This is a genomic window from Enterococcus sp. AZ194 (genome assembly GCF_051713825.1).
Taxonomy (GTDB): Bacteria; Bacillota; Bacilli; order Lactobacillales; family Enterococcaceae; genus Enterococcus_K.
The window spans coordinates 3,877,501-3,935,171 of the sequence record NZ_JBIOQR010000001.1 but is presented as its reverse complement, the minus strand read 5'-3'; the positions used below and the strand labels follow the sequence as shown (position 1 = coordinate 3,935,171).

The following is a 57,671-nucleotide window of genomic DNA, read 5'->3' as shown; positions in this document are numbered from 1 at the left end:
ACTAATTCAATCCTTCTTCATAGCCCATGGGAATTAGGGACATTTTTGGTCTTTGATGCTCTTCGTTCCACACAGAATCTTCAATTGGGTTATTTGGAGACCATGAAACAATTTGGTCGATTCAAAGGCTATTGGTATACGTTTGAGTCGTCTGAGGACACCGAAGTCATTTGGCGAGATTTTCTGATAAAAATGCAAAAGAATCTTTATTTTGGAGAACAAATTATTGATAATGAGTGGTTAGAAAAAAATAGTTTGCCTAAACTGCGTAAGTTATATAAAGGCCCCGTGACTGTTGAGACCTTGGGCTTGGTGTTTATGGAGCTAGTGGCAAAGGGTTTTCAACTTTTACCAACAAAGGTGTATACTATCAATCAGTTAACAAAAGAATTAAAACAGTCGAGCCAACAAGCCGAAGCGACTGAATTAGGTACGTTATCAGTTCAAGAATGGCTGGACAGGTTTCGAGAAGAGAATTATTTTTACTCAGAAAAAAATCAGTTACTTTATTTGAAAAAACTAGTATTGGATTCTAAGGAAGAGGCGGAAGCCGTAAAACAACAAGAGATTCAAAAGTTGATCCAAAAGAATCCAATTCAAGTATTTATGGTTTTATTTATCGATTATTTAATGGAGGGAAACACATGGTGAAAGAATTTTCATACGAGATTGTTGAAGAAATTGCGGTATTAAGTGAAAATCCAAAGGGCTGGAGAAAAGAATTGAATCTAGTTAGCTGGAATGGTCGACCACCTAAGTTTGATATTAGAGACTGGGCGCCTGAGCATGAAAAGATGGGAAAAGGCGTTACCTTGTCCAATGAAGAGTTTGAAGCATTACAAAAAACGATAAAATCTATGTAAAAGGGGCGCCCTGTCAATGAAAAGCATGACTGGTTTTGGAAAATGTATCAAAGAAAATGAGTGGTTTCAGTTAGATGTCGAGATAAAAAGTGTCAACCATCGTTATTTGGATATTCAATTGCGGATGCCAAGAGAATTGAATGTCTATGAATCTATGATGCGTACAAGAATAAAAGAGACGCTTCAACGCGGACGTGTGGAGTTGTTTTTCAAACTAACCGCTAAAAATGGTGGGGCAAAAGAAGTGGTTGTTCGTTGGGATTTGATTGATCAATTAATTCAAAAGCTTCAAAGTGGTGTTAGCGAACGGTATAACCAAACCACGCTTTCTATTGATGGACTACTGCAACAGATTATTGGCAACGAGGAGTATGTAGAGATTCAAGAAGAGACCAAAGAGGATTCTCTTCTTGAATTATTGGTGAAAGAGACGTTGGTCGCATCGTTGCATTCGATTGAGCAAAGTCGGATTCAAGAGGGTCAAATGATTCAAACCGTTTTAGAAAATTATCGACAAGATTTTTCTAAATTGGTAGAAGAGCTCAACGGGTTTGTGGCCGTGTATGAAACGGATTACCGTGAAAAATTTGAAACAAAATTGAAAGATTATTTAGGAGAGACGCTTGATGAATCTCGTTTGTTGACAGAAATGGTTCTATTGCTTGAACGGGGCGATATCCATGAAGAGATTGATCGTTTGATGATTCATTTAGAAAAACTAGGAATGCTGCTTCAACAGACAGAACCAGTTGGACGAGAGCTGGATTTTCTGATCCAAGAAATGAACCGAGAAGTCAATACAATAGGCTCTAAATCAAGTCCGATTGAGATCAAGAATTTGGTGGTTCAGATGAAGACGGTTTTAGAGAAAATTCGTGAACAAGTTCAAAATATAGAATAAGTCTTGAATGGGTTTCATTTTTGAAAACGGCCAAGAAACGGTATACTAGAAGAAACGAATAAAGGGGCGAGAAGAATGAAATATTATGATATCACTTTTCATGAGTTGAGCGGAAAAAATGTCGTGAAACGTTCAGTCCCTTCTTCAGCAAGCGGCTTTGAGGTTTGGAAAGATGCCTGTGTTTCTTATACTGAAGAAGAGATCTTATTATTAGTTAACGAAGGAACTTACGTGACCTTAAAACGGCAGTACATCGTTCGAATTGATGCCAAAGAGGTTGAAGGGCCAGTTGAGAAATTAGTTTCTCGTCAGGATGAAATTATGGGGGTAGTGAATACCCTCTCTAACATGGGCTTCTAGAACAAAATGAAGGATTATGTGTTGAAAGAGTAATGAAAAAGAGATGCTTGAGATTTTTTCGGAGGCTGGCTTTAAATGAGGCAGAAAAAGAGAATGTTTTTGAGTGTTTCTTTTTATTTGGCGTAAGAAGTCTAAACTGTAGGGAAGTTAGGCGCGTGAAGGGTTGACGGCTGTCTTTTTTTTGCCAACTTGTTTGAAGAACTTTTTTGAAGATTAGTCGGTTGAAAGTTAGAAAATGGCGAGAGCTTCTAGCATAACTAGCTTTTTAGAGAAAATCTCGCTATAATAAAGAAAGCCTTGAAAATTACAGAAAAAAAGTGCAGAATAGACGTTAAGCGAAAAAGACAAGGGAAAGGACGTCATTATGACAGAACGTGGATTATTAATTGTGTTATCCGGCCCTTCCGGGGTAGGTAAGGGAACCGTAAGAAAAGCTATTTTTGAGAGTGAAGACAATGACTTTCAATACTCCATTTCAATGACCACTCGTAAGATGCGAGAAGGTGAAGTAGAAGGCGTCGATTATTATTTTCGAACGAGAGAAGAGTTTGAAGCGATGATTGAAGCTGGTGAAATGTTGGAATATGCAGAATATGTTGGAAATTATTATGGTACACCCCTGTCATACGTCAATAAAACCTTAGATGAAGGAAAAGACGTCTTTTTAGAAATTGAAGTTCAAGGAGCGCAGCAGGTCAAAGAAAAAGTGCCAGACGGTGTGTTTATCTTTTTAACCCCACCGGACTTAGCTGAACTTAAATCGCGAATTGTTGGACGCGGCACAGACGCTGAAGAAGTCATCGAGCAACGAATGAAGGTTGCCCGTGATGAGATTGAGCTGATGGCGTTATACGATTATGCTGTAGTAAACGACCAAGTTCCGTTGGCCGTTCAACGAATCAAAGAAATTATTACGAGCGAACACTTTCGAGTGAACCGTGTAATTGGAAAATACATTAAGATGTTAAAGGAGATGTAGGCTCATGATGTTAAAACCGTCAATTGACTCATTATTAAACCAAGTAAATTCGAAATATTCTCTTGTGATTCTAGCAAGTAAACGCGCACACGAATTGGATGCAGGATCTCAAGCAACGATGGAGAACTTTGAATCTGTGAAGAGTGTTGGACAAGCCTTAGAAGAAATCGATGGTGGAACAGTTGTTAACGATCCAAACCCAGAATTAAAACGCGAGCGTTTAAAAATGGAATCAGAAGAAAAGAAAGCGCAACGTGAGCGTGAACAACGTGAATTAGAAGCACGTATTCGTGACGAACAAAACTTATAAGCGTAAAAAATGAAAAGCCGAAGACAAGGGAAAGTGAACTGTCTCGGCTTTTTTATTTGCCTAGTAATGTAGGGAAGTCTCTTAATTTTTGTTTAGAAACAGCGAAGCAACAAGACAAATCAAGACTTCTTTAGTACAATAGTCGAGAAGCGAAAAGGAGGAAAACAAGTGATGAATAAATATGCTGAGGTAATTGTTGATGTACCAACGATGCAAACGGATCAGCCGTTTACATACTTTATTCCGCAAGCACTTCAACCTTCTTTACAGAAAGGAATGCGTGTGGAGGTTCCTTTTGGCAATGGCAATCGACATGTGCAAGGGTTTGTCACAGCGGTGATTGAAAACTTGTTGCCTAATCCAGACATCCCGTTAAAAAGCATTGTTCGAGTGTTAGATTTATCTCCGGTATTAAACGGTGAGCTTTTGGCGATGGCTGATTATATGAAGGAAAAAACATTTGCCTTTAAGATTATGTGTTTACAGACCATGCTTCCTAGCGTAATGAAAGCGGAGTATGAGAAATATATCTTTTTGAAACAAGAAAATCATGAGGCTAAGACGCTTTATTTTCACGAAAAAGAGGAAATCTCTTGGAGTGAGGCAGAAGAAAGCGGCTTGTTGCCTAAGTTAATGCAGCTTCGACAAGAACAAGTCGTGGATATTCGTTATGAAGTGAAAACAAAAAACAAAGTAAAAACGATTCGTATGGTTAAACCCGAGCTTTCAAAAAGCGGCTATCAAGAAGAGCAATCTGCTGTATCAAAAAATGCCAAAAAACAACTACAACTTCTCGAACAATTGATGAATCAGGACGATTTAATGCCTGTTAGTCAGTTGAAAGAGCTAGGCTTGAGTACAACGGTATTAAACCAAGGAAAAGAGCGCGGCTGGCTTTCTTTTGTGGAAGTTGAGCAATACCGCGATCCTTTTAGTGACCGAATCTTTGAGAAAACGCAAGCTCATCAGTTGAATCCAGAGCAACAATTTGCAGTAGAGACACTGGTAACAGCAGTGAATGAAGGTAAAAGCACACCTTTTTTATTAGAAGGAATTACGGGAAGCGGAAAGACAGAGGTTTATTTACAGACAATTTCAGAAGTCTTACAAATGAATAAAACCGCGATTATGCTTGTCCCAGAGATTGCGCTGACGCCGCAGATGGTGGACCGATTTAAAGGTCGTTTTGGGGAAGCTGTTGCCGTTTTGCATAGTGGGTTATCGACAGGTGAAAAATATGACGAATGGCGTAAAATCGAGCGTGAAGAGGCACAGGTTGTTGTGGGCGCACGTTCAGCAATTTTTGCGCCCCTACAAAACCTAGGTGTCATCATTATTGATGAAGAGCATGAGACCACGTACAAACAAGATGAAGCCCCTCGTTACCATGCGAGAGATTTGGCTTTGTGGCGAGCGAATTATCACCATTGTCCTGTTGTTTTGGGGAGTGCGACGCCTTCACTTGAGTCACGCTCGCGTGCGCAAAAGGGTGTCTATCAGCTGTTGACTCTCTCAAAAAGAGCGAACCCACAAGCTTCTTTACCGCTTGTTGATGTGATAGACATGAGAGATGAATTTAAGAAACAGAATACAACCTCCTTCTCTTTGTCCCTACAAGAAAAAATCCGTCAGCGTTTAGAAGCCAATGAACAGACGGTTTTAATGCTTAATCGACGAGGTTACTCTTCATTTGTCATGTGCCGGGATTGCGGTTTTGTCTTACCTTGTCCTAATTGTGATATTTCTTTAACTTTACATATGGACACCAAAACGATGCGTTGTCACTACTGTGGGCATGAGGAGGGGATTCCTTATCGTTGTCCTGATTGTGGGAAGGATAAAATTCGCTACTATGGGACTGGAACACAAAAAGTCGAAGAAGAGCTACAAGAACTGTTCCCTGATGCGCGTATTTTAAGAATGGACGTGGATACGACTCGAAGAAAAGGGGCACACGAAAAGATTTTAACGACCTTCGGAGAGAAGAAGGCGGATATCTTATTAGGAACGCAAATGATTGCCAAAGGGTTAGATTTTCCAGATGTGACGTTGGTTGGCGTGCTAAATGCAGATACGGCGCTTAATTTACCTGACTTCCGTTCTAGTGAGCGCACCTTCCAGTTGTTAACGCAGGTCAGTGGCCGAGCAGGTCGAGCACATAAAGCAGGCGAGGTCATTATCCAGACGTTTAATCCGGAGCATTACGCGATTCAGCTAGCAAAAACGCAAAACTATGAAGACTTCTATCGTCAAGAAATGAGTGTCCGTCATCGAAGTGATTATCCACCGTATTATTTCACGGTAAAAATTACTGCGAGCCATCCAGAAGAACAAGCGGCAGCCCAAAAGATTTTTGCGGTCACCAAAGAGCTAAAAGAAGTGCTTAGTGACACAAGTTTATTGCTGGGACCTACGCCAAGTGCTATTTTGCGTGTGAAGAATCGCTATTATTACCAAGTGATTATTAAATACAAAAAAGAACCAAAGTTACAAGAGGCCTTAACTAAATTATTAAACGATAGCCAAGTAGCGCAAAGACAAGGGCTACTGCTGTCTATCGATAGTGAACCGATGCATTTTATTTAAGAAAGGAAGCTTTGATGCGCTACCCAATTATTATTTACCCAAATGAATTTTTAACAAAAAAGATGGCTCCCGTCACAACAATCACGGATGAAATTATCACGCTGTTAGATAACCTGTATGAAACGATGGTGGCTCACGATGGTATCGGGATTGCCGCTCCTCAAGTTGGAAAAAATCTACGGATTGCTTTAGTTGAAGTGGATGAGGGGGATTTGTTTGAGCTGATTAATCCTGAGATTATTGATAAAAAAGGTTCGAGTATTGACGTCGAAGGCTGTTTGAGTATCCCGGAGACTTACGGAACGGTTGAGCGAGCGGATGAAATTACAGTTCGTTATTTTGATCGTGAGGGCGAGGAAATTGAGGTTATTGCGTATGATTATTTAGCTCGCGCATTCCAACATGAGATTGATCATTTAGATGGGCAGCTATTCATTGATAAAATCATTGAAAAAATTCCTGCTGATCAACTAGAAAATTATATGGAGGAACATCAAGATGACTAAAATTGTTTTTATGGGGACACCTGCATTTTCGGTGCCTATTTTAGAAGGACTGATAGAGGCTGGTTATGAGATTCAAGCAGTAGTGACCCAGCCAGACCGTCCAGTGGGGCGTAAAAAAGTAATTACCGCGACACCAGTAAAAGAAGCGGCATTAGCTAATAATTTATTGGTATTGCAGCCAGAAAAAATATCAGGCTCTCCTGAAATGGAGAAAATTCGCGAGTTAGCACCAGATATTATTGTAACAGCCGCGTTTGGGCAGTTTTTACCTGAAAAATTATTGCAAGTGCCTAAACACGGGGCTATCAATGTTCATGCGTCACTTTTACCGAAATATCGTGGGGGTGCTCCTGTTCACTATGCCATTATTAAAGGGGAAACAGAAGCGGGCGTGACGATTATGGAAATGATCAAGAAAATGGATGCAGGGGGGATTTTCTCTCAAGCGAAGGTCCCGATTACCAAAAATGATGATGTCGGGACGATGTTTGATAAACTTAGTTTGTTAGGAAAAGACCTATTACTGGCAACATTACCTAAGATTCTTTCAGGAGAATTGATCCCTGTTCCTCAAAAAGAAGAGGAAGTGACTTTTTCGCCAAATATTTCTCGTGAAGAAGAAGCCATTGATTGGGAAAAAACGGCTGTTGAAGTGGATAATCAAGTGCGTGGGATGCGTCCGTGGCCGATTGCGTTTACTACTTACGAAGGGGCTCGTTGGAAAATCTGGGAGACTGCGCCATTGGAAGAAGAAACGACAGACGAACAACCAGGAACCATCATCTATAAGAGTAAAAAAGAACTTTGGATTGCTTGTGGCAAACACAGCGTCCTAGCAATCAAAGCACTGCAGCCAGCCGGTAAAGCAAAACAAGAAATTCAAGCCTTTTTAAACGGCGTCGGCCAATCAGTGACTAGTGGACAGCGGGTGAACTAATGGGGAAAAAAATTCCAGCAAAAATAAAAAAATCAGTGCGATTTGTGGCACTAGAAACACTTGAACGAGTAAACAAGGGCGGAGCTTACTCTAATCTACTACTTAATGACATGATGTCTAAGGCAAAACTTAGCGAGAAGGATGGTCGCCTCTATACCGAGTTAGTGTATGGCACCATCAGTCGGCGGTTATTACTTGAGTTTTATTTACAACCGTTTATAAAAAAAGCCAAAAAAGTAGATGATTGGGTCGTTACATTATTATGTCTGTCTCTTTATCAATTGGAATTTTTAGACAAAGTTCCGGCTCATGCCGTTTTAAATGAGGCCGTTGAGATTGGGAAAAACCGTGGCAACGTCGGTATTGGTAAATTTGTAAACGGCGTTCTTCGTTCGGTTCAACGAGAAGGATTGCCAAGCATTTCGACAATTAAAAATCCTCTTGAGCAATTATCAGTAGAAATCAGTATGCCGGTCTGGCTAACGAAAACACTTGTTGAGCAATTAGGGATGGAAGAGACCCGCAAGCTAGGGTTGTCTCTGTTTGAAGTGAGTCATGTTAGCGCCCGTGTTGATACGCGCATGGTCGAACGGGCTGAAGTGATTGCGACCTTAGAAGAAGAGGAAGGGATTTTTGCCAGAGAAAGTTTCGTTTCGCCTTATGGGATTGTTGCTGAGAAAGGCTATCTAGCAAATAGCCGGTTATTCCAGTATGGATTGATGACTATCCAAGATGAAAGTTCGATGTTGGTCGCACCAACCATGCAAATTCAAAAACACCACAAAGTGCTAGATGCGTGTGCAGCACCTGGAGGGAAAACAACACATATCGCTACTTTCCTTGATCCAACATTTGGTGGGGAAGTTACGGCTTTAGATATTCATGACCACAAAGTGAAGCTAATTCAAGATAACGCGCGCCGATTGCGAGTAGAAGAGGCTGTTCAGGCGAAAAAAATGGATGCCAGAACGATTCACGAAAACTTTGAACCAGAAACATTTGACCGTATTTTGGTGGATGCTCCTTGTTCAGGATTAGGTCTGATGCGCAGAAAACCAGATATTAAATACCATAAAAAACCTGAAGATTTTTTACAATTACAAAAAATTCAGTTGGAAATTTTAGAAAGTGCTGCCCCAACACTAAAACATTCGGGTATAATGACTTATAGTACGTGCACGATTACAAAAGAAGAAAATCAAGAGGTGGTTGAGCAGTTTTTAGCGGCTCATCCAGAATTTGAAAAAATGGACGTAACTGTTAATCCGCAGATGAACGAAGCTGTGTCAGAACAACAATTGACATTGTATCCACAGCAGTTTATGACTGATGGATTCTTTATCTGTTGCTTACGTAAAAAGTAGTGAGGTGAACAAAATGAACATTTATTTTCAATCAGATGTGGGAAGACGAAGAAATTCCAATCAAGATTATGCCAATCTTTTTAAAAACAAGCAAGGCATTCAATTAGCGATTTTGGCTGACGGGATGGGTGGCCATTTAGCCGGAGACGTTGCAAGTCAAATGGCGGTAAACGATTTGGGAACAGCTTGGGAAGAGGCAGACATTCTTGATGAGGAAAAGGCGGCACAATGGTTTATCCAACAGCTACAACTAGAAAATGAACGGATTTACGAAAAAGGTCAATCGATGCCAGAGTATAATGGGATGGGAACAACCGTCGTTGCAGTGGCCATTTTCGAGCATAATTTTGTGATTGCTAATGTTGGAGATAGTCGTGCGTATTTAATTCGCAATGGAAAGATTCTACAATTGACTGAGGATCATTCGTTAGTTAACGAGTTGGTGAAGTCTGGTGAAATCAGTAAAGAGATGGCAGCCAATCATCCACGAAAGAACGTTCTAACTCGTTCAGTCGGCATGCCAGGAATCTTGGAAGTGGACGTCACAAACCAAGAATGGTTAGGTGAAGATTTTGTTTTGGTCTGCTCAGATGGTTTAACAAATATGGTCTCAGAAGAGGAAATTTTGGCAATCATTCACAGCTCAGTTAGCCTTAAAGATAAGGTCGACCAACTGATTGAAAAGGCCAACGATGCAGGTGGCGCAGATAATATCACTGTATTAATCATACAATGTGAGGAGGAAGATTCATGCTTGAAATTGGGCGAAAGCTAAACGGCCGTTACAAAATTATTGGCAACATCGGTAGCGGCGGTATGGCAAATGTCTTCCTTGCACATGATTTAATTTTAGACCGGGATGTCGCAGTCAAGGTTCTGCGTTTTGACTTTCAAAATGATACGGCAGCAATTCGTCGTTTCCAAAGAGAAGCACTGGCGGCAACTGAGTTAGTCCATACAAATATTGTCAGCGTCTATGATGTTGGTGAAGAAGATGGCATGCAATATTTGGTGATGGAATATGTCAAGGGCATGGATCTGAAAAGATACATTCAAACTCATTATCCGATTCCCTACGCAACGATTGTGGATATTATGCAACAAATTTTATCTGCTATTTCACTTGCGCATGAGCATCGAATTATTCACAGGGACTTGAAACCACAAAATATTTTAATGAATGAAGAAGGCACGGTAAAAATCACTGACTTTGGGATTGCTATCGCTCTTTCAGAAACATCAATTACACAAACAAATACGATGCTTGGTTCGGTTCACTATCTTTCACCTGAACAGGCTCGTGGGAGTATGGCAACCAAACAGTCCGATATTTATGCCTTAGGGATTATTCTCTATGAATTAATGACGGGCAACGTGCCATTTGATGGAGAATCTGCAGTTACGATTGCTTTAAAACATTTTCAAAGCGAGCTGCCCTCTATCAAAAACTATGACAGAAATGCACCGCAATCTATCGAAAATGTCATTTTAAAGGCGACGGCCAAAGATACAGCTGATCGGTACAAGACAGCTGAAGAGATGAGTCAGGATATAGCAACCGTTCTATCACCTGAACGCTTGAATGAACCGGTTTGGACGCCAGAAGCGATGCTAGGAGAAACAATGGTATTGCCCACCGTGTCTGAGACAAGTATGTCGGAAGCCGTGAAAGAACCGATCACGACACCGCAGCCACAGCCACAGCAGTTTGAGCCAACAACAGACGAACCAAAGAAAAAGAAAAAACGTCGTTGGATGATTCCTATCGTGATTGTTCTTCTATTGGCGTTAGGTGGAGCGGCTTATCTTTGGCTGATGGGTGGTAGCGAAAAAGACATTCAAATTCCTGACGTTTCAGGGATGACAGAAACAGAAGCCATTGCTGAGTTAGAATCCAAGAATTTAAAAGTCTCCAGCAAAAGTGAAGAAATGCCAGATGATAAAATCGAAGCTGGTTTGGTGATAAAAACAGATCCTGCGGCAGGTAGTGAGGTCAAAGAAGGCGGTAGTACGATTATCACTCTTTATATTAGCTCCGGGAAACAAAAACCGAAAATGGGCGACTATAAAGGAGAGCAAATGAAGGATGTCCTCACTAAGCTAAAAGAGTTAGGCTTTTCAGAGAGTCGTATTGACATCACCGAAACCTATGATAGTGAAACAACAGAAGGTGAAATCATGAGCCAAGAGCCAAAAGAAGGCACAGAGGTTGATCCTGAAAAAGATACAATTTCCTTTACCGTAAGTAAAGGGCAAGAAACGGTAACACTAGGTGATTACATTGGTTGGAACTATCAAAGTGTCCTGGATGAATTGACTAGTAAGGGAATCTCGACTGGTCAAATTACAGTAGTATATCAAGAGAGTGATGGAGCGCCTAATCTAGTTATTAGTCAGGACTTTGATAAGAATACAGAAGTGGTTCCCAAAGAAGCAGAACTGGTTTTTACTGTTAGTAAAGAACGTGAAAAAATCACACTAAATGACATGAGCGGTTACTCGAAAGCAGAAGCACAGGAATATTTGGAAAAAAACGGTATGATTATTGTCGAGGAAGAAGAGTATAGTGATTCTGTAGATTCAGGTAAAGTGATTCGAACAGAACCCGGTGCGGGTCAATCTCTTCAAGTTGGTAGCTCAGTTAAAGTAATTTATTCTAAAGGAAAAGATCCAACAAAAGAAGAGAACAAACCGGCAGAAAATCAACCAAATGATAATAAAAATACAGGCAATCAAACAGATAAAGGGAATACAACAGACAGTGGGGATCAAACCGGAAATAATGACCCCGCAGACAAAAAGGATTAAGCAAGATCGGCGAATAAAAAGTGTAGGGACTCGGGAAACCGAAACTCTACACTTTTTTTGTGAAAGTGTGGAGACTGGGACGCAATCCTAAGTTTCTGTCTAACCTCCATAAACATCGATAAATAATGGGAGGAGAAGTACCATAAACACATCCATTTGCCCTTTTTATTCAAACAAACTTAGTAAATTTTCCCATCTTGAAATAGAGTGTGTTAGAATAAAACAAACGAGATTACCGTAGGAGGTGCCTTTTTATTAAAGGACAAATAAGAAAAGCGTTGAGTGGGTTTTATTATATTTATTCAGAAGGTCAGACCTACCAAACACGCGCACGTGGAAATTTTCGTAACCGAAAGATTACTCCTTTAGTGGGTGATGAGGTCATTTTTGAGAGTAGTAATCTGACAGATGGTTATCTATTGGAGATTTTACCTCGAGAAAATGAACTGGTTCGACCGCCCGTAGCGAATGTCGATCAAGGTGTGGTCGTGACGAGTCTGGTGGAACCTAATTTTTCCTATAATTTACTTGATCGTTTTTTAGTTACGTTAGAAAATAAAGGGATTGAGCCGATTATCTATCTAAGTAAGACTGATTTGGACCCGAGAAATCCTTTAATTAATGAAGTGAAACAAGTCTATGAGGCAATTGGTTATACGGTGATTATTCCAAAAGAAGACCAGGGAATTGTCGAGCTAGAGCAACAATTTCCACAAAAATTATCGGTCTTCATGGGGCAATCGGGAGCTGGAAAATCAACACTATTGAACCGTATTGCACCGCACTTGGATTTGGAGACTGCTGAAATATCTGATTCGTTAGGCCGCGGAAAGCATACGACAAGACATGTGGAGCTATTACCGATTTATGAGGGACTTGTTGCTGATACCCCAGGATTTAGTGCGATTGACTTTTTGGAAATTCAAGCAGTTGATTTGCCAAAAGAATTTCCTGAATTTGTGGAAGCAGCAGCGTTGTGCAAGTTCCGCGAGTGTATGCACGATAAAGAACCCTCTTGTGAAGTGAAACGGCGTGTTGAAACCAAGGAAATTGCGCAATCAAGATATGATAACTATAAACAATTTTTAGAAGAAATCGAAAATAAACGACCCATCTATAAAAAGAAAAAATAGGAGGCAATATACATGAAAATCGCACCATCAATTTTAAGCGCAGATTTTGCAAATCTAGAAAGAGACGTCCAATTAGTTGAGAAAGCAGGAGCAGATTATATCCATGTTGATGTAATGGATGGGCAATTTGTACCGAATATTACCATAGGAGCAGGTGTGGTAGCTGCTCTACGTCCAGTCACTAAATTACCATTGGATGTTCATTTAATGATTACCAATCCAGAAAACTATATTGACGATTTTGCTAAAGCTGGATCAGACGTTATCATGGTTCATGTGGAAGCAACAGCTCACATTCATCGGGCCATTCAAATGATTCAAGCACACGGCGTGAAATCAGGCGTAGTAATTAATCCTGGGACACCTGTTTCAGCGATTCAACACGTCCTTTCCATGGTGGATCAAGTGCTTGTCATGACGGTAAATCCAGGCTTTGGTGGTCAAAGCTTCATCGAGGAATGTGTTGTGAAAATTGCTGAATTAGACGCCCTTCGTAAAGAACATGGGTATACCTATGAAATTGAAGTAGATGGGGGCATTGTGCCTGAAACGGCGAAACTGTGTAAAGAAGCGGGAACAGACGTCTTTGTTGCGGGGTCTTATGTCTATTCTGCAGAAGATCCAAGTGAACGTATGGCTTTATTAAAAGAGGCGTTACAATAGAATGAATATTTTAGTTGTTGCTGGAGCGGCACCAGAGACGTGGCCTGAGATCAACTCTTCTGTATTCGACTATTTTGTTGGAGTGGACCGCGGTGGTTTATTTTTGCTCCAAAGAGGTTATCCATTAAATCTTGCGGTGGGGGATTTTGATTCGTTAAGTCCCAAAGAAAAACGAGCCGTCATCCAACAAGCGGGGGAAGTTTTGGAAGCACAACCCGAAAAAGATGATACGGATACTCAGCTTGCTTTACAACATGTTTTTGAAAAATTCCCTCAAGCAAAAGTGACTTTAATTGGTGCAACTGGTGGGCGTTTAGATCATCTACTGTCCAATTTGTGGCTGGGTTTAGAACCCCGGTTTGCGCCGTTTCTGGATCGTTTTGTGTTGAGAGATAGCCAAAATAGTTTGCGCTATTTTACACCAGGTGATTATCGGATTTATAAAGAGCCTGAGATGAAGTATTTGGCCTATTGTTGTCTGACTCCAGTGGCAAACCTTTCGTTGTTTGAAAGTAAGTATCTACTTAATCAAGTGGATGTGTTGCGACCCTTTTCATATGCAAGTAATGAATTTGTGACGGAAACGGCTAGCTTTTCGTTTTCTGAAGGAATCCTTGCCGTCATCCAAAGTAAAGATAAATAAGCAAGTCACAGACCCTTTTCGAGATGAAACGAAAAGGGCTGTGACTTTTTTTACTTTTGTCATGTCTAGTTATTCAGCTGTGGATAATGAGGAATTCATGACAAACTTATCCACTTGTGGACAAGTATATTTATAAAATATAAAAGAGTTTATCCACAACCTTGTGAATAACACGGTGATGTTAGATTAAAATGAAATGATAAAGATTAATTTACAATGAGGAATAAAATAGGTATACTGAGTTTTATGAATAGGCTAAGTAAGGAGTGGGAAAATGAAAAGTAAACAAATTGCACAACAAACATTAGATTTTCAAGGAACTGCGTATACTTATTATGAGCTGAAAAAGGTCACTGATTCTCTAGATGTCGCTATCGATAAGCTGCCGTATAGCATTCGGATTTTATTAGAGTCGCTAATTAGACAAGAGGACGGCCTAGATATTACAGAAGAAACGATTCAAGTGCTTGCACGTTGGGCGGATCAAACAGCGACAGGTGAAATCCCCTTTAAGCCAACAAGAGTGGTTCTCCAAGATTTCACTGGTGTACCAGCCATCGTTGATTTAGCTTCTATGCGTGAGGCGGTCGTTCGACTAGGAGGAAATCCTGATCAGATTAATCCAGAGATTCCAGTTGATTTAGTCGTCGATCATTCGGTGCAGGTTGACTATGCAGGGACACCACAAGCCTTAGCAGCCAATGCAAAACTAGAATTTGAACGAAATTATGAACGATATGAGTTTTTAAAGTGGGCACAAAATTCGTTTGATAACTATCGTGTTGTCCCACCCTCAACAGGTATTATCCATCAAGTAAATATTGAATTTTTGTCAGATGTAATCGTGACAAAAACAGTAGGTGAAGGAAAAGAAATTTTCCCTGATAGCTTGGTAGGAACGGATTCACATACCACAATGATTAATGGTATTGGCGTTTTAGGCTGGGGCGTTGGGGGAATCGAGGCAGAAGCAGGGATGTTAGGTGAACCTTCCTATTTTCCAATTCCAGAAGTGATTGGTGTAGAACTCAAAGGGGCATTACAAGTGGGCGCTACAGCAACAGATGTGGCGATTCGTGTGACCCAGCTCCTACGAGAAGAAAAAGTTGTCGGAAAGTTTGTCGAGTTTTTCGGTGCAGGGTTAAAAGAGCTGAGTTTAGCGGATCGCGCGACGATTGCTAATATGGCACCTGAATATGGCGCAACTTGTGGTTTTTTCCCAATCGATGAGGAGACCCTCACGTATATGCAGTTGACCGGGCGTGATACGAAACAGGTTCAGTTAACCGAGACCTATGCTAAGGCAAATCACCTTTTCTATGACGAAACAAAGGTTCCTAGTTATACAAAAATTTTAACGGTCGATTTAACGACTATTTCAACGAATTTATCTGGTCCAAAACGTCCGCAAGATTTGATTCCGGTGGGGGAGATGGCCGCCCAATTTGTGGCATCCGTTACAGCACCAGAAGGCAACCAAGGTTTTGGATTACCGGTAGAAGAGTTGGATAAACAAACTACTGTGGTGATAGAAAACAGTGAAAGAGTGCTTGGTACAGGAGACTTAGCGATTGCGGCGATTACCAGCTGTACAAATACGTCGAATCCTTATGTGATGCTTGCAGCCGGCCTTTTAGCAAAAAAAGCAGTTGAGTGTGGCTTGCGCGTTTCTCCGACAGTCAAAACCTCTTTAGCACCAGGTTCAAAGGTGGTGACAGGTTACTTAGAAGACGCAGGACTGATGCCTTATCTTGAAGCACTTGGCTTTGCTGTTGTTGGTTATGGTTGTACGACGTGTATTGGAAATTCAGGTCCTTTATCTCCTGAAATAACTGAAAAGATTCAAGAGTCGAATCTGTTGGTCGCTTCCGTTTTGAGTGGGAATCGAAATTTTGAAGGGCGAATTCATCCGTTAGTCAAGGCGAATTATTTAGCTTCGCCTCCGATAGTTGTTGCTTATGCGTTGGCTGGAACGGTGACAAAAGATCTGTTGAATGAACCTGTTGGGACAAATCAAAAGGGGCAACCGGTGTATTTGTCAGATATTTGGCCGGAGCATGCAGAAATTCAGAACTATGTAGAAACCTATGTGACACCTAGCTTATTTAAAAAATATTACGCGGAAGTTTTTGAGGCCAATGAGGATTGGAATAAGATTCCGACGACTTCAGAAGCCCTATATAATTGGGATCAAGAATCAACGTATATTGCTAATCCTCCTTATTTTGAAGAGATGTCGGCCAAACCAATTGAAATCCAAACGTTGCATGAGTTAACCGCACTTGCGAAATTTGGGGACTCAGTGACGACAGACCATATTTCACCTGCTGGAGCGATTGCGATGCGTTCGGCGGCGGGCTCCTATTTGATTGACCAAGGAGTTGTGCCTAAAGACTTTAATTCATTTGGCTCACGCAGGGGCAATCATGAAGTAATGATGAGAGGGACATTTGGGAACATTCGCATCAAAAATCAACTAGCTATAGGAACGGAAGGGAGTTATACGACTCATTTTCCAACTGGAGAGGTTATTACCATCTATGAGGCAGCCCAAAGATACAAAAAAGAAGCACGAGGCTTAATTGTTTTGGCAGGCAAAGACTACGGCATGGGTTCTTCTAGAGATTGGGCAGCAAAAGGAACAAGCTTATTGGGCGTAAAAGCAGTCATTGCTGAAAGCTTTGAACGTATTCACCGTTCTAATTTAGTGATGATGGGTGTTTTACCTCTTCAATATAGAGACGGCGAGACTGCTGAAACATTAGGCCTGACAGGGACAGAGGCGTTCACCATCCATTTAACACCAGATGTCGGAATTGGGGAGCTTGTGAAGGTAAGTGCCAGAAAAGTAACTGGCGAGTGTCTAGAATTTATGGCGAAGGTTCGATTTGATGCACAAGCAGATATTCGGTATTACCAACACCAAGGGATTTTGCCAATGGTGATTCGTAAAAAGACACAGCACTAAGAAGTTCTTGGAAATTATGTCCCAAATTCGTGATCCTAACGGTGATTAGAATCAGCGAGTTGGAAATATTTCTTTAACGTAACAGAGCATAGAGGAGGAGTGAAATTATGACACAAACGGATAAAATTAAAATGACTTCAACAGGGCTAGAAACACCTAATCAGCCCACGATTCCTTATATTATTGGCGATGGGATTGGACCAGATATTTGGCAGGCTGCGGTTCGTGTATTCGATGAGGCGGTGGCGATTGTCTATAAAGGCCAGAGAAAAATTAATTGGTTAGAAGTTCTGGCTGGCGAAAAAGCATTTGAAGAAACAGGAGAATGGTTGCCTAAGAAAACACTTGCGACTATCAATGAATACTTAATTGCAATCAAAGGTCCTTTAACCACGCCTATAGGTGGCGGGATGCGCTCATTAAATGTGGCGTTGCGCCAAGAGTTGGATTTGTATGTATGTCTTCGTCCAGTGAGACATTTTTCGGGCGTTCCCTCACCTGTCAAACATCCAGAATTAGTTGATATGGTTATTTTTAGAGAAAATACCGAAGACATTTATGCTGGAATTGAGTTTCCAGAAGGCTCTGAAAAAGCAAAGAAGTTAATCGCTTTTCTACAAAACGAACTAGAAATTACACAGATTCGTTTTCCAGAAACCAGTGGAATAGGCGTTAAACCTGTGTCAAAAGAGGGCTCAGAGCGTTTAATTCGCTCTGCTATTGACTATGCGATTGAACATAAACGTCCAACGGTTACGCTAGTCCATAAAGGCAATATTATGAAATATACAGAAGGCGCCTTTAAAAACTGGGGATATGAATTAGCGGAACGAGAGTATGGTGATCAAGTATTTACTTGGAACCAGTATGATAAGATTAAAAAAACAAAAGGTGCTGCGGCAGCTGATAAAGCACAAAAAGAGGCGGGAGAAGCGGGAAAAGTCATTATAAAGGATTCGATTGCCGACATCTTTTTACAACAAATCTTAACTCGACCAAAAGAATTTGATGTCGTCGCTACGATGAATCTAAACGGCGATTACATTTCAGATGCCTTGGCTGCTCAAGTGGGCGGCATCGGGATTGCTCCTGGGGCAAACATCAATTATCGAACAGGACATGCCTTGTTTGAGGCAACACATGGAACGGCACCAAAATATGCGGGGCTGGATAAGGTGAATCCTTCTTCTGTTATTTTATCGGGTACGCTAATGCTCGAACATATTGGATGGAAAGAGGCCGCAGATAAAATTGTGGCGGCTTTAGAAAAGACAATTGAACAAAAAGAAGTGACATACGATTTTGCTCGTTTGATGGAAGGTGCTACCCAAGTGAAATGTTCAGAGTTTGCGGACCGTATCATTGAGAAAATGAAAGGCTAGTCGGTTCTAGTAAAAATTTAAAAAGTCAGAAATCAAAAAGACAAGTAATAGGCAGAACAAGCACGAAAATAGAACCCGTTTAAAAGAGGCCTCTCAGTGAATCTTTATGAGAAGAGGTCTCTTTTTGTAAGTGCCTAATAAAATAGTACCTACACGCCAAATAACCCAAGTCTTATACTAAGCTTAGGTTATTTGGTCTATTTGTAAGTGGTTGTACATAAAGCTTGAACGTCTGGTTTCCAAGGAAGTAAGGCATCTAACCCTTCATCTGATAGCGTCTCCATATTTGGCACGCGATCAAATAGGAATTCTATATACCGAATCGGGTCGAGACCATTAGCCACTGCCGTTCGATAGATACTCAAAATCACGCCTGATGTTCGTGCGCCTTCTAAACTACAGGAATGCATGTAATTTTTTCGCCCAATCACCAGCTCTTTTATGTGACGCTCGGCCAAATTATTACTTAATTCCAATCGTCCATCCTCAAAGATTCGCTCAAAACCGCTTCGTATCTTCCGTACATATTCAACGGCGTTCGCTAGCTTCGATTTGGGGACGGCAACGAACGTATCTAACCATTCATAAAAGTTATTCACTAATGGCTTCAGATAAGCTTGACGCTTATCAAAACGATCCTCAATGGTGACTTCCTTCCATTTACGTTCCAGCTCGAACCAGATGTCAAGCATTTTCACAGCGACAACTGCTGGCGTATGTTCGGCCTTACCATTTTTTGGAATGGCTTCAAAAAACTTTCGACGTGCGTGCGCAAGGCAATAGACGAGCTTCACATCCGTTACATAATTATACCCTGCATAGCCATCACAATGAAGATACCCCTTAAAGTCAGACAAAAACTCTTTCGGTACTGTCCCAGATTTAGACTCTGCATGATGGTAATAGGCAATAGGCTGTGCACTATGTTTCCCGGTTGAGAAGAGCCAGTAATAGGTTTTTGCTTTTTTACTCTGAATCACTTGATAGCTCGTCTCGTCTGCATGAAGAATCTCTTCTTGATTCAAATAATGTTTGAATCGTTCGGCAACCGGATCTAACGCATGATGACAAGCTTTGATATGCCAGTTTGTCATATTATCGCGTGAGATATCGAGTCCGAGTGTTTCTCGCCAATAAATTTCTTGGCGATTCGCTGGACTTTTTTGACCGAATTTTAGACGGATTGTTTCCGCAATAATACTGTTTGAGCCTAAACTATTTGGGACGACTGGTTTAGGAACAGGTGCCTTCTTATAGGAAGAAACATCTGCCTTTTCACATGCCTTACAACAATAAGTGTGTTGAATGTGAGCCAATCGATCCAACATTGCTTGATGGAATCGGACCTCTTCACGTAATTTTGTTGTACCGATATCAATCATTTGAGTACCACACTGTTCACAAGAACGTTCTTCTTGTGGAAGTTCATGGTGTATTTCAGTTAAAGGAAGGTGCGCGATTTTCTCAGCTTTTTGGCCACTCTTCCTTTTAGACTTTTTTTCAGGGGCCGGTTTTTCTTCTTTGGGTACGGTAAATATAGAGGCCTCTTCGAGTTCCTCTGTGAATAAATTTAATTGACCACTAACATCTGAGGAAATAGTTTCCTTTGAGCGCCCGAATTGGCGATTCATAAAGTAGTTGAGTTTTTCATTCAGTAGTTGAATTTCGGTGGTTAATGCTTGGTTGGTTTTCTTTAGAGAATCAATCGTTTCAGTCTGATTTTTTAAAAGTTCAAGTAAGACATTTACATCAATCTCAACGTTATTTGTTGAACTTACATCTGTCGATATATCCAAAAAAATCCACCACCATTCTATCTATTTTCCTTCCCTTTATTATACCATTTTTTAGAACAAAAAAACAGATAAAAACCGCATTAAATCAATGTTTATTACGGTTTTTATCTATTAGAATTGGCCTCTTTTCCCTGGCTTTATCGCCCTGGGTTGATCGATGTCCAACCCTTCAAATAACCAACGAATTTGTTGACTAGTTAGTTGTCGAACCTCTTCTTTTTTTCTAGGCCACTTGAGTCGGCCATCTTGAATCCTTTTATAACATAAGAGGAAGCCGTCACCATCCCAATACAAAATTTTGAAACGATCACATCGATTACCGCAAAAAAGGAAGAGGGCATCTGAATAAACATCTAGCTCGTACTCTTGTTGGATGAGACTCGCCAATCCGTCAATTCCACGACGAAGGTCTGTTTTCCCAGTGACGATATACAAGTTCTTTACTTTAGTGAAATCAAGAAGCACGTCATCTCAACTCCCTAAGCACTGCGGCAAGAATATAACTACTGATACCATTATAAAGATGTATTTCAGAGCCATCTTTTCTTTTTATTCGTGCAGCTAGCTTCGCACTCGCTACTTTCTGATTTTGTTTCTGGTCTGGCTGTGTATGAATCTGAATGGGTACAATTTCGTTTGTCTTGGTCAAACAAACACCTCCAATTTACTTGTTAAGCCAAGTATACTCGGAGGTGTTGCTTAATTATAGGTACCTAGTTATTAGGCACTTACCTTGTTTCGATTATTCAACCAATAATCAAATAAAGAGACTAACACTCCAACAAGAAGGGGGCAAATGAACCATTCAATCATAAAGACACCTCCTTCAGTCGCAAGACTGTCAGATAGGCGACAGTTTATTATAGCAGATTTAAGAAAATAAAATCCTACTTAAAAATAAAAAGAAGTATATTGTATATCTAAATCAAATACATTTTACAAACTAATACCATACGACAGGCACATTTTTAAAATTTAACTGAAAATGAATTTTTCTTAAAAACGACTGTTTATGAGAAAGAAAAGATAGAGGATGAAAATCCTTTAAAAAAATCTCTTTTCTTTCTCAAAACTTATATCAATATCTATGTATCGAAAACTCCCCTTTGTGATATAATATATGTGAGGTGAAAGCATGAATTACACATATGGATATGCACGAGTCAGTACCCAATCACAAGAATTGGCTAGACAATTAGATATATTAGAAAAATACCAGTGTAATAAAATTATGACTGAAAAAATTTCTGGAACAAAGGCAGATAGGCCACAATTAAATAAATTGAAGGAAAGCGTTCGTGAAGGGGATACAGTTGTTGTTGAGAGCTGGAGCCGATTAGGAAGGAGCACAAAGGACTTAATAGATTTGGTGGACTTCTTTTCAATGAAAAAAGTGAAGCTCATTAGTGATAAGGAAAACTTTGACACGACCACCCCCCAAGGAAAATTGATGTTAACTGTTTTTCAAGCCTTCTCACAATTTGAGAGAGATCTAATTGTAGAAAGAACAAAAGAAGGTCTTAAAAGTGCTCGAGCCAGAGGGCGTGTTGGAGGACGTCCAAAATTAAATTCAAAGAAAGTTAAACAAGCAATTAGTTTGTATGATACAAAACAATATTCTTTGAAAGATATCAGAGAAATGACTGGAGTTAGTTCAGCAACACTCTACAGGTATCTAAATGCGAGAAAAACAAATCACTATGATCAATAGTTGCATGCTTGATATCTAAAATAAACCAACAAGAAGTGAAAGGAATACTGACATATGAATATTGATGAGATTAAAGAACGAAACGAATTTCTTTTAAGAGAAGGGATTAATGTAAAAAGGTATCTGAATAGTATGCAAGCAATTATTAATCTAAAATCTACAAACTATAATGAATTTAAAAAAGCATGGAAATTTTTCAATAGTTCATATTACTGTCTACGATTCACTTATATATCTACGATTTGTCGTAGTTATGATCAAAATGGAAAATATAACATTCATAACCATTTGAATACAGCAATAAATAATGCGAAAAAGATAAATAATCATTATGTAGCAATTACAGATGATGAATTTCGTGACCTTAATAAGATCACTTTCCAATCAGTAAAAAAGCAATTGAATAGTTTTAAAAATGAACTTGACTCACAATTACCAAAAGTAGAAGAAATTAAGAAATACAGAGACAAAGTCATTGCTCATAACGATGTTCATATTTCAAAGAATAGTCAAAATGTTATCGGAAATTTCACTTATAAAGACTTATATGATTTAAGTGATTATGTTTTTAGAGTTACTAACTATTTAAAGCTACTACTTGAAAACAAAAATATTTCTATAGAAGATAGTATACAATGTGATTTGAACTTATTATTTGAATGATGAACAGTTGATATTAATTATTCTCAAAAAGGATTAATTCCGAACATTTCAAATTCCTAAAGCTGAAAATCATTCGAGTTTTAGTACCATTATGTTTAATTTGGTGCACCGTTTGTTCAGATTCGCAAAAACAATGAGAAAGAGGTCAAAAAATGAAAACTAGTAATGCAATTTTATCAATTATTGGAGCAATTCTTAATGTTTTAGGTATCTATTTAGAGAATAGTAACTTATCTTATTTTGGGTGGGGAATGCTACTTGTTACATTTATAAATGCACTCGGTTTTGTCTTAGAATATAAAAAAAATGCTAAGAAGTTTTCTCAAAAAGATGGTTCGGAATCTTAGAGAAAGTTCTCGGGAAAATGCTGTGAATCTTCCAGGTGATTCCCCTTAAAGACGAATGACAATTTACAGCTGGTAGTTGGACAAGCTTATTTATCCGAACAACATCAAAAACGATTATTTCTTAATTGATTTATTTCACATAAATAGCGTTGTACCAAGCTAGTTCATGTTACAATTAAATAAATAATTAAAAATTGAATACATTGAAAGGATTATATTATGACTAAACTAGTTATATTACATGGATTTGGGCAGAATTCAAATGATTGGGAGGAATTTATAAATAATGTGAGTGCAGATATTCTTATTTGGAATTTATTTGAACATAACGACCTAAACGAATTTTTTACATTGAATGATTTGTATAAAACTATAGAAAATGAGCTGGATAAAATAGAAGAGCCTTTCTTTTTATGTGGATTATCTTTGGGTGGTTTATTAGCTTTGATGTATGCTACCCAAAAAAATAATGCAAACCTCAAAGGAATTATTGTAGCAGGGGGAATTTATAAGCCTATTCCTCGTTTTATTAACTTTATTCAATTAATGGTACTTCTAATTTTACCTAAATCTCAATTTAAAAAAATAGGTTTAAATCGGAGACAAGTTATTCATTTTATGAACTCTATGCATACTAATTTAGAACATCAGTTACCTAAATTAGCAAAGTCAACTTTAATAATATGCGGAGAAGATGATAAAATTAACTTGAAGCATTCTGTGAAAATGAGTCGCCTGATAAAAAATTCAGAATTCCATAAAATCTACGATGGTAAACACGAGTTAAATAAAAATAAGCCTTTAATATTTTCAGATATAATCAATAACTTTATTTCATAAAAAATAGTAGCAAAAATTTATTAGATAATTTCAAAAAATGAGTGATTTTTTGGTATCTCTTCAGTTATCGTCCTTCTCATTCAACCAATGGATATAAAACGTTATCTAACAGGGAAAGAAGAGTTACCATGGACGAATACCGGAATGACAAATTATGATTTTAGAATTACTTCTGCTCAAATGATTTTTTTAGAGTCTATATAATATTTTAAGACTAAACAAACAAAAGATAAGTTATACCTTAAATAATTAAGGTATAACTTATCTTTTATATTATTGACTTTAGTCAGTTTCAATCCCAAAGGATTGAAACAAAAAAAAACACGCGTACTGCGCGTGGATGAAGTAGCTTTAGCGATAAGAAACTCCTTTCGGTATACTAAATAGAGGCTACCAACCGCTATTTCAACCCGAAAGGAGTTTCTTTATGTCTAATGACGATAAAAGTTTAGAACATACTCGCTGGAATTGTAAGTATCACATTGTTTTTACTCCAAAATATAGGAGAAAGGTAATCTATGGACAGTTGAGAAGAGATATTGGTAAAATTCTTCGAAAGCTATCAGTAGGAGGAAACTTGATGAACTTATTTGAACATGAGTATTTGTTACCTGTAAAACAAAAAAATTGAAACAAGTAGCCGTTAAAGTGCATTTTTGTAATATCTTTAATACTGATGATCTGTTCGGAATGAATAATTTTTTATCAGTAGGTTTAAGTCAAAGTAAAGAACTAGTCTTTAAAATAGAAGAAAATGCACCTTTTCGAAAATTTATAGTTGTGGACTACAAAAAATATTTTACAAATGGAAAAGCCGTAGAAATTAGTGAACAGGAATTTGACGAAATTCTTAAAAACGATTAATTCCGAACAGCGGAAATTACTGAAGGCGAATATCATTCGGGTTTTAGTACCGACGTACGTGTCTCTTGTGCGACATTTGCTCGGATTCGCAAAAACTATTGAAAGAGGTAAAGCGTGAACGATAAAAATCAAAAAGAAGATTTGCCAATTGATAAAATGATTTTAGGGATGGTTATGTTGATTTTTAGCCCAATTATCATAGGGTTAGTAGTGGCAACTGCATGGCTCATCTATGCTATGTTGAGCACGAGATGATAGTTCTCAAAAAAGATTAGGAGGAATTTATTTTGAAAAATGTTTTTCAAGTACTTTTTATATCACTGATTGCTATGATAGTTGTTTGCTCAATGTTTCTATTCAATATAGTTCCCGTAGTTAAAATAGTATCAGTTGTTATATTTTTATGCAGTAACCTCTTTTTCCTATTTACTAAAAAAAAACTTAAGAACATTTACTTTTCTTTTGTTTAAGAATAATTAGTGGTAGAATGAGGGTTATCAGTTTAAATAATTCGAGGTGTTCTTGTGAAGAAATTCAACCCCAATAAAAATATAATTATCACGTTAATTATCGTCATTCTTGTGGTGACTGTTATCAGTATAACGGCTGCCAAACGAGCGAATGATGGAAAAACCAATATTGTCCAAGCGATTATGAATGACACGGTGTCCGTGGTTGATAAAGTGGTGTCCACGCCAGGTCGTTTTATAAAGAATAGTGCCGCATCTATTGAAAATTTATTTAATACGTACAGCGAAAATGAGCAGTTGAAAAAGAAGCTGGATGATTATGATGTGATGAAACAAAAAAATAATAACAACGAAAAAGAGATTGCCTCCCTAAAAGAAGAACTTTCTTTAAATCAGACACTAACTAGTTACGAAAAAGTTACAGCAAATGTCGTAACACGTTCTCCTGACAGTTGGCAAGACACGTTAATTGTCGATAAAGGGACAGCAGATGGTGTAGAAGTCAATATGGCAGTCATGTCTGGTCATGGATTAATTGGCCGTGTAACAGAAGTCAATATAGGCTCCTCAAAAATTGAATTACTGACCTCCGGAAACGAAAACTCTAATCATTTTCCGATAAAGATTAGTTCCAAAGAAGGAGACGCGTTTGGCTTATTACGAAATTATGATGAAAAAACAAAAACGTTGATCGTCACACAATTAACAGGGAATACTAAAATCAAAGAGGGCGATGTTGTTCAAACCTCAGGGCTAGGTGGCAATTCTCCAGCAGATTTGCAGATTGGCACAGTGGTCAAAATTGAACCCGATAGTTTCGGCTTAGATCGCCAAGTTTACGTCAAACCTTATGCAGAGATGTATGATATTTCAGTCGTCACAATCATCAAACGTTTAGCAGGGGAAGGATAAAGCTATGTTACGAAAAGAATATGTTAAATATTACGCGCCTGCCGTTTTTTTCTTATTGATGTTAATTGACGGACAATTAACGCGTTCTGTCGGGATTTGGTCAAATGGTGGTTACTTAGCCAATGTTCACATTCTTCTGTTGGCCGTTTTGTGCGGCTGTATGACTTTACCAAGACGTTTTATGATTATAACAACCATCATTATAGGAATCATTTATGACAGTTACTATATCGGTGTGATTGGGATTTTCTCCGTTGCTTTACCAGTCACCGTATTGTGTATGTATGCTTTAGCCAAAACGATTAATACGAATGTGTTTACCATCTTTTTTGGTTACATCATCTTTATAACAAGCTTTGAAGTCATCTCATTAGTGATTCAATTTATATTCAAATTGGCAATTATTGATGGCAGTGTGTTTATTGCACAGTACCTTGCACCAACGCTACTTTTGAACATGGGCCTCTTTGTATTGTTGATTGTTCCATTCAGGAAGTTGTTCGTCATCGAATAGCTTCTTTTTTTTGAAAAAATATTAATTTTTTCTATTTAAACAAAGCTATATGTAACAAGGGTTTTGGAACGCTTGTTTTTTATAATAAACGTAGGCATTCGAAATGAAATGTTTTTGTAATATTACTATTATCTGTCTGAAATACTGCTATGTTATTATCTTAGTGTTGTTAAGAAAGATTTAAACAAATTTTAGATTTTTATAAATAAATGAAACCAGTCGGAGGAATAAAACATTGAAAAAGAGTTTATTGTCAACAGTCATGATTTGTTCTTTAGCACTTACTACAGTTGCAAGCCCATTAGTGGCTACAGCAGATAGTTTAGATGATCAAATTGCTGAGCAAAACCAAAAAATTTCAGACTTGCAAAATCAACAAGCAGACGTTCAATCACAAATTAGTTCTTTACAAGCAGAAGTAGATACAATCAACGGAAAAGCAGAAGACTTATTAGCAAAACAAAAAGATTTATTTAAAAAGTCTGATGCCTTAAAAGCGGAGATTGAAAACTTGAAAGAACGAATTGCAAAACGTGAAGATGCAATTACAAGCCAAGCCCGTGACGTACAAGTGAACGGCGGAAGCTCAAACTTTATCGATGCTGTGTTAAATGCTGATTCATTCACAGATGCAATTGGACGCGTTCAAGCGATGAACACAATCGTTCAAGCCAACAATGATTTAGTCGAACAACAAAAGCAAGATAAAGAAGATGTTGAAGCAAAACAAGCTGAAAACAAAAAACAATTAGAAGAAATCGCTGCAAACCAAGCAGAGTTAGAAAACCAAAAAGGCGAGCTTATTGGAAAACAAGCAGACCTAAACGTGTTGACAACAACTCTAGCTGCTGAACAAGCAACTGCAGAAGATAAAAAATCTGATTTAAACAAACAAAAAGAAGCAGCTATTGCTGAACAAAAACGTGTACAAGAAGAAGCGAAACGTGCAGAAGAAGCAAGAGCAGCTGCAGCAGCCCAAGCAGAAAAAGAAGCAGCTGAAAAAACAGAAACACCTGCTACACCTTCTACAGAACAAGGGACGACACCTAGCGAAACACCGACGGATAATCCGTCAACAGGTACACAAACTGAGCCAAGTACAGGTGATGGTAATGTAGGTGAGACACCGTCAACACCAACGACTCCAGATAACAACGTAGTGGAACAAAAACCAACTACACCAGTAACTCCTCCAGCAGGATCAGGAACTGGCGCAGCAGTTGTTGCAGAAGCTTACAAATACATTGGTGTACCTTATGTATGGGGCGGAAAAACACCAAGTGGTTTTGACTGTTCTGGGTTTACTAGCTATGTTTATAGACAAGCAACTGGACGCGAGATTGGTGGTTGGACAGTTCCTCAAGAATCAGCAGGAACAAGAATCTCTATTAATGACGCGCAACCAGGAGATTTATTATTCTGGGGTCCTCAAGGAGGCACTCATCATGTAGCAATTGCCTTAGGTGGTGGCCAGTATATCCATGCACCACAACCAGGTGAAAATGTAAAAATTGGTTCATATGCATGGTATGCTCCAGACTTCGCAGTTCGCATGTAAGAAATTTTAATGATTAAGATTAACTCCCGATACAATTTTGTATCGGGAGTTTTTAGGTTTTGAGAGACGAATCAGCGTTAGCATAGAGTATAGATGAAGGTGAAATTGAAGAGAGTCGTCACTGTCCATTATCTGGCAGGATCAATGAGCCTTACAGGACTAGAGTGTTTTGGCTCTATAATATGAGGTTGGGACAGAAGTGTTTAACTCCGAGAACCGGGTAGGTACTGTGCAACATCAACTCATACTTCGTTGTGTTTTACAGCAATAAGAGGGGATTCACGAAAATGACAAGAAACACGAAAGCCTTTCTTTCGATGTTGATTGATTCCTACGTGGTGCTCTTCAAATTTTTGTGACCAGGTAGGTACTGTTCTACATCTATTTACTTTGTAAATAGTGTTTCACAGCAATTTCAGCTTATTTTTTGAACCTTCAACTCTAGCATGCCCCATGCGTAGAAGTTGTTGAGAGCGGAACAACGTGCAGATGGCGTTGCTTCTGTGCCCACCGTTTATTCGGGAAATAGGAACATGGGCATAACTTTTTGAGTTATGCCCCCAGCCTCTTTTGTCTTTCTATTTTACCAGAGAGTATAAAAAAATCATTATTAGTTTTTATGATAAGAATGGAAAACAGCTCAAAGTGGGAGGGATTTTCAATCCAAAATAAGTAAGCAAAAGCTTACTAAATAAGTTTAATAACTGTTCTGCTTTAGTATTTTTAGTATCCTGAAAGTGAAGATTACGACTAGAGAGAAGAGTAGTTAGCAAGTGGAAGTCTATAAAAAAGAGTCTATAGAAAGAAGTCAGTTGGACGCCTAAAATCATTATAGTTTGTCATTTCCTTGTAATAAAAGTTTATGTTATATGTCAATTAGATTAAATATAACACTTTTTTTAATGAAAATCGCAATCTTCACATAAAACACACATTGTTTGACTAAACTTAATCTTGTTAATTTTATTATTACTAAAGTGAGGGTAATCATGATTAAATTGAAGAGAGTCGTGACAGTCAGCATTCTTTTGGCTATTCTTTCTGGACCACTTGTTGCAAATGCAGATGAGCTAGACGATAAGATCAAAGAACAAAATGCAAAGATTGAGACAATCCAGAATAATCAAAACGCAGCTCAAGCAGAGTTAGCAGCAATTGAAGCAAATGTTGCACAAATTGAGAACGACGTATTAGCTATTCTTAAAAAGAAAAATGATGAAGAACAAAAACTAACAGATTTAAATAAAGAAATTGAAGAACTAAAAGTGGTCATTGCAAAACGTGATGAACAAATTCAAAGCCAAGCACGGGATGTCCAAACAAACCAAGGTGCGGGTTCAATTATTGATATTGTCGTTGAATCAAAATCAGTAAATGAAGCGATTGAAAAAGCAATTGCTGTAAATACGCTGATTAAAGCAAATAACGACATTATGCAAGAACAAACAAAAGATAAAGAAAAACTTGAAGTCTTACAAAAAGAATCTGAAGAACGTTTAGTCGTGATTACAGAGAAGACAGAAGAGTTAAAACAAAAACAAGAAGATTTAGTAGCAGCTAAATTAGATCAAGAAGTACAGATCAATGAACTTTCTGCTTCTTTAGCTACAGAAAAAAGCCAAAAACAAAAATTTGAGGCACAAAAAGCTGAAGCTGAAAGAAAGCGTGAAGCTGAGCTTAAAGCGTTAGCTGAACAAAAAGCAAAAGAAGAAGCTGCCCGTAAAGTAGCTGCAGAAGCCGAAGCAAAACAAAAAGCAGCGGCAGAAGCAGCAGCCAAAGAACAAGAACAAAATCAAAATCAAGCACAAGATCAGAATCAAACGCCAAGTCAAGATACAGGAAAAACAGTCGATGATAATAATACTACACCGCCTGCTGGAGATACGAATGATACAGTTGATCCAGGGACATCTACGCCACCACCAGCAACAGGTGGCGGTTGGCAAGCACCATTATCTTCGTTAGTAATTACAAGCCCGTATGGTAACCGAGTGGACCCAACAGGTAGCTCAGGTTCATTCCATGATGGCGTCGATTTTGCTGGCTCATCTGGAACACCTGTCTTTGCATCAAAAGGTGGAACAGTTGTAGAGGCTGGTTTCCACTGGTCAGCAGGAAATCATGTGATTATTCAACATCCTGATGGTTATTACTCATACTATATGCATTTAAGTAGCTTTAATGTTTCTAACGGACAATCAGTTAGTGCAGGAACAGTTCTTGGTGGTATGGGAACAACGGGGAATTCTACAGGTGTCCATCTACACTTCGGAATCTCAACTGCTTTATGGTCAGGATTTGTAAACCCAGCACCTTTGTTAGGATTATAAACTAAATTTAAAAAGTAGAGCTTGGGACATAAGTCCTAACGAAAAATCCAGATACTAATCAACTTGATTGGTATCTGGATTATTTTGTTGTACAAAAATAAGAACACTTTTGCTAGAATAAAAGTAACTACACAAATAAACAAGCGAGGTGTTCTTATGTTTAAAAATTATACCACAAATAATCGATGAAGAAGCCATTTTTATCGATGACACAAAAATTGAAGCCAACGCCAATAAATATACTTTTGTTTGGAGAAAATCCATTGATAACTTTGATAAAAAAACTGACTGAAGAATCAACTTTTCTTTATGATGAATTGGTAAAAAATCAAGTTATTCCTGAAATTGAACTCTCTGTCACTGAATTAGGTCAGGTTGAAGAACAACTTATCCAAGTCGTAGATAAGTTTACAGATAAAATTGAACAAGAAGAAGATGGAAACACTAGAAAAAAGCTTCGTACAAAGCGAAAAGTTCCGAAAAAAATCATGAAATTATTTCAGAACTTCAAAGAAAGAAAAGGTGCTTATCAAAAACATAGACAGCTTCTAGGTCAACGAAACAGCTACTCTAGAACGGATCCAGATGCCACTTTTATGCGCATGAAAGACGATCACATGAAAAATGGTCAGTTAAAAGCAGGTTATAATCTTCAAATCGCTACGAATAGTCAGTACATTTTAGGCTATGATCTTTTCCCAAACCCAACAGATACACGGACACTGCGCCCTTTTTTAGCTACTTTAAAGGAGCGTTTCTTTGAACTGCAACTTATATTGTCGCAGATGCCGGCTACGGGGGAGAAGAAAACTATCAAGCAGTTTTAGAAGACCATGAGCGAACACCACTCATTACTTATGCCATGTATCATAAAGAACAAAAGAAAAAATTTAAACAAAATCCATTTCTTCCCGCAAACTGGTCGTATCAGGAATTAGACGATACGTTTCTTTGCCCTGACGGACGGAAAATGAATTTTCGAAATTATTCGATTCGTACAGATAAGTATGGGTTTAAACGGTATTTAAAACGATATGAATGTGAAGACTGCTCGAATTGTCCTCTTCGAAGTCAGTGTACAAAAGCAGAGAGTGACAAGAATCGTGAAATCCAAAAGAACATGAACTGGGAATCCTTTAAAGCAACGATTCAACAGCTACTTTCAGAAGAAGAAACAGGTAAACTCTATCGTCAACGAAAAATTGACGTCGAACCTGCTTTCGGACATTTGAAGGCTTGTTTAGGCTTCACTCGGTTCTCTGTTCGAGGGAAACAGCAGACACACAATGAAATTGGCTTCGCGTTAATGGCAGTAAATTTAAGGAAATATAGGCTAAGTAAACTAGAAAATAAGAAGGATTCTCCTAAGAAACTAAAAAACAGAAGACTAAAAATCATTTTTATGATTTTCGGTCTTCTGTTTTATTTTGTCTTAAGACTTATGTCCCAAGCGCTACTTTTTTTATCTCCACGTAGAAGCTGACTAGCTGATATGTGGACAAAAAAACGAAGAGACTTCCCAAGTTGAGTAGTCTCTTCGTTCTTTCGTAAACTCTTTGAAGGAGTCTATTTAATGTAGTCTTCTGTTAACGCTAAGAATTCTTGAATATCCCCTAGGACGCGGTCAATACCAGCTTGCCAGAAGTCAGGTTTTGTTAAATCAACATTTAAGTGCTTTTTAGCCAACTCTTCTGTCGTCATTGAGGCAGTATCTCTTAACAAAGCAATATATTGGTCCTCAAAGCTGCTTCCTTGTTGGTCAGCGTATGCGTAAATTCCCATACTAAAGAGATAACCAAATGTGTAAGGGAAGTTATAAAATGGCACGTCATCAATAAAGAAATGTAGTTTTGCTGCCCAGAAATGAGGGTGGTAACTAGCTAAACTATCTTGGTAGCTTTCTTTTTGTGCGGCAACCATTAATTCAGTAATTTCCTCTTCTGATACCAAGCCTTTTTGACGAGCTTGATAAAAGCTATTTTCAAAAATAAAACGAGCATGAATGTTCATAAACATGGCAATTGCGTTTTGCATTTTTGTATCAAGTAAGTTGATTTTTTCTTCTTTTGTCTGTGCTTCTTTTAAGGTAGCGTCAGCGACAATTAATTCAGCAAAGGTACTAGCTGTTTCAGCAACATTCATGGCATAGTCACGATTCAATTCAGGAAGATCCCACATGACGTCACTATGAAACGCATGGCCCAATTCATGAGCTAAAGTTGCTACTTCGTTGACAGAGTTACTATATGTCATAAAAATACGTGACTCTTGTGATTCTGGTAAGCCAGTACAGTAACCACCCGGACGTTTTCCAGGACGGTCTTCTGCTTCAATCCAACTATTATCAAAAGCTTTTTTAGCAAAGGTCGCCATTTTTGGACTAAATTTTTCAAAGTTTTCAATGATAAATTCCGCTGCTTGATCAAAGGTGTACGTTTTTTCTTTTAAATCACCTAAGATGATTGGTGCATCCTGGTCTTGCCATTCCATCTTCTCTTTTCCGAATAGTTGTGCTTTTCTCGTTAAGAAATCAATGATTGGCTGTTTATTTTTTTGAATCGTATCCCACATCACATCCAATGTTTCTTTTTGTAGACGGTTATATTCTAGTGGTTTTTTTAGATAATCAGTCACGCCGTGTAACTTATAGGTTGAAAGACGGAATCCATCTAGGTGATTTAATGTGTCTGAGAAGAGAGGTGCTTTTTCAGACCAAGCAGCTTCCCATTTTTCAAACAATTCTTTTCGAACCGCAGCATCAGGATCACCCATCATTTTGTTGAATGCTTGGCCTGCTGAAAGAGCAACGGTATTTCCTTCTTCATCCGTAAAAGGAATTTCAACGGAAGCAACGATTGTATCATAGTGTGAGCTCCAAGCGTTTAGTCCATCAAGAGAAAGAGTATTAATGATATTTTCTTCCGCTTCTGAAAGTAATTCACTGCCATCACGACGAATCTCACTTAGACGAAATGCGAGTGGTGAAAGAGCTTCAGTGGCAGTTAAGGTAGCCCAATCAGCATCAGAAATAGTCGTTAATTTTTTAGAAAAAATCGTTTGAGATAATTGGAATTGTGGCAATAGGTTGTTTAGATCGCCATATAGAATTTTTGCTTTTGTGTCATTGACATTGGCTGAACTCAATGCGTTAATAAAGCTTCCGCACTGGCCGAAGCCTTCAGAAATTCCCTCGGCTAATTGGATGATTTCTACAAGTCCTTGATAATTAGCATCCGCTTCAGGGCGCCATGCGTTAATCTTTGTTTGTTGTTCTTCGATTTGTTCAGCGAGTTTTTCTAAACGTTGTTTTAGAGCAGGAGAATCGCTACCTCCTGGAAAAATTGATTCTAAGTCCCAAATTACTGAATAAGACATAAACATACTCCCTTCAAAAAAAGTTTATTTACTACTAGTATATAGTATATCAATAAAATTATGGAAAAGATTGTTCTTTTTTTAAAAATTGGTAAGATAGAGTTGAGGTGAATTATGAAAGCAATAAAAAAACAAATGAAGAATGGTAATTTTTATCTAGGGGTCGCTTTTTTTGTCATGGCTATCCTATTTTACAGTTCTTCACAAACCTATGAACAACAGTCGCAAATCTCTCTATTAGGTAAACTTTTGAAAAATGAACCCTTTAAAGATTTTTTTAAAACTGTTTCATTTGTCTATGCAGGAGATGAGGTTAGTATAAAGGCAAGTGGCTATTTTAAATTTGTCGAATTTTTCATTCGTAAAGGCGCTCATTTTGGCACCTATTTTCTAATGAGTGGTAGTCTCTTTTTAGGACTTTATCCGAGATTGAAGGTAAGATGGTTGCCAGCTATTTTAGCTTGGTTATGTGCAACCGGTTATGCAGGACTTGATGAATTTCATCAAATGATGACAGGGGGACGTTCACCACTATTTCAAGATGTCGCTTTAGATTCTTGTGGTGCGTTGACGGCAGTTGCCATCTGTCTCATTGTTTATACATGGAACAAGAGAAAACGATAAACAGTCACCTTTTGAGTGTTTAGAACATCAAAGAAGTTGTATAATGAAAGGGAAGTAAAGTGAGTCGTACAAAAAGTAAAGTGTACGCTGTCTGAATAAGGGGCCGCATGTTTGACGTATCGAAGTTCAATTCAAAAACAAAAGAATAGTGAAGAGTGATTCACTGATTGAGAGGATGAAGTTAGAATGTCGGGACATAGTAAGTGGAGTAATATTCAAGGAAGAAAAAATGCACAAGACGCAAAACGTGGAAAGATTTTTCAAAAGCTTTCCCGCGAAGTGTATATGGCGGCTAAAGCAGGTGGACTCGATCCAGCATTAAATCCTGCCTTGCGATTAGCTGTAGACAAAGCAAAAGCTGCGAATATGCCTAACGATAACATTGATCGAGCAATCAAAAAGGCCGATAGCTCAGCGGATAGTACCAACTATGATGAAATTACTTATGAAGGGTATGGTCCAGGAGGGGTTGCAATCCTTGTGCATACACTGACGGATAACCGTAATCGGACAGCAACAAATGTGCGTGTCGCCTTTACTAGAAATGGTGGTTCTCTGGGTGAGACGGGTTCGGTAAATTATCTATTTGATCGCAAGGGCTATTTGGCCATTGAAAGAGAGAATTTGACTATTGATGAGGACCAAATGTTTGAAGATGTGTTAGAAGCCGGAGCAGAGGATTTGATTGTCTCTTCTGAAGTATTTGAGATTTATACAGCGCCCGAAGACTTTGTTAAGGTCAGAGATTGGTTAGAGAACGCAGAGTTTACTTTGGCTCAAGCAGAATTGACGATGGTTCCGCAAAACACGGTTCCTTTAACAGAGGAACAACAAGCTAAGCTCGATCGACTTGTTGATAAATTAGAAGACGATGATGATGTTTCTGAAGTATTTACGTCAGCGGAATAATAGATAAAGACAAACTCTCTTAAAAGTAGGGCGATTCTACCTTGAGGAGAGTTTGTTTGTTGAGAAATCCTTATATTTTACCCAATCTTCCTATATTGACTAGGAGTTAGTCCCGTCCTTTTTTTAAAGAGGCGACTGAAGTAAGCAAAATTTTCGAGCCCCACTTCTAGAGAAATTTCCTTGATTGATTTTTCGGAGTAGCGAAGTAAATCCTTTGAATAGGAGATTTTTTTATTTATTTGGTATTTAATCGGTGGTAGGCCAATAAACTTTGAGAATTCCTTATTTAACTGGTATTTATTAATATGAAAAATAGTTTCCAAATCCTCTAAAGAGAGAGTTTCAGCGAAGTGTGCATCAAGAAATACGCGCATATCTAAAATGTGTTTTGGAATTGCTTCATAAGAAAAATCCTGTTGATATTTTTGCAAAAGGGCTTCATTGAGTAATTGATGAAGCAAAATAGAGGAATGATAATCTGTTTGTGCATGTGGCTGTGTCTGCAAAGCTAATAATTGCTCTAAGATTAAATGAATTGCGTTAGTTTTAGGCGTCCCCTCTGTATGGAAAACGGGACAGTCATTTTTTATAAATTCTTCATAAAACAGGGCAGATTGTGCGCCAGAAAAATGAACCCAATCCATTTCCCAATAATCCTCACTGACTGTTTGATAGTATTGATATTCATTACAGTCAATAAAAAAGAGGTCGCCACTTTTTATCGAATAACTTTGATTTTTATACCGAAGAAGTCCTTCTCCTTGCAAGGTAAACTTAATCAAATAGGATGGTAGGTGTTCGCGTTCTGTAAAGTAGGGCTGATGTGCTTTGAAATGGCCGATTTCTTGAATGTAGTAGAACAAACGTCGGCTTCGTGGTGTGGGGGTCAAAATGTAGCGTTCAGAATCGGAAGACCAAGAATAATCTGCTTTTTCCCAATAAGTCATTTTTTTCTCCTTATTTTGCAATTTGTAACTTGATTATACAATGAAAAAGAGAGCAAGGATATCTATTTAAGAATCCCTACTCTCTATTACGGCTCTTTTAGAATACTAATACAGGTGTGCCATTTTCGACTGATTCATACAATTGTTTCATCACTCCAGGTGGTGTATTGACACAGCCGTGTGAACCAACTGTTTTCCATAGCTCTCCACCGTACGCAGGTTGCCAATCAGAATCATGAATACCGACACCAGTCCAATCAATTGGCATCCAGAATTTTACTGGACTAGCATATTTTGAACCATCATCGTTTAAGCCGCGAAGTGTGGCATTTTGCTCGTGATTCCAAACGTAGAAAACTCCAGGTGGTGTAGGTGTGTTAGGTTTACCTGTTACCACGTCCGTCTCTAAAACAAGTCCGCCATCTTTATAGAACCACATATGCTGACTCTGTAAATCAACCTCGATGTAGGTGTTACCTACAAGGGCGTGGTCTGCGGTGGTCGTTCCTTGGACAACTGGGCTACGTGTGAAGTCTTCGCCAGCCATAATTGAGTCCTTCAAAGCAGCTGCTTCTTGATCGACTTGGATAGTCCAACTATAAGAGCCCGCTGGAACACTAACTTCTCCGCGTCTGGTGCTCTTGAAGGTTGTTGGGTTTGAACTAGTATTATACATTGTTGCCAAATTAGTCACGTACTCAGTTATTTTGTCATGATTAATTGTAAGATCTTTATCAGTAGACTCCAACCAGTCCATAATCGTTGCTGTTGGAATGACGAATGAAATACCGTTAATAGTATACGTTGCATTAACCTTGGCTATTTTGTTAGCTTTTTCTATTTGTTTTTTCAACTTCTCATCGTTAGCAGTAATCGTAGGTTTGATACGGAATGCAACCAAGTCAACAGTCTCTTTTCCTTCTGTTGCTGTCTGGGTAATTGAGGTCATTGCTTCATCGACGTTAATCGTGTTTCCGATTTTTTCATCTTGTATAGCAAAGCCTGCGTCTGTTCGAATAATCTTTGCATTTTCAGACTTGGTTCGTGATTCATTTAATTTGGTTAAGTCTGCTTTTACTGTACTTAGAGAAGCATTCAGTTTTTCTTGGTCAACATCTAATGAATCGAGTGTTTCTTTCTCGGCAGCAGAAACATAAGAAAAGGCCCAGCCCCAAGGATTTTGTTTTTGTCGTAGTTTTTCTAATTCTTTTGTAAAATCAAGCGAAACGCCCAAGTCGGTTTTTTTAATCTCTTTCCAGGTCGTTCCTTCTTCTGTAATTTTAAATGTTTCAGAAGAATATTTTTCCTGTAATTGCTTTTTTGCTTCATCGATGGTCAAATTGCTCACATCGACACTATTTACTTCAGTTTTGGGCAAAAAATGTTTTGTATAATAAATGCTACGGTAGGTATAGCCGCCAGCTAATAAAACAATGATACCTAAAGTAATGAGTATGATAATCTTAGCTACCTTACTTTGCCTCTGTGCACGAGTGTTTCCTCTTGTCATAATATATAAACCCCTCAATTGAATAAATTTAGAGTATACCGTTATTCATAATAGCATAAATTCCCTAGCGATGTGGCGATTTTGCTCAAAATAGGTGAAAATTTTAAAAATATTTAGAAAGTGATTACCAATAAAAATAACTCTATACATTTTATAATAATATAGAAAAAAAGAATTTGAAACTCTTTTTGAGCTTCAAATTCTTTTTTTTGTATCAGAAAATGAGAAAAATTATCTTTCCAGTCCTACTATAACGAGAGTTTGCATCAAAGAAGAGAGGATTATTCTGCGTCTAATTGGTCGAATGCCTGTGTAAGGACGTCTTTTAATTGACTAGCAGAAGCATTCATCCGATCTTTCTCAGCATCTGTTAGAGGGATTTCAATAACTTGTTTGATTCCTTGGCGGTTAATGACTGCTGGCGCACCGATAAAGATATCATTTAAGCCGTATTCACCATTCATATAAACAGAGAGTGGCAGAACTGAGTTTTCATCATCAAGAATAGCTTTGGTAATGCGTGCTAAAGCAACTGCGATGCCATAGAATGTGGCACCTTTTTTCTCAATAATGGTATAGGCAGCATCACGCACACTAAAGAATAAGTTAACCATGGCTTCTTCATCTACTTCAGGGTTACTTTTGACCCATTCATAAATTTGAAGACCGGCTACATTTGCATGAGACCAGACAGGGAATTCAGAATCTCCGTGTTCACCTAAAATATACGCATGAACATTTCGTGCATCAACGTCAACTAACTCGGCAATGGCTTGACGGAAGCGAGCGGAATCTAGTGAAGTACCGGATCCAATCACGCGTTCTTTAGGGAAACCAGAGAATTTCCATGTTGAATAAGTTAAAATATCAACGGGATTTGCGGCAACTAAGAAGATACCGTTAAAGCCAGATTCAACAATTTGAGTGACGATTGAGCGATTAATTTTTAGATTTTTGTTCACTAAGTCCAAACGAGTTTCACCAGGCTTTTGTGGAGCACCGGCAGTTAGGACAACCAAATCTGCATCATGGCAGTCCGCGTATTCGGCTGCATAGATTTTCTTAGGTGAAGTAAAGGCTAACGCATGAGAAAGGTCGATGGCATCTCCTTCAGTTTTTTTGGTGTTAATATCAATAATCCCGACTTCTTGGGCAATATTTTGAGTGACAAGAGCAAATGCATAACTAGATCCAACTGCACCATCTCCAACTAGAATGACTTTTTGATGATCTTTTTTTTCATTAGCCATGTGTATCAATCCCTCCACGTATTTGTTTTTTCATTATTATCGTAACATCTCTGGAATATTCTGTCACGTAATACGCCGTCAAAATGTAACAGTTTTGTAATCTGTATCAATTGTAAAAGCTTACAAGTGCGGAATTTCACTATTCTAAGAATTCGCTGTTTCGAGAAGTTTTTTCTAACTTTTTTCTAATTTTTGGTAATATACCGAGTTTAGCTATAACGATTATAGCTTCTCCTGTGTTATACTATTGAGTAGAAAGTGTGACATGACTGGAGGGGTTTTTAACCTATCCAGCATTTTGTGTTGCAAATGACTGGAGTAAGTGAGGAACGTTTATGAAAATGATTGTTGGATTGGGAAATCCTGGAACCAAATATCAAGAGACAAAACATAATGTCGGATTTATGGTGGTTGATCGTTTAGCTGATGACTATCAGGCAACTTTCAAAAAGAACCCATTCGAAGCTGAAGTGGCTGAGTTTTTTGTGGATGGGGAAAAAATATTATTAGTGAAGCCAATGACGTTTATGAATGAATCAGGACGAGCTGTGGGCCCATTGATGACCTACTTTGGTATTTATCCTGAGGAGTTATTGGTTATTTATGATGACTTAGATTTGGCTGTTGGAAAAATTCGTTTGCGACAAAAAGGAAGCGCGGGTGGACATAACGGGATAAAGAGTCTGATTGCGCATTTGGGAGACAATGTTTTTGACCGAATTAAAGTCGGTATCGGTCGTCCTGAAGGAAAAAAAACAGTCGTTAACCATGTGTTAAGTGGTTTTAGTAAAGAAAATCAACCGTTCATTCAAGCAAGCATTGATCAGTCTGTTGCAGCATGTAAGTATCGACTAGCTGGCCATACCTTTATTGATACAATGAATCAATTTAATTAGAGAGGGGAAACGAACTTGAATATCATTCAATTATTCAATCGAAATCCTTTAATCCAACAATGGATACAAGAGTTGAAAGAAAAAGCACCACGTCAGCTATTAACCGGGTTATCAGGATCAGCTAAAACCTTGACGATGGTTAGTGCCTACAAAAAATTAAAAAAGACAACGATTGTCATTACGCCTAACTTGTATTATGCCAATCAGTTGGTAGATGATCTGCAACATGTTTTACCACAGGAAGAGATTTTCTTATTTCCCGTGGACGAAGTGATGTCCGCAGAAATGGCTTTCTCTTCACCAGAAGCTCGTGCGGAACGCGTGGTCACATTAAATGCTTTAGTGACAAAGAAAAAAGGAATCTACGTTCTACCTGCTGCGGCTTTACGAAAGTTTTTGCCGCCTAAGAAAACGTGGCAATCGTATCAAGTGGAGTGGAAGCTTGGCGGGACGATTGACAACCAGACACTTGCGCAACAATTGGTGTTGATGGGGTATGAACGTCAAACCATGGTTGGCAAACCCGGCGAGTTTAGCATTCGAGGAAGTATTGTGGATGTTTATCCACTGACGACAGAGTATCCAGTTCGTGTGGAACTATTTGATGACGAAATTGATTCTATGCGGTACTTTGAAGCAGATACCCAGCGTTCAGTGGCAACAATTGAAGAAATCTCGATTTTGCCAACCTCAGATTTGGTTTTTTCCGATACGGATTTAGACTATGGTGTCAAACGCTTAACAGAAGCACTAGAAAAACGTTTGGCGATTACCAATGATCCAACAGAAAAGGAATTCCTATCTGATTATTATGGGCAACTAATGACTGAATGGCAAACAGGGATTCCTGGGGATCAGGCCAACTACTATACGGATTTTCTCTATGAAACGAAAACCGATATTTTTGATTATTTTGAGAAAAACGCGCTCGTTTTTATAGATGACTATCCAAGAATTTTGGAAACCAATCGTGAAATGGAACGAGAAGAGGCTGAGTGGCAAACGATGAAGATTGAAGAAGGAAAAATCTTCTCTGAACAAACATTTGGCCATGATGTGTATCAAATTTTAAATAAGGATAGTTATCCTACGAGTTACTTTTCGTTATTTCAAAAAGGCATGGGCAATCTCAGGTTCCAACAAATTTATAATTTCCAATACCGTTCGATGCAACAATTTTTCGGACAAATGCCTCTATTAAAAACCGAAATGGATCGATGGAAAAAACAAGGCCAAACGGTAGTGGTCTACATTTCTACAAAAGAACGTTTGAAAAAAATCGAAGAAATGTTCTTAGATTTTGACATCAAGTCTGTTCAAACAACCGCGGATAAGCTTCTAACTGGAAAAATCCAACTCGTTGAGGGTGGCTTACAGTCTGGGTTTGAATTGCCACAAGATAAATTAGTGGCCCTTACAGAAAAGGAAGTCTTTCAAAAGACGGCGAAAAAGAAAACACGTCGACAAAGTATCTCCAATGCAGAACGTCTGAAAAGTTATAGTGAGCTAAAATCAGGCGATTATGTGGTCCATGCGAATCACGGGATTGGGAAATATATTGGGATGCAGACACTAGAAGTAGATGGCGTCCATCAAGATTATTTGACGATTTTATATCAGAATGAAGATAAATTATTTATTCCTGTTACGCAATTAAACTTGATTCAAAAATATGTTGCCTCAGAAGGGAAATCACCTCGCGTCAACAAGCTGGGTGGAAGTGAGTGGACGAAGACTAAACGGAAAGTCACCTCAAAAATTGAAGATATTGCAGACGACTTAATTCAACTGTATGCGGCAAGAGAAGCAGAAACGGGGTATGCTTTTGGACCAGATGATGCGTATCAAAAAGAATTTGAAGATGCTTTTCCTTACTCTGAAACAGATGACCAGTTAAGAAGTACAGCCGAAATAAAGCGTGATATGGAAAAAGCCAAACCCATGGATCGTTTGTTAGTTGGAGATGTTGGGTACGGGAAGACGGAGGTTGCATTACGTGCGGCCTTTAAAGCGGTCAAAGAAAATAAACAGGTGGCATTTTTAGTGCCGACGACTATCTTAGCGCAACAGCACTATGAAACGCTGGTGGATCGATTTGAGAATTTCCCAGTAAATATTGGTTTATTAAGTCGTTTTAGAACAAAAGCACAACAAAAAGAAACAATTGAAGAGTTGCGTACAGGCCAAGTGGATATCGTGGTCGGCACACATCGAATCCTATCCAAAGATATTGAGTTTAGTGATCTTGGCCTGTTGATTATTGATGAAGAGCAACGATTTGGTGTGAAGCATAAAGAGCGTTTGAAACAATTGCGTTCTGAAGTAGATGTGTTGACCTTGACAGCTACACCAATCCCACGTACGCTCCACATGTCCATGTTAGGCGTTCGCGATTTATCTGTCATTGAGACGCCGCCAGAAAATCGTTACCCGATTCAAACGTATGTTATGGAAAAAAATCCAGGGGCGATTCGAGAAGCGATTGAACGTGAAATGGGACGTGACGGACAAATTTTCTATCTCTATAATCGAGTAGATACTATTGAACAAAAAGTAGAAGAGCTTCAAGCGCTAGTTCCAGATGCACGGATTGCGTATGCTCATGGGCAGATGACCGAGGTACAATTGGAGAATACGCTGTTTGATTTTATTGAAGGTCAGTATGATGTTTTGGTAACGACCACAATCATTGAAACGGGTGTAGACATCCCTAATGCCAATACGCTTTTTGTAGAAAATGCTGATTATATGGGCTTATCTACGTTGTATCAGCTACGGGGGCGTGTGGGACGAAGCAATCGTGTTGCCTATGCGTATTTTATGTATGAACAACAAAAGATTTTGAATGAAGTCAGCGAAAAAAGGTTACAAGCGATTAAAGACTTCACGGAGCTTGGTTCAGGCTTTAAAATTGCGATGCGTGATTTATCGATTCGTGGCGCAGGGAATTTATTGGGCGCACAACAACATGGCTTTATCGATGCGGTTGGGTTTGATATGTATTCACAAATGTTATCTGAAGCGGTTGCCCGCAAACAAGGGAAGAATACCCAAACAGAAAAAACTTCTGTGGAAATTGATTTAGGGGTAGATGCCTATCTGCCTTCTGGTTATATTGAAGATGAGCGTCAAAAAATTGAGATTTACAAACGAATTCGTGAGTTAGAGAGCCAAGAGATGCTCGAAGAACTTGAAGCAGACTTGTTGGACCGATTTGGGGAATACCCAGAAGAGGTTGCTCACTTATTGACAATTGGTCAAATGAAGATGGACGGCGATCGTGCTTTGCTTGAAATGGTCCGTATTCAGGGCTTGACGATTAAGGTGGTTCTAAGCAAAGTCGGAACTAAAACCTATTCAGTAGAACAGTTATTTGAGGCCTTAACCGCAACTAAAATGAAAGCAGGGTTAGGCGTCGAAAAAGACAAGATGACGATTAAATTAACAATTGGCCGAGGAATGAGCGATGCTGTGTGGTTGCAGGAAACAGCAAGCTTTATCAAAGCCTTACGCCAACAAAAATATGTGTCAAAAGAAGCTGAATAGTGGATTTATGAAGAATCTATAGAGGATAGAGAGTTGCAGACGAGTCAGGGGACTTACCGAGAACTTGTCAGCGCTCAGTGTTTATTTGGATGCCACGTACCTGAAACATAACTTTTTTAGTTATATCCTAGGTATGTTCAGCTAACATGGATTAACGAATGGATAGAAAATCGGTAAAGACCTGTAAGAAAGAGTTAAGAAAAAGAGAAAAAGCGTTCAACGGAGAAGTTTCGCTATAAAATAAGTTTCAAAAAGGAGGGAATCACGATAGCTCAAAAAGAAATGCGACGGATGATGCAAGGCGCGTTTGTACTGACAGTTGCTTCGTTTATTGCCAAGCTACTAAGTGCTATTTATCGTGTCCCCTTCCAAAATGCTGTCGGAGATGAAGGTTTTTATGTGTATCAACAAGTTTATCCTATCTATGGGATTGCGATGACTTTAGCTTTGTCTGGTCTACCACAGTTCATTTCAAAGTATGCGGCAGAAAAAGAATCGCCAAAAGAACGAAAAGAAGCATTAGGTCAGTTGTTTCCACTTGTTTTTTGGTGTGGTCTAGCTCTGTGGTTTCTGACCTTTTTTGGAAGTGGCCTGCTTGCAAAAGTAATGGGGGATTCATCATTAGAGTCGTTGATTCAAGTAGTCTCCTTCACCTTTTTGTTAGTTCCAGGCTTATCCTTTTATCGTGGGAATTTTCAGAGTCGACTTTTGATGGTTCCAACAGCTGCTTCTCAAGTGTTAGAGCAGCTAATCCGTGTCGGGATCATTTTATCTGCTGCTGGGGCCTTTGTTCATTTTGGGTTAAGCATCTATCAAACCGGTGCAATCGCTATGAGTGGCGCGGTTATTGGTGGACTCTGTGCGCTCCTTTTGTTGACTTATTATGAGAAAAAAATTCATGGAGGGGCACTAAGGTTACGAGGCTTTTCAGTGATGCAGCGACCAAGTAAACGATTGGTCCGGCGCTTTTTAATAGAGGGTGGTTTGCTCTCGTTTTATAGTGGGTACTTGATTTTCTTTCAATTAGCCGATTCTTTTTTGATTACAAACGGTCTTGAGCTCTATGGTTTAACAGAACAGGCAGCTCGAGTGGCCAAAGGGGTCTATGATAGAGGACAGCCACTTGTCCAACTTGGTTTGGTTGTTGCCACGGCTTTAAGTGCCTCGTTTTTACCGGCCTTAACCCGTGCGCTTGTTCAAGCTAGAAAAAAACATTTTCAACAATCGGCTCGGATTTACTTACGATTGACAGTCAGTATCGCTTTGGCTGCCTCAGTTGGTCTAGCCGTGTTACTTCCGAATGTGAACTATGCCTTGTTTAAGGATGATTCAGGCACATGGCCTTTGACTGTGTTCGTTTTTTCCATTGGCTTAATGGCGACGATTCAGGCGTATCAAAGTATTGCTCAGAGTCAAAATTGGTTTCGGATGCCGTTAAAAGCAGCCGGTTGGGGGTTACTGGTAAAGGCTGTCGGGACGATTTGTTTAACTGCACTCATGGGAACAGTTGGGGCCAGTCTGGCGACGCTAGCGGGACTTTCGATGACGCTCATTTATCTGATTCAACATTCAGAAAAGGAGTTAAATCATTTTTGGAAAGAGCGGCAATTTGGTCGAACCTTTCTTATTTGTCTGGGAGCTATGGCGGTGAGCTTGTTTATCTATACAATAGGTATCGAGTTTTTTGTGGGAACAATCAATCATCGATTAACTGCTTTGATGATTAGTTTAGGCGGCGTATTGATTGGTTTTAGCTGTTTCATTTTTGTCGCGATTCGGGTAAAATTATTTACAGTGCGTGAGTGGCTAATGATTCCATTTGGGAAAAAATTATTAACTATTAAAAGGAAAAAGAGGAATAATCTATGAGACTAGATAAATTTTTAAAAATATCAAGAATTATAAAGCGTCGTTCTGTCGCAAAAGAAGTGGCAGATAAAGGCCGGATTCAAATTAACGGAAAACTGGCTAAGTCGTCTAGTGACGTGAAAGTGGGCGATGTTTTAAGGGTCCAATTTGGCAATAAAACGTTAGAGGTGAAGGTAGTAGAATTGCACGAATCCACCAAAAAAGAAGATGCTGAAAAAATGTACGAAATTTTAGCAGAAACACGAACAAATTCTGCTGAGAATTAGATTAGACAACAACAAAAGATGTTGGTATAATGAGAAAGACTATGAAAAAGACTGAGGTGAGAGAGTGTGAGTCAAGAAACAAAAAACAAGATTTCAACAATTGATAATGACTATACTAAAGAGCAGTACGTAGAATTTCAAAAACAACAAAAGCAGCTTGTTTTTAGAAGACGCCGATTAGCGGTTGTTTTTCTTATTGCTTTAGGAGTTTTTGTGATTATCGGAGTCCAATTGTTTAATGACTACCAACGCTTGCAGTCACTGGGAACAATTAAAGAAGAAACAGTTGCAGAATCAGAACAAGTTGATAAACAACTGGCTAGAGTAAAACAAGATGTCAATTTGCTAAAAGATGACGAATACGTGGCTAAGCTAGCTCGTAGTCGATTTTTCTATTCAAAAGAAGGCGAACAGGTTTACCCGATTGTGGGCACAGAAACAAGTGATGCCACAAACCAAATAACAAAAGATCCAGTTACAGAGTCAAGTACTACTGATAAGTAGTGAAATATAAAAAAGGGTTATAAATTAGGAGGAACAATTTTTTTATGTCAATCGAAGTAGGAGCGAAACTACAAGGAAAAGTGTCAGGGATTACCAATTTTGGTGCATTTATTGACTTAGGTGAAGGAAAGACTGGGTTAGTTCATATCAGTGAAGTATCCAATGGTTTTATTAAAGATATACATGATGTTTTAACTGTTGGAGATGAAGTGACAGTTAAGGTAACTTCTATCGGAGACGATGGGAAGATTGGGTTATCTATCCGTAAAGCACAGGAACAACCCCAAGAAGAAAAACGTGAATTTCAACGTCGTGAACCACGTGAACCACGCGAAAATTATAATAGCCGTCCTGCTCAAAAAAAATCATTCGCTCGCAATCAGCCGATGAACAACAATAACAATAAACAAGATTTCGATTCATTAATGAGTTCATTTTTGAAAGATAGTGATGATCGACTTTCTTCATTAAAACGTAATACTGAAGGAAAACGTGGAGGCCGAGGCGGTCGCCGTAACTAGAGAATCGCGGACGGTAGCGTTCTGTTAGGATGTTCAGTCCATTGAAGGAACAATCTTCATGTAAGCACATGGCTGAAGATGCAGATAGAAATAACGTCTAAAATGAACCGAGGCACGAATCAATTTTGATTGACGGCCTCGGTTTTTTCTTTTTAAACAAATAAGGAGTAAAACAAAACATGGAAAATTTATTTTTTAATCACGGAAAAGACAAACTTTTATGGGAAACTGAGGATAAAATTCTTTTAGCAATCTCAGGTGGTGTCGATTCGATGGTTTTACTTCGATTGATGGAGAAACTCGCACTCAAAGAAACAATTTTTTTGGTGGTGGCACATGTTAATCACAAGCTTCGCCAAGAATCAGATGAAGAAGAGGCCTACTTACGAGCTTATTGTAAGAGAAAAGGAATTCCTTTTTATAGTATTCAGTGGCAACAAGCAACGAGTTTCGGAATGGAAGAGGCAGCAAGGAATTTTCGGTACAATTTTTTTCAAGAGGTTATGGAACAAACCGCGTGTAATAAACTTATGACGGCTCATCATGGAGATGATCAAGCAGAAACTCTTATCATGAAACTAGCACGAGGCGGCTCTTTAAATAGCCATATTGGCATTCAAGTACGACAACCCTTTTCAAATGGGGAGCTTATTCGTCCATTGCTACAGTTTTCAAAAGAGGATATTCGTAAGTGGGCAGCCGAACAGTCTTTGGTGTTTTTTGAAGATCAAACAAATGAAGACACGCATGTTCAAAGAAATCGTATCCGAAAATGGGTCGTTCCCGAGTTAAAAAAAGAGAATGCCCGCTTATTAGCGCATGCGCAACAATTTTCTCAGCAATTGGAATGGGCAGAGGCACTGATTTCTGAACAGATGGAAAAGGAATTTCAAACGCATGTTAAAAAGCAGGCAGAGAGCTGGCAAATCGAAGGCGATTGGTTAATGGCGTTGCCGGAAAACCAGCAATATTTTTTTCTCAGCTATTTTTTCAAAAAAAGTTTGTCTGAGTTACAGGTGGGCGCTAAGGAAGAGCAACTTCTTCAACTTCTCCGTTTGCTAAAAAAAGAGAAGGCACAGTGGCAAGTCGCGTTTTCAAATGAGTGGTTCTTTAAAAAAAGCTACCAACAGTTCTCCCTTGAAAAAAACAAACAAGTGACGGATGAACATCATGTTCTCCATTACGATGAGGGAGTGTATCTGAATGACCGTGAATGGATTGGGATTTTAAAAAATGTCGAACTCGATAAAGTTCCGGCAGAGCTTGAGCAAATAGGTTGGTCAACTTTTAGACAAGACTTCCCTAAAGATTTGGCAAAAGAATTTTTTCTGCGGCGTAGACGGGACGGAGAACGTCTTCATTTAACTAAGAATTTAACAAAAAAAGTTTCGCGCTATTTTATAGATAACAAAGTGATGAATGCCAAAAGAGCGACAGCGTGGGTGCTTACCGATTCAAAAAATAATATTTATGGATTGTTGCCTTTTACACTTTCTTATTTGAGTATTATGGAAGAAACTGATAAAATACACTACGTACTTCTTTATAAATATCGGGAGTAATAGGTGGAAGGAGAACCAAATGTTAGAAAAAGATATCGAACGAATATTAATAACTAGAGAACAAATTCAAGCGCGTTGCGCGGAGTTAGGTAAAGAGTTATCTGAACTATACAAAGGGAAAAATCCTTTAGTAGTTGGTGTTTTAAAAGGGGCAGTTCCTTTTATGTCTGACGTGGTTCGTGAGATTGATACATATGTAGAGTTAGATTTTATGGATGTATCTAGTTACGGAAATGCGACAGTTTCTTCTGGTGAGGTAAAAATTGTCAAGGATTTAGATACGAATGTCGAAGGTCGTGACTTATTGATTGTCGAAGATATCATTGACAGTGGTCGCACGTTAGCGTATTTAGTTGACCTCTTCAAATATCGTAAAGCAAAATCCGTGAAGATTGTTACTTTGCTAGATAAGAAGGAAGGCCGCGTTGTCGATATCGAAGCGGATTACATTGGTTTTGATGTCCCAAATGAGTTTGTCGTAGGCTATGGGTTGGACTATGCGGAAGCCTATCGTAATTTGCCCTATGTAGGCGTGTTAAAAGCAAGTGTCTATCAATCAAATTAGTGATGTAATTGAATTTAGTTATGTTACAATGTAAAGGTCAGGATTGATAAAAAATTAAACGAATGAATTTGAGCACCTAAGGAGGGCAAGCATGAATAAGAAAAATAATGGCATGATGAAAAATGTCTTATATTATGCTCTAGTTATCTTAGCAATGGTGATGGTTGTTTACTTCATTTTTGGAAACAACAATCAGCAAACGCCGGATATTGAGTATTCAAAATTTACCGAACAACTTGAAGACGGTAAAATCAAAAACTTTACTGTACAACCAGCGAACGGCGTTTATAAGATTACTGGGGAATACAAAGAAGAACAAAAAGTCAACAACAGCGGAGGATTATCAATCCTAGGATCAACAAATGTTCCTGCTACAAGCTTTACAACAATGGTTTTACCTAACGACTCAACGTTGAGTCAAGTAACTAAGTTAGCTGAAAATAATGGTGTAGAAACCAAAATTAAAGAAGAGTCAAGCAGTGGAATATGGGTTTCTCTACTCTTGAGCTTCCTACCAATTATTGTCATCATCTTTTTCTTCTATATGATGATGGGGCAACAAGGTGGCGGCGGTGGCGGTGGCGGCCGCGTCATGAACTTTGGCAAATCAAAAGCCAAAGAAGCAGACAAAAAAGCCAACCGTATCCGTTTCTCTGATGTTGCTGGTGCAGAAGAAGAGAAACAAGAATTAGTTGAAGTAGTGGAATTCTTAAAAGACCCACGAAGATTTGCTGAATTAGGCGCGCGTATTCCTGCTGGTGTTCTTTTAGAGGGCCCTCCAGGAACAGGGAAAACTTTATTAGCAAAAGCAGTTGCTGGTGAAGCTGGTGTACCGTTCTACTCAATCTCAGGTTCAGACTTCGTAGAGATGTTTGTTGGGGTCGGGGCAAGTCGTGTACGTGATTTGTTTGAAAATGCGAAAAAGAATGCACCTGCCATCATCTTTATTGATGAGATTGATGCGGTAGGTCGTCAACGTGGCGCTGGAATGGGTGGCGGACATGATGAACGTGAACAAACCCTAAACCAATTGCTTGTAGAGATGGATGGTTTTGATGGAAATGAAGGCGTGATTGTCATTGCCGCAACTAACCGTTCAGATGTACTAGATCCAGCCCTTTTACGCCCAGGTCGTTTTGACCGTCAAATTTTAGTAGGGCGTCCAGATGTCAAAGGTCGTGAAGCCATTCTTAAAGTGCATGCACGTAACAAACCTTTAGCAGACGATGTCGATTTAAAAGTGGTTGCTCAACAAACTCCAGGATTTGCTGGTGCAGATTTAGAAAACGTCTTAAACGAAGCGGCCTTAGTTGCTGCTCGTCGAAATAAAAAGAAAATTGATGCTTCTGATATTGATGAAGCAGAAGACCGCGTAATTGCAGGTCCAGCGAAGAAAGACCGCGTAATCAGTAAAAAAGAACGTGAAATGGTTGCGTACCATGAAGCGGGACATACGATTGTCGGCTTAGTGTTAAGTCGTGCACGTGTGGTTCACAAGGTAACGATTATTCCTCGTGGTCGCGCAGGCGGTTATATGATTGCTTTACCAAAAGAAGATCAATTCTTAATGACCAAAGAAGATATGTTTGAACAAATCGTTGGGTTACTTGGTGGACGGACAGCTGAAGAAATTATCTTTAATGTTCAATCAACAGGTGCTTCTAATGACTTTGAACAAGCAACAGGGTTAGCTCGTAGTATGGTAACTGAATACGGAATGAGTGACAAATTAGGACCTGTTCAATATGAAGGTAATCATCAAGTATTTGTTGGTCGTGATTATGGTCAAACAAAAGCTTATTCTGAACAAGTCGCTTTTGAGATTGACCAAGAAGTTCGCAGTATCTTAATGGAAGCACACAAAAAAGCGCATGAGATTATTGAAACGCATCGTGAGCAACATAAACTGATTGCTGAAAAACTTCTTGAGTTTGAAACATTGGATGCTAAAGCAATCAAATCATTGTTTGAAGAAGGCGTTATGCCAGAAGGTACGGAATCATCTGAATTCCCTAGCGAAAAAGCTCAAACATTTGAAGAGGCGAAACGAGCATTGGAAGAAAAAGATGCTGAAAAACAAGCAGAAGAAAAAGATGATTTTGAAGAAATCAAACAAGAATTAAAAGATGAAGCAGAAGAAGTCAAACTAGAAGGTCAAGAAACAAGTAAAGAGGTTTCTGATTCTACAAATGACGCAGACGATTCATCTAAGTCAGAATATGAAAAAAATAATTTTGACGATCGTTACAAATAAGTAAGTAGAGAGAACCGATGAAGTCTTCCTTGTGGGGCGTTCATCGGTTCTCTTTTAAAAAAATAAGAAGAACGCGCAGAAATTAACCAACGAAAGTTGAAAAAAAACTCAGATACTAGTATTATTCACTAGTGAGTCTGAAGGAAAAGAGGATACATAAACATGAATGATTATTTAGTAAAAGCTTTAGGATATAACGGATTTGTACGAGCTTATGCTGTACGAGCAACACAAACGATTGGGGAAGCCCAAAAACGTCATGACACATGGAGTACGGCTTCAGCCGCTTTAGGTAGAACGATGATTGGGGCAATTCTTTTAGGGGCTACTTTAAAGGGAGAAGATAAATTAACCGTAAAAATTCAAGGCGATGGACCAGCCGGAGCGATCATTGTTGACAGTAACGGCAATGGGGAAGTAAAGGGCTATATCAAAAATCCGCACATTAGCTTACCTGCAAATGAAAAAGGCAAGATTGATGTTCGTGGCGCAGTTGGAACGAATGGTTTGTTCACAGTAATTAAGGATTTAGGGTTGAAAGAACCATTTTCAGGACAAACGCCCCTAGTTTCAGGAGAGATAGGTGAAGATTTTACCTACTATCTCGCAGTGTCTGAACAGGTTCCATCAGCAGTTGGTTTAAGTGTTTTGGTTGATACAGATGATTCAATTAAAACAGCGGGTGGCTTTATGATTCAAATTATGCCTGGTGCAGATGATGAGACAATCACAGCAATTGAAACACGTTTAGCGCAAACACCGCTTATTTCAACTTTATTAGATGAAGGGCAGACGCCAGAAGAGATTTTAGAAGGTCTATTAGGAGATGCCTCTTTAAATATATTAGAAACCTCTCCTGTTCAATTTTCTTGTGACTGCTCCAAAGATAAATTTGGCGCAGCAATTATTGCGTTAGGAACTACAGAAATCCAAGCGATGATTGATGAGGATCATGGTGCAGAAGCAGTCTGCTCGTTTTGTGGAAATAAATACCACTATACAGAAGAAGACTTGGCTGGGCTTAAGAAAGAAGCAGGTGGTAATTAGATGGCGGCTTTAAAACATGCGTGGAAAATTGGGTATGTCGAAATCCCGAATCGCGTAGTTGTCGCCCCTATGGCGGGGATAACGAATGCCGCCTTTCGGGTGACGGTCAAAGAATTTGGTGCAGGTCTAGTTGTTTGTGAGATGATCAGTGACCAAGGAATCCATTTTCGCAACAAAAAGACGTTAGAAATGCTTCATATAGAAGAAACTGAACATCCGCTAAGTTTACAAATTTTTGGTGGCAATAAAGAGACACTCGTCGAGGCAGCGCAATTTGTCGAAGCGAATACAAAAGCAGATATTATTGATATCAATATGGGGTGTCCTGTAAACAAAATCATTAAAGCAGAAGCTGGAGCAAAGTGGTTATTAGATCCTGATAAGGTATATGAGATGGTCCATGCTGTGTCCTCAGCGGTTGACAAGCCCGTAACAGTCAAAATGAGAATCGGCTGGGATGAAGACCATATTTTTGCGGTTCAAAACGCGTTAGCTGCAGAATCAGCAGGTGCTTCAGCGATTGCGATGCATGGAAGAACACGCGTTCAAATGTATGAAGGAAAAGCAGATTGGGCTGTTTTGAAAGAAGTTAAGAGTCACCTGAAGATTCCTTTTATGGGAAATGGTGACGTCAAAACACCGGAAGATGCCAAACGTATGTTGGAATACGTGGGCGCTGATGGCGTCATGATTGGTCGAGCTGCATTAGGCAATCCTTGGATGATTCATCGAACGCAACACTACTTGGAAACCGGCGAATTAATTGAGGAACCGACTGCTCGAGAAAAGATGGAAACGGCTAAGCTACATCTGCATCGTCTCGTTGAATTGAAAGGTGAAACAATCGCTTCTCGAGAATTCCGGCAACATGCCGCTTATTATCTAAAGGGAATTTCTCGTGCAGCAAAAGTTAAAGTAGCAATCAATCAAACAGAAGATGAGCAAACGATTATCGATTTGCTTGATGCGTTTGTTGAAAAGTGCGAGCGACAGGTGGAAAAAGAAAGTGTTGGTCAATAATTTGAAAAATATTCAATGAAAGTAACAGTGAAAAAGGGTCAAAAGGCAAGAAAAAACGAAGAAAATCACAAAGTTCATCTTGCTTTTTTCTGTTATCATTGGCATTATAAGTAAGAGAAGAAACACGAGAATGGAGGAACTCTAATGACAGAAGAGCAACAGAACCAAGTAGAAGATTTAAATGATCAGATGCTTGTGCGTCGTCAAAAAATGGAACAATTACGTGAAGAAGGAATCGATCCATTCGGAAAACGTTTTGATAGAACCCATAATTCAGTAGAATTACATGAAGCCTTTGACGCCATGTCTAAAGAAGAAGTAGCAGAAAAAGCCGTGACGGCAAGTATAGCAGGTCGTATAATGACCAAACGTGGAAAAGGAAAAGCCGGGTTTGCTCATTTGCAAGATCGTGAAGGTCAAATTCAAATTTACGTACGTAAAGATGAAGTTGGTGAAGAAGCCTATGAGTTATTTACTCATGCAGATTTAGGTGATTTTTTTGGCGTAACCGGTGAAGTGATGAAAACTAATACGGGAGAAGTCAGCGTAAAAGCCAAAGAATTAACAATGCTTTCAAAAGCGCTACGTCCTCTACCAGATAAATATCACGGCTTAACAAATATCGAACAACGCTATCGTCAACGTTATTTAGATTTGATTAGTAATCGCGAAAGCTTTGATCGTTTTATGAAACGTAGCCAAATCATCAGCGAAATCAGAAGATATCTTGATGGAAATGGTTATATTGAAGTAGAAACGCCTGTTCTTCATAATGAAGCTGGGGGAGCGGCTGCACGTCCATTTACAACGCACCATAATGCGTTAGATATGGATTTATATTTACGTATCGCCTTGGAGTTACATTTAAAACGTCTAATTGTCGGTGGTATGGAAAAAGTCTATGAAATTGGCCGAGTATTTCGTAATGAAGGAATTGATACGACGCATAACCCTGAATTTACGATGTTAGAAGTTTATACAGCCTACACAGATTATAAAGATGTTATGGATTTAACTGAAGGATTGATTCGTCATGTTGCGCAGAAAGTTTTAGGGAACACGACAATTACTTATAATGAGCAAGAGATTGATTTAGGTAGTCCATTTGGTCGGGTACACATGGTTGATTCAATTAAAAAAGAAACGGGTGTCGATTTCTGGCCTGAAATGTCTGTAGAGCAAGCTCGTGCGTATGCAAAAGAACATAATGTGGAAATTACAGATAATATGTCTGTGGGTCACATTATTAATGAGTTCTTTGAAACCTTTGTTGAAGAAACGCTAACACAGCCAACCTTTATTTATGGTCATCCAGTCGAAGTTTCACCTCTTGCTAAGAAAAATCCTGAAGATGGTCGATTTACTGATCGTTTTGAGTTATTTATCGTGGGTCGTGAATTTGGGAATGCCTTTACAGAATTAAATGATCCAATTGATCAACGTGAACGTTTCGAATCACAAGAAAAAGAACGTGAACAAGGGAATGATGAAGCCCATGGTGTGGATGAAGATTTCCTAGAAGCGTTAGAATATGGGATGCCGCCAACAGGTGGATTAGGAATCGGTATTGATCGTTTGGCGATGCTTTTAACGGATGCACAATCACTAAGAGATGTTCTATTGTTTCCAACGATGAAATAAGAATGAGTAACTTGAAGAGGCTTGGACATAACTTCATACGTTATGTCCAAGCCTCTCTTTATCCGAATAAACGGTGGGTTCAGAAGCAACTCCATCTGCACGTTGTTCCGCTCTCAACAACTTCTACGCCGAGAGTTGAAGGTTCGAAAAATAAGCTGAAATTGCTGTGAAACACTATTTACAAAGTAAATAGATGTAGAACAGTACCTACCCGGTGCTGTGAAACACTATTTACAAAGTAAATAGATGTAGAACAGTACCTACCCGGTGCTGTGAAACACTATTTACAAAGTAGATAGATGTAGAACAGTACCTACCTGGTCACAAAAATTTGAAGAACACCACGTAGGAATCAATCAACATCGAAAGAAAGTCTTTCGTGTTTCTTGTCATTTCCGTATGGCAAAAGGGGATTGGTCGTAAGGCTGCTGAGCAGTGGTTAGATATTCTTTTTGAGCAAGAGAAGGAACTTTTACATATTGGGTTTACAACATGGTCTGGAAATGAACGAATGATGAAGCTTGGCCAACGGATTGGCTTGAAAGAGGAAGGGCGCATTCGACAAGTTCGTTTTTGGGAAGGTGCCTATTTTGATTCGATGAAATATGGTGTATTACGAGAAGAATGGGCCGAAAGATCTGTGGAGCGTTAAAAGAATAAAGCTTCCGTTTTTTGTTCAAATGAAAACACGGTTGTTTACGGTTAGTTTTTATGTAAACAGGATGATTTATGCGTGAAAAGCGAACATTCCGCCTTAGGTTTTAAGTATCAATCGGAGAACGAAAAAAACTGAAAAAAAACCAAGAAATTCATTGACCCCAAGGGATTTAGTTGGTATATTATTATTTGTTCGCATGAATGTTTTTATTCATAAAAAACAAGAAAAGTTTTTTCAGAAAACTTTTCAAAATTATTCTTGACGTTGAGGAATCAACATGATAGAATAACAAAGTCGCTCGAGAGAGATGGCAGAATAACAGTTGATAAATCAATAAAATTTATTGAAAAAAGTTGTTGACAAATAACAACTGAACTGGTATTCTAATTAAGTTGCTGAAACAAGCGATTAACTGATTTGAAAAAAGAAGTTAAAAACTTTTATAAAAAAGAGGTTGACATTTAACTACTCGACTGATATGATATAAAAGTTGCTGAAACAGCAATTGTAGACCTTTGAAAACTGAACAAAGTAAGACAAACCAAATGTGTAGTGTGTACTTGATTGAATCAAGTCGCAAACATTTAACAAGCAAGCAATATGCTAGCAAACAAATTGAGCTTAACAATCTTATGATTGTTCTAACTTTTATTATGAGAGTTTGATCCTGGCTCAGGACGAACGCTGGCGGCGTGCCTAATACATGCAAGTCGAACGCTTTTTCTTTCACCGGAGCTTGCTCCACCGAAAGAAAAAGAGTGGCGGACGGGTGAGTAACACGTGGGTAACCTGCCCATCAGAAGGGGATAACACTTGGAAACAGGTGCTAATACCGTATAACAATTGGAACCGCATGGTTCTAATTTGAAAGACGCTTTCGGGTGTCGCTGATGGATGGACCCGCGGTGCATTAGCTAGTTGGTGAGGTAACGGCTCACCAAGGCCACGATGCATAGCCGACCTGAGAGGGTGATCGGCCACACTGGGACTGAGACACGGCCCAGACTCCTACGGGAGGCAGCAGTAGGGAATCTTCGGCAATGGACGAAAGTCTGACCGAGCAACGCCGCGTGAGTGAAGAAGGTTTTCGGATCGTAAAACTCTGTTGTTAGAGAAGAACAAGGATGAGAGTAACTGTTCATCCCTTGACGGTATCTAACCAGAAAGCCACGGCTAACTACGTGCCAGCAGCCGCGGTAATACGTAGGTGGCAAGCGTTGTCCGGATTTATTGGGCGTAAAGCGAGCGCAGGCGGTTTCTTAAGTCTGATGTGAAAGCCCCCGGCTCAACCGGGGAGGGTCATTGGAAACTGGGAGACTTGAGTGCAGAAGAGGAGAGTGGAATTCCATGTGTAGCGGTGAAATGCGTAGATATATGGAGGAACACCAGTGGCGAAGGCGACTCTCTGGTCTGTAACTGACGCTGAGGCTCGAAAGCGTGGGGAGCAAACAGGATTAGATACCCTGGTAGTCCACGCCGTAAACGATGAGTGCTAAGTGTTGGAGGGTTTCCGCCCTTCAGTGCTGCAGCTAACGCATTAAGCACTCCGCCTGGGGAGTACGACCGCAAGGTTGAAACTCAAAGGAATTGACGGGGGCCCGCACAAGCGGTGGAGCATGTGGTTTAATTCGAAGCAACGCGAAGAACCTTACCAGGTCTTGACATCCTTTGACCATTCTGGAGACAGAACTTTCCCTTCGGGGACAAAGTGACAGGTGGTGCATGGTTGTCGTCAGCTCGTGTCGTGAGATGTTGGGTTAAGTCCCGCAACGAGCGCAACCCTTATTGTTAGTTGCCATCATTTAGTTGGGCACTCTAGCGAGACTGCCGGTGACAAACCGGAGGAAGGTGGGGATGACGTCAAATCATCATGCCCCTTATGACCTGGGCTACACACGTGCTACAATGGGAAGTACAACGAGTCGCGAAGTCGCAAGGCTAAGCTAATCTCTTAAAGCTTCTCTCAGTTCGGATTGTAGGCTGCAACTCGCCTACATGAAGCCGGAATCGCTAGTAATCGCGGATCAGCACGCCGCGGTGAATACGTTCCCGGGCCTTGTACACACCGCCCGTCACACCACGAAAGTTTGTAACACCCGAAGTCGGTGAGGTAACCTTTTGGAGCCAGCCGCCTAAGGTGGGATAGATGATTGGGGTGAAGTCGTAACAAGGTAGCCGTATCGGAAGGTGCGGCTGGATCACCTCCTTTCTAAGGAATATTACGGAAACTACACGGTTTATCAACACTTTGTTCAGTTTTGAGAGGTTTACTCTCAAAACTTTTGTTCATTGAAAACTG

52 protein-coding genes, 1 rRNA gene and 1 pseudogene (1 of these 54 running past the window's edge) are annotated in these 57,671 nt (G+C 39.1%); 46 read left to right on the top strand and 8 right to left on the bottom strand.

Annotated elements, in window-relative coordinates:
• From IGI37_RS18330 to icd, 17 genes are all read left to right on the top strand, one after another.
• Window positions 1-651, top strand: the end of a protein-coding gene (locus IGI37_RS18330) for a patatin-like phospholipase family protein (RefSeq protein WP_438763492.1). Its footprint begins 1,062 nt before the window's first position; the window shows 651 of its 1,713 coding nt (coding positions 1,063-1,713); the start codon falls outside the window, past its left edge; the stop codon is at window positions 649-651.
• Window positions 645-863 carry a YdbC family protein gene (locus tag IGI37_RS18325; protein WP_438763491.1) on the top strand — a complete coding sequence of 73 codons (219 nt, stop codon included), beginning with the start codon at window positions 645-647 and terminating at the stop codon, window positions 861-863. Before IGI37_RS18330 ends, IGI37_RS18325 begins: the two co-directional genes overlap by 7 nt.
• A 16-nt stretch (window positions 864-879) precedes the next feature.
• Window positions 880-1,764, top strand: coding sequence for a YicC/YloC family endoribonuclease (locus tag IGI37_RS18320; RefSeq protein WP_438763489.1), 885 nt, complete (start codon window positions 880-882; stop codon window positions 1,762-1,764).
• 75 nt (window positions 1,765-1,839) lie between these two features.
• Window positions 1,840-2,124, top strand: a complete 285-nt coding sequence (locus tag IGI37_RS18315) for a hypothetical protein (RefSeq protein WP_438763488.1) — start codon at window positions 1,840-1,842, stop codon at window positions 2,122-2,124.
• Between the two features lie 364 nt (window positions 2,125-2,488).
• Window positions 2,489-3,103 (top strand): guanylate kinase, encoded by a 615-nt coding sequence (gene gmk, locus IGI37_RS18310; RefSeq protein ID WP_438763487.1) that lies wholly within the window; start codon window positions 2,489-2,491, stop codon window positions 3,101-3,103.
• Between the two features lie 4 nt (window positions 3,104-3,107).
• The gene (gene rpoZ, locus IGI37_RS18305; RefSeq protein WP_438763486.1) at window positions 3,108-3,413 is read left to right on the top strand and encodes a DNA-directed RNA polymerase subunit omega; all 306 of its coding nucleotides are present in this window, start codon (window positions 3,108-3,110) and stop codon (window positions 3,411-3,413) included.
• A 171-nt stretch (window positions 3,414-3,584) separates the two neighbouring features.
• Window positions 3,585-5,999: a primosomal protein N' gene (priA, locus tag IGI37_RS18300; protein ID WP_438763691.1), complete on the top strand. Its 2,415-nt coding sequence runs from the start codon at window positions 3,585-3,587 to the stop codon at window positions 5,997-5,999.
• Between the two features lie 14 nt (window positions 6,000-6,013).
• Window positions 6,014-6,505 carry a peptide deformylase gene (def, locus tag IGI37_RS18295; RefSeq protein WP_438763484.1) on the top strand — a complete coding sequence of 164 codons (492 nt, stop codon included), beginning with the start codon at window positions 6,014-6,016 and terminating at the stop codon, window positions 6,503-6,505.
• Complete coding sequence (gene fmt, locus IGI37_RS18290) at window positions 6,498-7,442, top strand: methionyl-tRNA formyltransferase (protein WP_438763483.1); 945 nt, start codon at window positions 6,498-6,500, stop codon at window positions 7,440-7,442. Before def ends, fmt begins: the two co-directional genes overlap by 8 nt.
• On the top strand, window positions 7,442-8,806 hold the full coding sequence (gene rsmB / locus IGI37_RS18285) for a 16S rRNA (cytosine(967)-C(5))-methyltransferase RsmB (protein WP_438763482.1): 1,365 nt from the start codon (window positions 7,442-7,444) through the stop codon (window positions 8,804-8,806). The genes fmt and rsmB overlap by 1 nt, the downstream gene beginning before the upstream one ends.
• Window positions 8,807-8,819: 13 nt before the next feature.
• Window positions 8,820-9,581 (top strand): Stp1/IreP family PP2C-type Ser/Thr phosphatase, encoded by a 762-nt coding sequence (locus IGI37_RS18280; RefSeq protein WP_438763481.1) that lies wholly within the window; start codon window positions 8,820-8,822, stop codon window positions 9,579-9,581.
• Window positions 9,557-11,614: a Stk1 family PASTA domain-containing Ser/Thr kinase gene (pknB, locus tag IGI37_RS18275; protein WP_438763480.1), complete on the top strand. Its 2,058-nt coding sequence runs from the start codon at window positions 9,557-9,559 to the stop codon at window positions 11,612-11,614. The genes IGI37_RS18280 and pknB overlap by 25 nt, the downstream gene beginning before the upstream one ends.
• A gap of 254 nt (window positions 11,615-11,868) precedes the next feature.
• On the top strand, window positions 11,869-12,747 hold the full coding sequence (gene rsgA / locus IGI37_RS18270) for a ribosome small subunit-dependent GTPase A (RefSeq protein WP_438763690.1): 879 nt from the start codon (window positions 11,869-11,871) through the stop codon (window positions 12,745-12,747).
• Between the two features lie 12 nt (window positions 12,748-12,759).
• Window positions 12,760-13,410, top strand: coding sequence for a ribulose-phosphate 3-epimerase (gene rpe, locus IGI37_RS18265; RefSeq protein ID WP_438763479.1), 651 nt, complete (start codon window positions 12,760-12,762; stop codon window positions 13,408-13,410).
• Between the two features lies 1 nt (window position 13,411).
• Entirely contained in the window at window positions 13,412-14,053 is a 642-nt protein-coding gene (locus IGI37_RS18260; protein ID WP_438763478.1) for a thiamine diphosphokinase, read from the top strand.
• A gap of 274 nt (window positions 14,054-14,327) precedes the next feature.
• Window positions 14,328-17,021, top strand: a complete 2,694-nt coding sequence (gene acnA, locus IGI37_RS18255) for an aconitate hydratase AcnA (protein ID WP_438763477.1) — start codon at window positions 14,328-14,330, stop codon at window positions 17,019-17,021.
• Between the two features lie 107 nt (window positions 17,022-17,128).
• Window positions 17,129-18,403 carry an NADP-dependent isocitrate dehydrogenase gene (gene icd, locus IGI37_RS18250; RefSeq protein WP_438763476.1) on the top strand — a complete coding sequence of 425 codons (1,275 nt, stop codon included), beginning with the start codon at window positions 17,129-17,131 and terminating at the stop codon, window positions 18,401-18,403.
• 197 nt (window positions 18,404-18,600) lie between these two features.
• Here the strand turns inward: icd and tnpC are convergent, their stop codons facing one another.
• From tnpC to IGI37_RS18230, 4 genes are all read right to left on the bottom strand, one after another.
• The gene (gene tnpC / locus IGI37_RS18245) at window positions 18,601-20,193 is read right to left on the bottom strand and encodes an IS66 family transposase (RefSeq protein ID WP_438763647.1); all 1,593 of its coding nucleotides are present in this window, start codon (window positions 20,191-20,193) and stop codon (window positions 18,601-18,603) included.
• 117 nt (window positions 20,194-20,310) lie between these two features.
• Entirely contained in the window at window positions 20,311-20,664 is a 354-nt protein-coding gene (gene tnpB, locus IGI37_RS18240) for an IS66 family insertion sequence element accessory protein TnpB (RefSeq protein WP_438759491.1), read from the bottom strand.
• Window position 20,665: 1 nt separating this feature from the next.
• The gene (locus IGI37_RS18235; RefSeq protein ID WP_438760623.1) at window positions 20,666-20,848 is read right to left on the bottom strand and encodes a hypothetical protein; all 183 of its coding nucleotides are present in this window, start codon (window positions 20,846-20,848) and stop codon (window positions 20,666-20,668) included.
• A 71-nt stretch (window positions 20,849-20,919) separates the two neighbouring features.
• Window positions 20,920-21,012, bottom strand: coding sequence for a type I toxin-antitoxin system Fst family toxin (locus IGI37_RS18230; RefSeq protein WP_438763475.1), 93 nt, complete (start codon window positions 21,010-21,012; stop codon window positions 20,920-20,922).
• 322 nt (window positions 21,013-21,334) lie between these two features.
• Between IGI37_RS18230 and IGI37_RS18225 the strand changes: the two genes are divergently transcribed.
• The 13 genes and pseudogenes from IGI37_RS18225 (at window position 21,335) to IGI37_RS18165 (ending at window position 31,891) form a co-directional block, all read left to right on the top strand.
• Window positions 21,335-21,910: a recombinase family protein gene (locus tag IGI37_RS18225; RefSeq protein ID WP_438763474.1), complete on the top strand. Its 576-nt coding sequence runs from the start codon at window positions 21,335-21,337 to the stop codon at window positions 21,908-21,910.
• 54 nt (window positions 21,911-21,964) lie between these two features.
• Window positions 21,965-22,573 carry a hypothetical protein gene (locus tag IGI37_RS18220; protein WP_438763473.1) on the top strand — a complete coding sequence of 203 codons (609 nt, stop codon included), beginning with the start codon at window positions 21,965-21,967 and terminating at the stop codon, window positions 22,571-22,573.
• 152 nt (window positions 22,574-22,725) lie between these two features.
• Entirely contained in the window at window positions 22,726-22,920 is a 195-nt protein-coding gene (locus IGI37_RS18215) for a hypothetical protein (protein ID WP_438763472.1), read from the top strand.
• Window positions 22,921-23,139: 219 nt separating this feature from the next.
• On the top strand, window positions 23,140-23,760 hold the full coding sequence (locus tag IGI37_RS18210; RefSeq protein ID WP_438763470.1) for an alpha/beta fold hydrolase: 621 nt from the start codon (window positions 23,140-23,142) through the stop codon (window positions 23,758-23,760).
• 427 nt (window positions 23,761-24,187) lie between these two features.
• Window positions 24,188-24,322, top strand: a pseudogene (locus IGI37_RS18205) (transposase); the annotation flags it as partial.
• Between the two features lie 128 nt (window positions 24,323-24,450).
• Window positions 24,451-24,624 (top strand): hypothetical protein, encoded by a 174-nt coding sequence (locus IGI37_RS18200; protein ID WP_438763469.1) that lies wholly within the window; start codon window positions 24,451-24,453, stop codon window positions 24,622-24,624.
• A gap of 114 nt (window positions 24,625-24,738) precedes the next feature.
• Window positions 24,739-24,879 carry a hypothetical protein gene (locus IGI37_RS18195; RefSeq protein WP_438763468.1) on the top strand — a complete coding sequence of 47 codons (141 nt, stop codon included), beginning with the start codon at window positions 24,739-24,741 and terminating at the stop codon, window positions 24,877-24,879.
• A gap of 269 nt (window positions 24,880-25,148) precedes the next feature.
• On the top strand, window positions 25,149-26,006 hold the full coding sequence (gene mreC, locus IGI37_RS18190) for a rod shape-determining protein MreC (RefSeq protein ID WP_438763467.1): 858 nt from the start codon (window positions 25,149-25,151) through the stop codon (window positions 26,004-26,006).
• A 4-nt stretch (window positions 26,007-26,010) separates the two neighbouring features.
• Window positions 26,011-26,520, top strand: coding sequence for a rod shape-determining protein MreD (gene mreD, locus IGI37_RS18185; RefSeq protein ID WP_438763466.1), 510 nt, complete (start codon window positions 26,011-26,013; stop codon window positions 26,518-26,520).
• 235 nt (window positions 26,521-26,755) lie between these two features.
• Window positions 26,756-28,078 (top strand): C40 family peptidase, encoded by a 1,323-nt coding sequence (locus IGI37_RS18180; protein ID WP_438763465.1) that lies wholly within the window; start codon window positions 26,756-26,758, stop codon window positions 28,076-28,078.
• Window positions 28,079-29,067: 989 nt separating this feature from the next.
• On the top strand, window positions 29,068-30,408 hold the full coding sequence (locus IGI37_RS18175; protein WP_438763464.1) for a peptidoglycan DD-metalloendopeptidase family protein: 1,341 nt from the start codon (window positions 29,068-29,070) through the stop codon (window positions 30,406-30,408).
• Between the two features lie 488 nt (window positions 30,409-30,896).
• Window positions 30,897-31,235 (top strand): transposase, encoded by a 339-nt coding sequence (locus tag IGI37_RS18170; protein ID WP_438763689.1) that lies wholly within the window; start codon window positions 30,897-30,899, stop codon window positions 31,233-31,235.
• Complete coding sequence (locus tag IGI37_RS18165; RefSeq protein ID WP_438763688.1) at window positions 31,184-31,891, top strand: transposase; 708 nt, start codon at window positions 31,184-31,186, stop codon at window positions 31,889-31,891. Before IGI37_RS18170 ends, IGI37_RS18165 begins: the two co-directional genes overlap by 52 nt.
• Before the next feature lie 83 nt (window positions 31,892-31,974).
• Here IGI37_RS18165 and IGI37_RS18160 read toward each other — a convergent pair whose 3' ends face one another.
• The gene (locus tag IGI37_RS18160; protein WP_438763463.1) at window positions 31,975-33,783 is read right to left on the bottom strand and encodes a M3 family oligoendopeptidase; all 1,809 of its coding nucleotides are present in this window, start codon (window positions 33,781-33,783) and stop codon (window positions 31,975-31,977) included.
• A gap of 114 nt (window positions 33,784-33,897) precedes the next feature.
• On the opposite strand from IGI37_RS18160, the gene IGI37_RS18155 reads away from it, so the two are divergent.
• Together IGI37_RS18155 and IGI37_RS18150 are read left to right on the top strand one after the other, a co-directional pair.
• The gene (locus IGI37_RS18155; RefSeq protein WP_438763462.1) at window positions 33,898-34,407 is read left to right on the top strand and encodes a VanZ family protein; all 510 of its coding nucleotides are present in this window, start codon (window positions 33,898-33,900) and stop codon (window positions 34,405-34,407) included.
• Between the two features lie 186 nt (window positions 34,408-34,593).
• Entirely contained in the window at window positions 34,594-35,316 is a 723-nt protein-coding gene (locus tag IGI37_RS18150) for a YebC/PmpR family DNA-binding transcriptional regulator (protein ID WP_438763461.1), read from the top strand.
• 77 nt (window positions 35,317-35,393) lie between these two features.
• Here IGI37_RS18150 and IGI37_RS18145 read toward each other — a convergent pair whose 3' ends face one another.
• From IGI37_RS18145 to IGI37_RS18135, 3 genes are all read right to left on the bottom strand, one after another.
• Window positions 35,394-36,263 carry a helix-turn-helix domain-containing protein gene (locus IGI37_RS18145; protein WP_438763460.1) on the bottom strand — a complete coding sequence of 290 codons (870 nt, stop codon included), beginning with the start codon at window positions 36,261-36,263 and terminating at the stop codon, window positions 35,394-35,396.
• A 97-nt stretch (window positions 36,264-36,360) separates the two neighbouring features.
• Window positions 36,361-37,773, bottom strand: coding sequence for a L,D-transpeptidase family protein (locus tag IGI37_RS18140; RefSeq protein WP_438763459.1), 1,413 nt, complete (start codon window positions 37,771-37,773; stop codon window positions 36,361-36,363).
• 281 nt (window positions 37,774-38,054) lie between these two features.
• Window positions 38,055-39,029: an L-lactate dehydrogenase gene (locus IGI37_RS18135; RefSeq protein ID WP_438763687.1), complete on the bottom strand. Its 975-nt coding sequence runs from the start codon at window positions 39,027-39,029 to the stop codon at window positions 38,055-38,057.
• Window positions 39,030-39,358: 329 nt separating this feature from the next.
• Between IGI37_RS18135 and pth the strand changes: the two genes are divergently transcribed.
• From pth to IGI37_RS18065, 14 genes are all read left to right on the top strand, one after another.
• Window positions 39,359-39,919 carry an aminoacyl-tRNA hydrolase gene (gene pth, locus IGI37_RS18130; RefSeq protein ID WP_438763458.1) on the top strand — a complete coding sequence of 187 codons (561 nt, stop codon included), beginning with the start codon at window positions 39,359-39,361 and terminating at the stop codon, window positions 39,917-39,919.
• A 15-nt stretch (window positions 39,920-39,934) separates the two neighbouring features.
• Window positions 39,935-43,465, top strand: a complete 3,531-nt coding sequence (gene mfd / locus IGI37_RS18125; RefSeq protein WP_438763457.1) for a transcription-repair coupling factor — start codon at window positions 39,935-39,937, stop codon at window positions 43,463-43,465.
• A gap of 294 nt (window positions 43,466-43,759) precedes the next feature.
• A complete protein-coding gene (locus IGI37_RS18120) occupies window positions 43,760-45,334 on the top strand; it encodes a putative polysaccharide biosynthesis protein (RefSeq protein WP_438763686.1) in 1,575 nt (524 codons plus the stop codon).
• Entirely contained in the window at window positions 45,331-45,600 is a 270-nt protein-coding gene (locus IGI37_RS18115) for an RNA-binding S4 domain-containing protein (protein WP_438763455.1), read from the top strand. The genes IGI37_RS18120 and IGI37_RS18115 overlap by 4 nt, the downstream gene beginning before the upstream one ends.
• 66 nt (window positions 45,601-45,666) lie before the next feature.
• Window positions 45,667-46,104 carry an FtsB family cell division protein gene (locus IGI37_RS18110; protein WP_438763454.1) on the top strand — a complete coding sequence of 146 codons (438 nt, stop codon included), beginning with the start codon at window positions 45,667-45,669 and terminating at the stop codon, window positions 46,102-46,104.
• A 44-nt stretch (window positions 46,105-46,148) separates the two neighbouring features.
• Window positions 46,149-46,625 carry a S1 domain-containing RNA-binding protein gene (locus tag IGI37_RS18105; protein WP_438763453.1) on the top strand — a complete coding sequence of 159 codons (477 nt, stop codon included), beginning with the start codon at window positions 46,149-46,151 and terminating at the stop codon, window positions 46,623-46,625.
• Window positions 46,626-46,804: 179 nt separating this feature from the next.
• The gene (gene tilS / locus IGI37_RS18100) at window positions 46,805-48,187 is read left to right on the top strand and encodes a tRNA lysidine(34) synthetase TilS (protein WP_438763452.1); all 1,383 of its coding nucleotides are present in this window, start codon (window positions 46,805-46,807) and stop codon (window positions 48,185-48,187) included.
• 19 nt (window positions 48,188-48,206) lie between these two features.
• Window positions 48,207-48,752, top strand: coding sequence for a hypoxanthine phosphoribosyltransferase (gene hpt, locus IGI37_RS18095; RefSeq protein ID WP_438763451.1), 546 nt, complete (start codon window positions 48,207-48,209; stop codon window positions 48,750-48,752).
• 91 nt (window positions 48,753-48,843) lie between these two features.
• The gene (gene ftsH / locus IGI37_RS18090) at window positions 48,844-51,006 is read left to right on the top strand and encodes an ATP-dependent zinc metalloprotease FtsH (protein ID WP_438763450.1); all 2,163 of its coding nucleotides are present in this window, start codon (window positions 48,844-48,846) and stop codon (window positions 51,004-51,006) included.
• A gap of 162 nt (window positions 51,007-51,168) precedes the next feature.
• Window positions 51,169-52,053 (top strand): Hsp33 family molecular chaperone HslO, encoded by an 885-nt coding sequence (gene hslO / locus IGI37_RS18085; protein WP_438763449.1) that lies wholly within the window; start codon window positions 51,169-51,171, stop codon window positions 52,051-52,053.
• Window positions 52,054-53,073, top strand: coding sequence for a tRNA dihydrouridine synthase DusB (gene dusB, locus IGI37_RS18080; RefSeq protein WP_438763448.1), 1,020 nt, complete (start codon window positions 52,054-52,056; stop codon window positions 53,071-53,073).
• Window positions 53,074-53,217: 144 nt separating this feature from the next.
• Window positions 53,218-54,714 carry a lysine--tRNA ligase gene (gene lysS / locus IGI37_RS18075; RefSeq protein ID WP_438763447.1) on the top strand — a complete coding sequence of 499 codons (1,497 nt, stop codon included), beginning with the start codon at window positions 53,218-53,220 and terminating at the stop codon, window positions 54,712-54,714.
• A gap of 379 nt (window positions 54,715-55,093) precedes the next feature.
• A complete protein-coding gene (locus IGI37_RS18070) occupies window positions 55,094-55,366 on the top strand; it encodes a GNAT family N-acetyltransferase (protein ID WP_438763446.1) in 273 nt (90 codons plus the stop codon).
• A gap of 655 nt (window positions 55,367-56,021) precedes the next feature.
• Window positions 56,022-57,581, top strand: a 16S ribosomal RNA gene (locus IGI37_RS18065).
• Window positions 57,582-57,671 lie beyond the last annotated feature (90 nt).

What these genes read in the sequence shown, in the direction of transcription:
- IGI37_RS18325 (WP_438763491.1), top strand. Translation starts at nt 645, where the DNA reads ATGGTGAAAGAATTTTCATACGAGATTGTTGAAGAAATTGCGGTATTA.
- IGI37_RS18320 (WP_438763489.1), top strand. Translation starts at nt 880, where the DNA reads ATGAAAAGCATGACTGGTTTTGGAAAATGTATCAAAGAAAATGAGTGG.
- IGI37_RS18315 (WP_438763488.1), top strand. Translation starts at nt 1,840, where the DNA reads ATGAAATATTATGATATCACTTTTCATGAGTTGAGCGGAAAAAATGTC.
- gmk (WP_438763487.1), top strand. Translation starts at nt 2,489, where the DNA reads ATGACAGAACGTGGATTATTAATTGTGTTATCCGGCCCTTCCGGGGTA.
- rpoZ (WP_438763486.1), top strand. Translation starts at nt 3,108, where the DNA reads ATGATGTTAAAACCGTCAATTGACTCATTATTAAACCAAGTAAATTCG.
- priA (WP_438763691.1), top strand. Translation starts at nt 3,585, where the DNA reads ATGAATAAATATGCTGAGGTAATTGTTGATGTACCAACGATGCAAACG.
- def (WP_438763484.1), top strand. Translation starts at nt 6,014, where the DNA reads ATGCGCTACCCAATTATTATTTACCCAAATGAATTTTTAACAAAAAAG.
- fmt (WP_438763483.1), top strand. Translation starts at nt 6,498, where the DNA reads ATGACTAAAATTGTTTTTATGGGGACACCTGCATTTTCGGTGCCTATT.
- rsmB (WP_438763482.1), top strand. Translation starts at nt 7,442, where the DNA reads ATGGGGAAAAAAATTCCAGCAAAAATAAAAAAATCAGTGCGATTTGTG.
- IGI37_RS18280 (WP_438763481.1), top strand. Translation starts at nt 8,820, where the DNA reads ATGAACATTTATTTTCAATCAGATGTGGGAAGACGAAGAAATTCCAAT.
- pknB (WP_438763480.1), top strand. Translation starts at nt 9,557, where the DNA reads ATGCTTGAAATTGGGCGAAAGCTAAACGGCCGTTACAAAATTATTGGC.
- rpe (WP_438763479.1), top strand. Translation starts at nt 12,760, where the DNA reads ATGAAAATCGCACCATCAATTTTAAGCGCAGATTTTGCAAATCTAGAA.
- IGI37_RS18260 (WP_438763478.1), top strand. Translation starts at nt 13,412, where the DNA reads ATGAATATTTTAGTTGTTGCTGGAGCGGCACCAGAGACGTGGCCTGAG.
- acnA (WP_438763477.1), top strand. Translation starts at nt 14,328, where the DNA reads ATGAAAAGTAAACAAATTGCACAACAAACATTAGATTTTCAAGGAACT.
- icd (WP_438763476.1), top strand. Translation starts at nt 17,129, where the DNA reads ATGACACAAACGGATAAAATTAAAATGACTTCAACAGGGCTAGAAACA.
- IGI37_RS18230 (WP_438763475.1), bottom strand. Translation starts at nt 21,012, where the DNA reads ATGATTGAATGGTTCATTTGCCCCCTTCTTGTTGGAGTGTTAGTCTCT.
- IGI37_RS18225 (WP_438763474.1), top strand. Translation starts at nt 21,335, where the DNA reads ATGAATTACACATATGGATATGCACGAGTCAGTACCCAATCACAAGAA.
- IGI37_RS18220 (WP_438763473.1), top strand. Translation starts at nt 21,965, where the DNA reads ATGAATATTGATGAGATTAAAGAACGAAACGAATTTCTTTTAAGAGAA.
- IGI37_RS18215 (WP_438763472.1), top strand. Translation starts at nt 22,726, where the DNA reads ATGAAAACTAGTAATGCAATTTTATCAATTATTGGAGCAATTCTTAAT.
- IGI37_RS18210 (WP_438763470.1), top strand. Translation starts at nt 23,140, where the DNA reads ATGACTAAACTAGTTATATTACATGGATTTGGGCAGAATTCAAATGAT.
- IGI37_RS18200 (WP_438763469.1), top strand. Translation starts at nt 24,451, where the DNA reads ATGAATAATTTTTTATCAGTAGGTTTAAGTCAAAGTAAAGAACTAGTC.
- mreD (WP_438763466.1), top strand. Translation starts at nt 26,011, where the DNA reads ATGTTACGAAAAGAATATGTTAAATATTACGCGCCTGCCGTTTTTTTC.
- IGI37_RS18175 (WP_438763464.1), top strand. Translation starts at nt 29,068, where the DNA reads ATGATTAAATTGAAGAGAGTCGTGACAGTCAGCATTCTTTTGGCTATT.
- IGI37_RS18170 (WP_438763689.1), top strand. Translation starts at nt 30,897, where the DNA reads ATGAAATTATTTCAGAACTTCAAAGAAAGAAAAGGTGCTTATCAAAAA.
- IGI37_RS18160 (WP_438763463.1), bottom strand. Translation starts at nt 33,783, where the DNA reads ATGTCTTATTCAGTAATTTGGGACTTAGAATCAATTTTTCCAGGAGGT.
- IGI37_RS18155 (WP_438763462.1), top strand. Translation starts at nt 33,898, where the DNA reads ATGAAAGCAATAAAAAAACAAATGAAGAATGGTAATTTTTATCTAGGG.
- IGI37_RS18150 (WP_438763461.1), top strand. Translation starts at nt 34,594, where the DNA reads ATGTCGGGACATAGTAAGTGGAGTAATATTCAAGGAAGAAAAAATGCA.
- IGI37_RS18145 (WP_438763460.1), bottom strand. Translation starts at nt 36,263, where the DNA reads ATGACTTATTGGGAAAAAGCAGATTATTCTTGGTCTTCCGATTCTGAA.
- IGI37_RS18140 (WP_438763459.1), bottom strand. Translation starts at nt 37,773, where the DNA reads ATGACAAGAGGAAACACTCGTGCACAGAGGCAAAGTAAGGTAGCTAAG.
- pth (WP_438763458.1), top strand. Translation starts at nt 39,359, where the DNA reads ATGAAAATGATTGTTGGATTGGGAAATCCTGGAACCAAATATCAAGAG.
- IGI37_RS18120 (WP_438763686.1), top strand. Translation starts at nt 43,760, where the DNA reads ATGCAAGGCGCGTTTGTACTGACAGTTGCTTCGTTTATTGCCAAGCTA.
- IGI37_RS18115 (WP_438763455.1), top strand. Translation starts at nt 45,331, where the DNA reads ATGAGACTAGATAAATTTTTAAAAATATCAAGAATTATAAAGCGTCGT.
- IGI37_RS18105 (WP_438763453.1), top strand. Translation starts at nt 46,149, where the DNA reads ATGTCAATCGAAGTAGGAGCGAAACTACAAGGAAAAGTGTCAGGGATT.
- tilS (WP_438763452.1), top strand. Translation starts at nt 46,805, where the DNA reads ATGGAAAATTTATTTTTTAATCACGGAAAAGACAAACTTTTATGGGAA.
- hpt (WP_438763451.1), top strand. Translation starts at nt 48,207, where the DNA reads ATGTTAGAAAAAGATATCGAACGAATATTAATAACTAGAGAACAAATT.
- ftsH (WP_438763450.1), top strand. Translation starts at nt 48,844, where the DNA reads ATGAATAAGAAAAATAATGGCATGATGAAAAATGTCTTATATTATGCT.
- hslO (WP_438763449.1), top strand. Translation starts at nt 51,169, where the DNA reads ATGAATGATTATTTAGTAAAAGCTTTAGGATATAACGGATTTGTACGA.
- dusB (WP_438763448.1), top strand. Translation starts at nt 52,054, where the DNA reads ATGGCGGCTTTAAAACATGCGTGGAAAATTGGGTATGTCGAAATCCCG.
- lysS (WP_438763447.1), top strand. Translation starts at nt 53,218, where the DNA reads ATGACAGAAGAGCAACAGAACCAAGTAGAAGATTTAAATGATCAGATG.